The organism is Ramlibacter sp. Leaf400 (genome assembly GCF_001424545.1).
Lineage (GTDB): Bacteria > Pseudomonadota > Gammaproteobacteria > Burkholderiales > Burkholderiaceae_C > Ramlibacter.
This window is the reverse complement of sequence record NZ_LMQL01000013.1, coordinates 277,454-319,906: the sequence shown is the minus strand read 5'-3', so window position 1 is coordinate 319,906 and position 42,453 is coordinate 277,454. Positions and strand designations below refer to the sequence as shown.

Below are 42,453 nucleotides of genomic sequence, written 5' to 3'. Positions count from 1 at the left end.
AACGCGATGGTCAAGAGTTCGACGCCCTTCAGAAATCCAGCATCGGCCGCTTGACAACCAAGACAGTTGCTGGATTCCCGCCTCCGCGGGAATGACGGAATCAGGGCGCGACAGCCGGGCTTCGCCGCTGCGCCTGCTCTTCTCCCTGGCGGAGCGCCGCCGCGCACAGCGCGGCCATGCCCCACGCCCAGCGCCCGACCAGCACGGCGGTTTCGTCGACGGCTTGCCCGCGCAGCTGGGCGGCCTGCCGCTCCACGCGCTCGCGCTGGTCGAAGAAGGCCAGGTCCGGCAAAGGCTCTCCGGCAGGAACGACGTGGAAGCCGCCGCGGGCATCGACCTGGACGAACAGGGGGCGGGGCGCTGGGGTCTGGACGGGGGTGCTCATGGCGTTCTCCTTGGGACATGGCACCCATTGAAGGCGCCGCAGCGCGCGCCGTCGCGGGACGCCGGTCCCACGGCCGGCGTCGCGGGACGCCGGTCCCACGGCCGGGCACGAAGACGGTCCCTGGCCCGGGACCCCGGTCCCGGCGCTCAGCCTTTTCCGAACCCCGCTTCGCGCGCCCGCACGATGGCCTGCGCGCGGCTCTCCACCTCGAGCTTCACGAACACGGCCGAGACGTTGTTGCGCACGGTCTTTTCCGCCAGGCCCAGCCGCGCCGCGATCTGGGCGTTGTCCAGGCCCTGGGCCAGCAGCTCGACGATCTCCTGCTCGCGCGAGCTCAGGCCCTTGAAAGGACCAGCGACCGTGCTGCCGGCAGAGGCCGGAAGGAACTGCGCGATGAGTTCCATCATCCGGCCGTAAGCCGGCTCGCCCTGCAGGGGGACATGGTTGGCCGAGTCCAGGATCTCGAAGCGCGCGCCCGCGATGTGGGCAGCCAGGAGCCGGCCCTCCTCGAAGGGCACGCGGGCGTCGCCGCGGCAATGCATCACCAGCGTCGGGCAGCGCACGGCGCCCAGGTGCGGCGAGGCGTCGATCTCCGCCAGGCCACGAACGATGCCGGCCGCCTGCGCGGGGGTGCAGGAGAGCCGCTGCATGTCGTTGAAAGCACGGGCCTGTCCGGGCGTGGCGCCCGGGAAGAACTGTGTCGTGAACAGCTGGCGGAAGGCGGCGTTGTCCTGGCCCCACCCCTCCTCGACCAGGCGCGCCAGCGCATCGATGAGCGCCCTCTGGCCCGGTTGCCGCACCAGCGCGCCGCGCGCGAATGCGTCGCAGAGCACCAGGTGGCTGACGCGCTCCGGATGGCGAGCCGCGTAGGTGATGGCCGCCGCCCCGCCCTGGGACGGGGCCAGCAGGGCGACGCGCTCCTGTCCCGACGCATCGACCACGGCCGCCAGGTCGTCCACCAGGCGGTCCAGCGTCACCGGCGCAGGTTCCGCGGCCGAGAGGCCGCAGCCGCGGTTGTCGTAGCGGAACAGGTGGAAGCGCTCGCTGAGTGCGTGGATCCAGGGCCCCCAGACCGGCATCTGCCAGTCCCACTCCAGGTGGGTCATCCAGTGGCCGGCCCGCACCAGGGGATAGCCGCGGCCGCTGATCGCGTACGCGATGGACGCACCGCTGACGGCGGGCGTGAAATGGATTTCCTGGACGAAGCGGCTCACCTGACCTCCGCAGCACGCCATGGCGGCGGGCCACCTGGGCGGCGGCCCAACTCCGCACGATAGTCCCAAGCCGGGCGCTGATGGCCACTGCGGCGGGCCGGGACCTGGCTCGGGCGGCACCGGTGGCCGCGTTGCAAGCCGGGACTCGTGGGTCAGCTTGAGCGCCGCCGGATGGGATCAGTGGCAAAGGCGGCATCATGTGAAGGTCGAGTGGCAGCTAGCCAGCCCAGCGCCTGTTGGCGTTGTCAGCGGAAGTCCAAGTTACTGCTGGCGCTTGAACACCAGGATGCGGTGGTTGCGGCCGTCTTCAACCAGCAGATCGCCCCCATGGAACAGCACGTTTCCGGGATTCGAGAGGCTCTTGTCGGATGGGACGCTCTCGCTGACGCCGTCCTGGTTGCTGTCGTTCGCTGCTTTCGCGACGAAGCTGGCTTGACCGATCACCACGTTGGCCGGCTGGAAGTTCTGCTGGGGAAACTGCTCCCAGATCAGGACGCGGTTGTTCTGCCCGTCGGCGATGGCCAGCCGATTTCCGTCGACACTGATGCCATAGGGCCCGTCAAAGGTGCGAGCACTCGGGAGCGCATCCGAAGAGCCATCCTGGTTGTCGTCGTTGGGCATGGCTCCTGCAAACGTGCTCTGTCCGAGCACCACGTCGGCGGGCTGGAAGTTCCCCGTGGGGAATCGGTTCCAGATCAGCACACGGTTGTTGTCGTAGTCCGAGACCAGCAGCCGCGTGCCGTCGCTCCAGACCTTGGCAGGGTGATGAAGCGTTCTCGCCGTGGCGTTTCCGGAGGTGCCATCCTGATTGTCGTCATTGGCGGCGCAGCGATCGAATGCATCCTGTCCCAGCACCACGGAAGGAGCCGAGGAGGTCAGGCTGCTCCAGATGAGGACCCGGTTGTTGCCTGTGTCGGCAACGATCAGCTTCCCGTCCGCCGTGATGAATGCGTCCCCCGGGGTGGTGAGCGAATCGATCCGGCAGAGGGGGCCTTCGTTGATGCTGCGGGCCTCGCCGATCAGTCGGTCGGGCTGGGCGCCGGGGCCAGTCGGCGGAGAGTTGAAGATCACTACCCGGCTGACCTGGTGATGCGTGACAGCGAGCTTGCCCGCTGCGAAACGCACGGACGTGGCGGCGGGATGGCTGGTTGGCGCGAGATCGAATTCGCTGCCTTGAAAGGACTCCTGTCCCAGCACGAAGGATGCCGAAGCGCCATTGGTCGTGGGGATCCCGCCAGCGAAGCCCAGAACCCTGTTGTTGTTCCATTCAGGCACATACAGGATTCCTCCATCAGTTACGGCCATGCCGCCCGGGTTGCTGAAGCTGCTGGCGGATGGCACGCCTCGTCCTGCGTCTTCCTGACCGCTGACGAAGTCGGCTTGCCCCAGCACGACGGCAGCCGGCTGGAAGTTCGTGAAGGCCGGCGGGGAGTCGCTCCCTCCCCCACACGCCGCCAGGGCAAGAGTGACGCAAGCAGCCAGGGCGGATGGCTTGTTGGATTTCATGAGTGCTGACTCAGTCGTTGATGAGGTCGGCCAGCTTGCATTCCCCCGTAGTCGCACGCGAATACCGAAGTCCTTGTGGGCCTGCCCGCGGGGCATCGGCCGCCTTAGGCCGACCGCTCTAAATCAGCCCACCGCAGTCCCCGCCTCCGAAAATCCTGCAAAATAGAACGACCGTTCGTTCTTTTGAGCAGAACCATGTCCGTCACCAACCTGCCCCTGAAATCGCGACTGGCCCGTGAGGGCCGTGCCATGCAGAAGGGCCAGCAGACCAAGGCCGCCATCGTGGACGCCGCGCTCGGCCTGGCCACGCAGATCGGGCTGGAAGGCCTGTCGATCGGCGCACTGGCCGAGGTCACGCAGATGAGCAAGTCGGGCGTGTTCGCCCACTTCGGCTCGCGCGAGGAGCTGCAGATCTCGGTGGTGCGCGAGTACCACGCCCGCTTCGAGGAAGAGGTCTTCTACCCGGCGCTGCAGGCGCCGCGCGGCCTGCCGCGGCTGCGCGCGATGTTCGCCAACTGGATGAAGCGCACCTCGGTGGAGATCGACTCGGGATGCATCTACATCAGCGGCGCCGTCGAGTTCGACGACCGCCCCGGCCCGGTGCGCGATGCGCTGGCCAGCTCGGTGCTGGCCTGGCATTCGGCCATGAAGCGCGCCATCACCGGGGCCGTGGAAGAGGGCCACCTGCGCGCCGACGTGGACGAGGACCAGATGCTGTTCGAGGTCCACGGCCTGATCCTGGCGCTGCACTACGAGGCGCGCTTCCTCAAGACCCCCGGCTCCATCGAACGGGCCAACGCCGGTTTCGACAACATCCTGCGCCGCTACGGCGCCGACATGGGCGCGGCGAAAGCCGCGGCCCGCCCCCCCCGCACATCCAAAACCGCCTCCAAGGAGTGACACGGAAATGCCCAGCTACACCCCGCCCATCCGCGACATGCAGTTCGTCATGCACGAAGTGCTCAAGGTCGCCGACGAGTACAAGGCGATGCCGCCGCACGCCGAGGTCGACGTGGACACGATCAACGCCATCCTCGAGGAGGGCGGCAAGTTCGCCAGCGAGGTGACCTTCCCGCTCAACCAGGTCGGCGACCGCGAGGGCTGCACGCTCGATGCGAAGACGCACGAGGTGAAGACGCCCACCGGCTTCAAGGAGGCCTACGCCAAGTACGTGGAAGGCGGCTGGCCCGCGCTGTCGGCCGACCCCGAGTTCGGCGGCCAGGGCCTGCCCATCGTGGTGAACCAGGCCTTCTACGAGATGCTCAACTCGGCCAACCAGGCCTGGACCATGTACCCGGGCCTGACGCACGGCGCCTACGAGGCGCTGCACGCGCACGGCACGCCCGAGCAGAAGAAGACCTACCTGCCCCGGCTCACCAGCGGCGAGTGGACCGGCACCATGTGCCTGACCGAGCCGCACTGCGGCACCGACCTGGGCCTGCTGCGCACCAAGGCCGAACCGCAGGCCGACGGCACCTACAAGCTCACGGGCAACAAGATCTTCATCTCGGCCGGCGAGCACGATTTCGTCTCCAACATCGTGCACCTGGTGCTGGCCCGCCTGCCCGACGCGCCCTCCGGCAGCAAGGGCATCAGCCTGTTCGTCGTGCCCAAGTTCCAGGTCAACGCCGACGGCTCCCTGGGCCAGCGCAACGGCATCTGGTGCGGCGGCCTGGAGCACAAGATGGGCATCCACGGCAACGCCACCGCGCAGATCGTCCTGGATGGCGCCGTCGGCACGCTGGTGGGCGAGCCGCACAAGGGCCTGCAGGCCATGTTCGTGATGATGAACGCCGCACGCATCGGCGTGGGCATGCAGTCGCTGGGACTGACCGAGGTGGCCTACCAGAACGCGCTGGCCTATGCGAAGGACCGCATCCAGATGCGCTCGCTGTCCGGGCCCAAGGCCAAGGACAAGCCGGCCGACCCGATCATCGTGCACCCCGACGTGCGCAAGATGCTGCTGACCGCCAAGGCCTATGCCGAAGGCGGCCGGGCGCTCTCGATGTTCTGCTCCCTGCTGATCGACCGCGAGCTGAGCCACCCCGACGAGAAGGTGCGCAAGGACAGCGCCGAGATGGTGGCGCTGCTCACGCCCATCGTGAAGGCCTTCCTCACCGACAACGGCCACATCGCCACCAATGCCTGCATGCAGGTGTTTGGCGGCCACGGCTTCATCGGCGAGTGGGGCATGGAGCAGTTCGTGCGGGACAACCGCATCAACATGATCTACGAGGGCACGAACACCGTGCAGTCGCTGGACCTCCTGGGCCGCAAGGTGCTGGGCAACCAGGGCGCCACGCTCAAGAAGTTCGGCAAGCTGGTCGCGCAGCTGGTCGAGGAGGAGGGCGTGAACGAGAAGATGGCCGAGTTCATCAACCCGATCGCGATGCTGGGCGACCAGATGACGAAGTTCACGACCGAGCTGGGCTTCAAGGCCTTCCAGAACCCCGACGAGGTGGGCGCGGCCGCCGTGGACTACCTGCGGGTGCTGGGCCACCTGGTGTTCGGCTACTTCTGGGCGCGCATGGCGCAGGTGGCGCTGCGCGAGATCGAGGCCGGCAATGCCGACCCGTTCTACAAGGCCAAGCTGCAGACCGCCCGTTTCTACTTCGCCCGCCTGTTCCCCGAGACGGCGACGCTGATGCGCACGGCCCGCGCCGGCGCGCGCAGCCTGCTCGACACGCAAGAGGCGCTCGCGTGAGGGCAGCGGTCCTGCTGATCGGGCTTCTCGCGGGGGGCGCAGCGCTGGCGCAGGTGTCGCCCGTCGGCACCTGGCGCAACATCGACGACAAGACCGGCGAGGCCAAGGCCGAGATTCGCATCACCGAATCGGCGGGCGAGGTCAACGGCGCGATCGTGCGTCGGCTGGCCAGGGACGCCAGGCCGGATGCCGTGTGCGAGGAATGCCGGGACGAGCGCAAGGGCAAGCCCATGGATGGACTCGAGATCATCCGCGGCGCCCGCAAGGCCGCCGACAAGGACGTCTGGGAGGGCGGCCGCATCCTCGATCCGGAGAACGGCCGCGAGTACACGCTGCGACTGACGCCGATCGAGGGTGGCAAGCGCCTGGAGGTGCGCGGTTCCTTCGGGCCGTTCGGCCGCACGCAGACGTGGGTGCGGGTGCAGTAGATGGTTTTTTCCCCTCCCTCTGGGGGAGGGCAGGGTGGGGGCGCCCCGGGGCCTGTCGAACCGCGGTGCTGCCAGCGGCACCGGCGTGCCCCCACCCCAACCCTCCCCCGGAAGGGGAGGGAGCAAGACAAGGAGAGATCGATGTACAGAGACCAGGACGACCGCTCCGCCGCGGCGGAGCAGCAGAAGTCGGCAAGCCGCTTCCGCGTGAAGAAAGTCGCCGTCCTCGGCGCCGGCGTGATGGGTGCGCAGATCGCCGCCCACCTCGTCAACGTGAAGGTGCCGGTGGTGCTGTTCGACCTTCCGGCCAAGGAAGGCCCGAAGAACGGCATCGTCACCAAGGCCGTCGAGGGCCTGAAGAAGCTCAAGCCCTCGCCGCTGGGCGTGGCGGAGGACGCCGCGCTCATCCAGGCGGCCAACTACGAGGAGCACCTGTCGCTATTGGCGGAATGCGACCTGGTGATCGAGGCCATCGCCGAGCGCATGGACTGGAAGCTGGACCTCTACAAGAAGATCGCGCCGCACATTGCGCCGCATGCGATCGTGGCGTCCAACACCTCGGGCCTGTCGATCACGAAGATGTCCGAGGCGCTGACCGAGGCGATCAAGCCGCGCTTCTGCGGCATCCACTTCTTCAACCCGCCGCGCTACATGTACCTGGTGGAGCTGATCGCCACGCCGGCGACGCGGCCCGAGATCCTGGACGACCTGGAAGCCTTCGTCACCACCGGGCTGGGCAAGGGCGTGGTGCGCGCCAAGGACACGCCCAACTTCATCGCCAACCGCGTGGGCATCGCCGGCATGCTGGCCACGATGCGCGAGGTGGAGAAGTCCGGCCTCACCTGGGACGTGGTGGACGACCTCACCGGCAAGAAGATGGGCCGCGCCTCCAGCGGCACCTTCCGCACCGCCGACGTGGTGGGCCTGGACACCATGGCTCACGTCATCAAGACGCTGCAGGACAACCTGAGCGCCGACACCGATCCCTTCTACGCCAGCTTCGCCACGCCCGAGGTGCTCAAGACGCTGCTGGAGATGGGCCACCTGGGGCAGAAGACCAAGGCCGGCTTCTACAAGAAGGTCGGCCGCGACGTGCTGCGCTTCGATCCCGCGCAGAAGGAGTACGTGCCCGGCGGCGAGAAGGCCGACGAGGTGTACGGCCGCATGTTGAAGAAGCCTGCTGCCGAGCGCCTGAAGCTGCTGCGCCACAGCGAGGGGCCGCAGGGCCGCTTCCTCTGGTCCATCCTGCGCAACGGCTTCCACTACGCCGCGGTGCACCTCGCCTCGATCGCCGACACGGCGCGCGACGTGGACCTCGCGATGCGCTGGGGCTTTGGCATGAAGCAGGGCCCGTTCGAGCTCTGGCAGGAGGCCGGCTGGGCGCAGGTGGCGCGCTGGATCCAGGAGGACATCGATGCCGGCGAGGCGCTGTCGAAGGCGCCGCTGCCCGAGTGGGTGTTCCAGGGACCGGTGGCCGAGGCCGGCGGCGTGCACACGCCCGAAGGGTCGTGGAACCCGACCACCCGGAAGTTCGAGCCGCGCCGGCTGCTGCCGGTGCACGGGCGCCAGCTGTTCCCCGAGGCGGTGCTGGGCAGCGGCGCGCAGGCGTGGGAGACCGCCGGGCGCACGCTGCACGAGGACGCGACCATCCGCCTCTGGACGCTGGACGACGAGGTGCTCATCGCCAGCCTCAAGACCAAGATGCACGCCATCAGCCCCGAGGTGTGCGAGGGCCTGCAGCAGGCGATCGAGACGGCCGAGAAGGAGTTCCAGGGCTTGGTGGTCTGGTCGGGCGACGAGCCGTTCTCGGTGGGCGCCGACCTGCAGGCCATGCTGCCCGCCTTCATGGCCGTGGGCGTGGCCGCCATCGAGGACGCCGAAGGCTTCATGCAGCAGACCATGCTGCGGCTGCGCTACGCGGCGGTGCCGGTGGTGTCGGCCATCCGCGGCATGGCGCTGGGCGGCGGCTGCGAGCTGGCGGTGCATTCCGCGCTGCGCGTGGCGGCGATGGAGAGCTACATCGGCCTGGTGGAAGTCGGCGTGGGCCTGGTGCCCGGCGCCGGCGGCCTCACGTACATCGCGCGGCGCGCCGCCGAGGCGATGGCGCAGAGCACGCACAAGGACCTGCTGCCCTTCCTGACCGAGGGCTTCACCGCGGCCGCCATGGCCAAGGTGGGCACGAGCGCGATCGAGTCGCGCAAGCTCGGCTACCTGCTGGACAGCGACGTGGTCGTGCCCAACAAGGACGAGGTGCTGTACGTCGCCATCGCCCAGGCCAAGGCGCTGGCCGACGCCGGGTGGCGCGCGCCCTCGAAGCGGCTGTTCCCGGTGGCCGGGCGGAGCGGGAAGGCGACCATCCAGGGACAGCTGGTGAACATGCGCGATGGCGGGTTCATCAGCCGGCACGACTTCCACATCGCGTCGCTGATCGCGAACGTGGTGACGGGGGGTGATGTGGATGCGGGGACGCTGGTGAGCGAGGAGTATTTGATGACGCTCGAGCGCCAGGCGTTCTGCGAGCTGGTGCAGCATCCGAAGACGCAGGAGAGGATCCTGGGGATGTTGTCGACGGGGAAGCCGTTGAGGAACTGACTGCCTTCCTCCCTCCCCCTCTGGGGGAGGGCTGGGGTGGGGGCACGCCGCCATGCAACACCAATCCACTTCTTCAGCCCAGCGCAACGCCCGCATCCTGCGGCGCGAGATGACGGACTCCGAGCGCCTGCTCTGGACCCGCCTGCGGGCTGAACAGCTGGGTGTGAAGTTCCGCCGGCAGCATCCGCTCGGGCACTACGTCGCCGACTTTGCTTGCCTCGACCCGAAGCTGGTCGTCGAACTCGACGGATCGCAACATGCCGAGCAAGTGGAGTACGACGCGCGCCGGGATGCGTTCTTCGAACAGCAGGGATTCACGGTGCTGCGCTTTCCCACGAACGCACCGATGGTGAACCTGGAAGGGGTGCTGACGGTGATCGCGGATCAGATCAATGGGCTGGGGCGTGCCCCCACCCCGACCCTCCCCCAGAGGGGGAGGGAGGAAGCCAAAGACAGGAGCCATCCATGAAACAAATCCAAGACGCCTACATCGTCGCCGCCACCCGCACCCCCATCGGGCGGTCCCACCGCGGCTATTTCCGCAACACCCGCCCGGACGACCTCCTGGCCACCGCGCTGCGGTCCGCCCTCGCGCAAGTCCCCGGCCTCGACCCGGCCAGCATCGAGGACGTGGTCTGCGGCTGCGCCATCCCCGAAGCGCAGCAGGGCCTGAATGTCGCCCGCATCGGCGCGGTGCTGGCCGGCCTGCCCAAGAGCGTCGGTGGCATCACCGTCAACCGTTTCTGCGCCTCGGGCCTGTCGGCCGTGCAGATGGCGGCCGACCGCATCCGGGTGGGCGAGGCCGACGTGATGATCGCGGCGGGCACGGAGAGCATGAGCATGGTGCCGATGATGGGCAACTCGCCCTCGCTGTCGCCCACCATCTTCGCCAACCCCGACGACATCGAGAGCTACGGCATCGCCTACGGCATGGGCCTGACCGCCGAGAAGGTCGCGCAGCAGTGGAAGGTCGGCCGCGAAGCGCAGGACCAGTTCGCCTACCAGTCGCACATGAAGGCGATCGCGGCGATGAAGGCCGGCGAGTTCGCCGACGAGATCACGCCGGTGGAAGTGGCCGAGCGTTCGGTGGACCTCGACTCCGCCGAGGTCGCGGTGCAGACCCGCACCGTCAGCCTCGACGAAGGCGCCCGCCCCGACACCACGACCGAGGGCCTCGCCAAGCTCAGGACGGTGTTCGCGGCGCGCGGCAGCGTGACGGCCGGCAACAGCTCGCAGACCTCGGACGGCGCGGGCGCGCTCATCCTGGTGAGCGAGGCCGCGCTCAAGCGCCACAACCTGCAGCCGCTGGCCCGCTTCGTCAGCTACGCCAGCCGCGGCGTGCCGCCGCACATCATGGGCATCGGCCCGGTCGAGGCCATCCCGGCCGCGCTCAAGTCCGCCGGGCTCAAACAGGACCAGCTGGACTGGATCGAACTCAACGAGGCTTTCGCCGCGCAGTCGCTGGCGGTGATGAACACGCTCGGGCTCGACCCCGCCAAGGTCAACCCGATCGGCGGCGCCATCGCGCTGGGCCATCCGCTGGGCGCGACGGGGGCTATCCGCTCCGCGACAGTGGTGCACGCGCTGCGCCGCAAGAATCTGAAGTACGGCATGGTGACCATGTGCGTCGGCATGGGCCAGGGGGCCGCCGGCATCTTCGAGCGCGTCTGACCGCGCGCAGGACCCAAGGCCACCGCAGCGTGGCCTTTTTTCTTCCCGCACGACCCGAGAGGAGGGAGCAGGCATGAAGCAGGAGACCCCGCAAACCGAAAGTGGCATCGGCCTGCATGTGCTGGACCAGGCCATCGCCCTCGAGCCGAAGGGTGAAGACCTCTGGCGCGGCCGCACGCACCCGGAGTACGCCAACTTCATCGGCCCCTACGGCGGCGTGACGGCGGCGCAACTGCTCCAGGCGGTGCTGCTGCACCCGCAGCGGCTCGGCGAGCCGGTGGCCTTCACCATCAACTTCGCGGCGGCCGTCGCGGACGGCGGGTTCGACGTGCGGGCGCGGCCCGCCCGCACCAACCGGTCGACCCAGCACTGGGTCCTGGAAATGCTGCAGGACGGCCAGGCCGTCGCCACGGGCACGGCGATGACCGCCTTGCGGCGCGAGACCTGGGGCGCGACCGAGGCCGAGGTGCCGCGAATTCCCGCGCCGCAGGACCTGCCGCGCGAGGCGGTGCGCGGCGTGGCCTGGGTGCGGCACTACGAGCGCCGCTACGCCGAAGGCAACGTGCCCGCCGAATGGAACGGGCAGGGCGGCCCCTCCAGCCGTACGCGCCTGTGGCTGCGCGACACGCCCGATCGCCCGCTGGACTTCGCGTCGCTGACGGCGATGGCGGACAACTTCTTCCCCCGCCTGTGGCTGCGCCGTGCCACCCAGGTGCCGATCGGCACCGTCAGCATGACGGTCTACTTCCATGCCGATGCCGAGCTGCTGCGGGCGACCGGCACCGACTACGTGCTCGCGCAGGCGCAGGGCCAGGGGTTCCGCAACGGCTACCTCGACCAGACCGGCCAGCTGTGGAACCGGCAGGGCGACCTGCTGGCCACCACCCACCAGCTGATGTACTTCAAGGAGTAGGCCATGCGAAAGGTCGCGCTCGTCGTCGGCGCCGGCGACGCCACCGGCGGCGCCATCGCCCGCCGCTTCGCCCGCGAGGGCTTCGCCACCTGCGCCGTGCGCCGCAGCGCCGACAAGCTGCAGCCGCTGCTGGACGAGATCCGTGCGGCCGGCGGCGTGGCGCACGGCTTCGGCACAGACGCGCGCAAGGAGGAGGAGGTCACCGCGCTGGTCGAGCGGATCGAGGCCGAGATCGGGCCCATCGAGGTGCTGGTGTTCAACATCGGCGCCAACGTGCCCAGCAGCATCCTGGAGGAGACGGCGCGCCGCTACTTCAAGGTCTGGGAGATGGCCTGCTTCGCCGGCTTCCTGAGTGCCCGCGAAGTGGCCGGGCGCATGGTGCCGCGTGGCCGCGGGACGATCCTGTTCACCGGTGCGACGGCCTCGCTGCGCGGCGGCGCCAACTTCGCGGCGTTTGCCGGCGCCAAGCACGCGCTGCGCGCGCTGGCGCAGAGCATGGCGCGCGAACTCGGGCCGCGCGGGCTGCACGTTGCCCACGTGGTGATCGACGGCGCCATCGACACGGCCTTCATCCGCGACAATTTCCCCCAGCGCTACGCGCTCAAGTCCGAGGACGGCATCCTCGATCCCGAGCACATCGCCGACCAGTACTGGATGCTGCACTGCCAGCCGCGCGACGCCTGGACCCATGAGCTCGACCTGCGACCCTGGATGGAGAAATTCTGAGATGGCCAAGGACCTGGACTTCTATTTCGACGTCGGCAGCCCCGCCGCCTACCTGGCCTGGACCCAGGTGCCGCGGCTGGCGCAGGAGACCGGCGCCAGCGTGCACTACAAGCCCATGCTGCTGGGCGGCGTGTTCCAGGCGACGGGCAACCGCTCGCCGATGGAAGTGCCGCCCAAGAGCCGCTGGATGAACGAGGACCTGGCGCGCTTCGCCCGCCGCTACGGCGTGGCGTTCCGCCACAACCCGCACTTCCCGATCAACACGCTCACGCTCATGCGCGGAGCCCTCGGCCTGCAGATGCGCGATCCAGCGCGCCTGCAACCCTACGGCGACGCGATGTTCCGCGCCATCTGGGTCGAAGGGCGCAACATGAACGATCCCGCCGCAGTCGGCGCGGCGCTGCAGCAGGCGGGGTTCGATCCGCGCGAGCTGCTGGCGCTCACCCAGGACGCGCAGGTCAAGGACCACCTCAAGGCCGTCACGCAGGCCGCGGTGGCGCGCGGCGTGTTCGGCGCCCCCACCTTCTTCGTCGGCGACCAGATGTTCTGGGGACAGGACCGGCTCGATTTCGTGAAAGAGGCATTGCAATGACACAGGACATCCTCACCCACGCCGAAGGCGGCGTGCTCACCGTCACGCTCAACCGGCTGGACCGCAAGAACTCCATCACGTCGGCCATGTACGGCGCGATGGCCGACGCGCTGCAGGCCGCCGAGGCCGACACGGCGCTGCGCGCGGTGGTGCTGCAGGGGCACGAGACCATCTTCTCGGCCGGCAACGACATCGGTGACTTCCTCAACCAGCCGCCGGCCGGCCAGGACTCGCCGGTGTTCCGCTTCCTGCGCGGCATCGCGCAGTTCCCCAAGCCGCTGATCGCGGCGGTCTGCGGTCCCGCCGTGGGCGTGGGCACGACGATGCTGTTCCACTGCGACCTGGTGTTCGCGGGCGACAACGCGGCCTTCTCGATGCCCTTCGTCAACCTGGGCCTGTGCCCGGAGGCGGCCTCCAGCCTGCTGGTGCCGCAGATGTTCGGCTACCACCGCGCCGCCGAGGCGCTGCTGCTGGGCGAGCCCTTCATGGCCGAAGCCGCGCTGGAGGCGGGCCTGGTCAACCGTGTGCTGCCGCCCACCGAAGCCAGCAACTACGCCCAGGCGCAGGCCCGCAAGCTCGCCGCCAAGCCGATCACCAGCCTGGTGGAGACCAAGCGCCTGATGAAGAAGCACCTGCAGGGCGCCGTGCTGCAGCAGATGCAGGAAGAGGGCGCCAGCTTCAGCCGCATGCTGCGCGAGCCCGCCGCGCGCGAGGCGTTCACCGCGTTCATGGAAAAGCGCCGGCCGGACTTCAGCAAGGTCTGAACGGGCGGCGGACGGGCGCATGGCCAACACGAAGGCAATGCGGTGGAGGTCTGCTCTCCTGCTCACGGGCGCGCTGGCGCCGGCCCTGGCCCGCGCGCACACGCCCGATGGTCTGTCGCCCGCGGCGTCGCTCTGGCACTGGGACGTCGAGTGGTGGGTGCTGTTCATGCTCGCGGTCTCGGCGCTGCTCTACATGCGCGGCATCTGGCGGCTCTGGGCCAGTGCCGGCTGGGGCCGCGGCATCGGCAAGCCCCCGGTCATCGCCTTCGCCGCCGGCTGGCTCACGCTGGTGCTGGCGCTCGCCACCCCGCTGGACACGCTGGGCGGCCGGCTCTTCTCGGCGCACATGGTGCAGCACGAGCTCCTGGTGGTGGTGGCCGCGCCGCTGCTGGTGCTGGGCCGCCCGCTGGCCGCGTGGACCTGGGCCTTCAACCCGGCGCACCGACGCCGCATCGGCCGCGCGGTGCAGACGCGCTGGCTGGCCAGGACCTGGGCCGCGCTCACCGATCCCATCGTGGCCTGGTGCCTGCACGCCACCCTTCTCTGGGCCTGGCACCTGCCGGTGCTGTTCTCCGCCGCGCTGGTGCACGAGGGCGTGCACGTGCTCCAGCACACCAGTTTCCTGGGCAGTGCGCTGTTCTTCTGGTGGACCGTGCTCGGCCATGACCCGCGCGTGGGCCGCGGCACCGGCATGGCGGTCGCGGCGCTGTTCACCACCATGCTGCACACGGGTGCGCTGGGCGCCCTGCTCAGCCTGGCGCAGACGCCCTGGTACCCACCCTACCTGTCGACCACGGCCGCACTCGGCCTGGACCCGGTGCAGGACCAGCAGCTCGGCGGCCTGGTGATGTGGGTGCCCTCGGGCCTGGCCTACCTGGTGGCCGCGCTGGGCCTGCTCGGCCGGATGCTGACCCGCCAGCGCGCCGGGTGAAGGACAGGGTTCGCGGCCTGCGCTACGATTTCCCGCCATGGCCTACATGCTCCTCATCGTCGAAGAACCGGGTCAGCGCGCCACCCGCACCGAAGCGCAGGGGCGGGAGGTGTTCGACCGCATGGTCCGCTGGGGCAACGGGCTCAAGCAGCGCGGCCTGCTCAAGGGCATGGAATCGCTGAGCTCGCCCGACGCGCAGGCCGCGCGCATCCAGGTGCGCTCCGGCCAGGCCCGCCTGGTGGACGGGCCCTTCGCCGAGGCCAAGGAGATGGTCGGCGGGTTCTTCCTGCTCGACTGCGACTCGCGCGAGCAGGCCGTCGCCCTGGCCCGCGAATGCCCGGCAGCCGAATGGGCCACGGTCGAGGTGCGCAAGCTCGGCCCTTGCTACACCTGAGCGGCAGGCCCTTCGGGTTTGCCCCGAGGCCGGCCGTTGTCGATTTCCCGGCCGCTCTTTCGTCGTGCTTGTGACGGGCGCGTGGGCGCCCCCGCGAGAAAGGACAGCGCCATGAAGAAGACCCTGCACTTCACGACCTCGATCGATGCACCGCGCGAGCGCGTGTGGTCCGTCATGCTCGGGCCGGGCACCTACGACCAGTGGACCGCGCCCTTCTGCGAAGGCTCGCGCTTCGAAGGCGGCTGGAACCCGGGCGACCGCATCCGATTCCTCACGCCCACCGGCGAGGGCATGGTGGCGGAGATCGCCGAGAGCCGACCGGGCGAGTTCGTCTCGATCCGCCACCTGGGCGAGATCAAGGACGGCGTCGAGGACACCACCAGCGAGAACGTTCGCGCCTGGGCGCCGGCCTACGAGAACTACACCTTCACCGCGGCCGGCGGCGAAACGCGGGTGCAGGTGGACGTGGACACCCTGCCCCACTACGAGCAGTTCATGCAGGACACCTTCCCCAAGGCGCTGGCGCGCCTGAAGGAGCTGTGCGAGGCCCGCGGGGCCTGAACATCCGAAGCCACCGACAGGAGCAATCACCATGGACCCCGTCATCCACTTCGAACTTCCCTGCGACGACCGCGAGCGGCTGGCCCGCTTCTTCGAGCGCACCTTCGGCTGGAAGCCGCAGCTGCTCGGCCCCGAGATGGGCAACTACGTGGTGGTCACCACCGCCGAGAAGGATGCGCGCCCCGATGCGATGCGAGGCGCCATCAACGGCGGCTTCTTCACGCGCACCGCGGCGATGCCGGCGCAGTTCCCCGGCATCGTCATCGGCGTGGCCGACATCCGCGCGACCATGCGCAAGGTCAGCGACAACGGCGGCCAGGTGCTGGGCGAGCCCATGGACATCCCCGGCGTGGGCGCCTACGTGGCGTTCCTGGACACCGAGGGCAACCGCTCCAGCATGCTGCAGCCGCTGGCCACGGGCCGCTGAGGAGCCAAGGCCATGCGATTCATGATCATGGTCCGCGCCAACGCGGACACCGAGGCCGGCTCGTTCCCGCCCGACGTCGACCAGCTGATGGCCGACATGGCGACCTTCTACGAGGAACTGGCCCAGGCCGGCGCGCTGCTGGACGCCAACGGCCTGCAGCCTTCCAGCCAGGGCTTTCGCATCCAGTGGGACGGCGGCCGCCAGAAGGTGATCGACGGGCCCTATGCCGAGAGCAAGGAGCTGATCGCCGGCTACACCCTGATCCAGGTGCGCAGCCGCGAGGAGGCGCTGGAGTGGGCGCGGCGCTTCCCCAACCCCATGGGCGAAGGCCGGCGCGGCGAGATCGAGGTGCGCCCGCTGTACGAGATGGAGCACTTCGAGCAGAAAGGCATCCACGGCGCCGAGCGTTTCCGCAAGCTCGGCACGCTGGAATAGAGCGAACAGGAGAAAAGAAAAATGGCCCGCAAGATCTTCGTCAACCTGCCCATCCGCGACATGGAGCGCTCCAAGGCGTTCTTCGGCGCGCTCGGCTTTTCGTTCAACCCGCAGTTCACCAACGAGCAGGGCGCCTGCATGGTGATCAGCGAGGGCATCTTCGCCATGCTGCTGGTGGAGCCGTTCTTCCAGACGTTCACCAAGAAGCCGATCGCCGACGCGCGCAAGAGCACCGAGGTGCTGGTGTGCCTGTCGTGCGAGAGCCGGGCCGAGGTGGACGAGCTGGTGAAGAAGGCCCTGGCCGCCGGCGGCGCCGCGCCCAATGCGCCACAGGACCACGGCTTCATGTACGGCCACGGCTTCGAGGACCCGGACGGCCACGTGTGGGAGCTGGTGTGGATGGACCCCTCGGCCACTCCGGCGCAGCAGGGCTGAGCGCGCGGCACCGCACGCCATGCATTCCCAGGTCCACCAGGCGATCGCCGCCGTCTGGCGAATCGACTCGGCCAAGGTGGTGGCCGTGGTCGCTCGCATGGTGCGCGACGTCGCCGTGGCCGAGGAGCTGGCGCAGGAGGCGCTGGTCTCCGCGCTGGAGCGCTGGCCGTGCGACGGCCTGCCCGACAAGCCCGGCGCCTGGCTCATGGCCGCGGCCAGGAACCGCGCACTGGACCACCTGCGCCACCAGCAGATGCAGCAGCGCAAGCACGAGGAGCTGGGCCGCGACCTCGAGGCGCAGGAGGCGCTGATCGTGCCGGACTTCACCGACGCGCTGGACGAGGCGCGCCAGGACGAGATCGGCGACGACCTGCTGCGCCTGATGTTCACCGCCTGCCACCCGGTGCTGCCCACCGAGGCGCGGGTGGCGCTCACGCTCAAGCTGCTGGGCGGGCTGACCACGCACGAGATCGCGCGCGCCTTCCTGGTGCCCGAGCCCACCGTGGCCCAGCGCATCGTGCGTGCCAAGCAGAAGCTGCGCGACGCGCAGGTGCCCTTCGAGGCGCCGCGCGGCACCGAGCTGCAGCAGCGGCTGGCCTCGGTGCTGGAGGTGGTCTACCTGGTGTTCAACGAGGGCTACACCGCCACCGCCGGCGACGACTGGATGCGTCCGGCGCTGGCCGACGAGGCGCTGCGCCTGGGCCGGATGCTGGCCGGGCTGGCGCCGGCCGAGCCCGAGGCGCAGGGCCTGGCCGCGCTGATGGAGCTGCAGGCCTCGCGCATGAAGTCGCGCACGGACGCGCAGGGCCGGCCCATCCTGCTGGCCGACCAGGACCGCGGCCGCTGGGACCGCCTGCTGATCCGCCGCGGGCTGGCCGCGCTGGCGCGGGCGGAAGCGCTGTCGCCCCAACGGGGGCCGTACACGCTGCAGGCGGCCATCGCGGCCTGCCACGCACGGGCGCCGACGGCGGCGGCCACGGATTGGCAGCGCATCGCGTCGCTCTACGGCGAGCTGGCGCAGGTGGCGCCTTCGCCGGTGGTGGAACTCAACCGCGCGGTGGCGGTGGGCATGGCCGAAGGCCCGGCCAAGGGACTGGCCATCGTCGAGCTGCTGCTGCAGGACAAGTCGCTGCGCCAGTACCACTGGCTGCCGAGCGTGCAGGGCGATTTGCTGGAGAAGCTGGGGCGCACGGGCGAGGCGCGGGAGGCGTTCCTTCGCGCGGCGGAGCTGGCGGGGAATGCGCGGGAGAAGGCCTTGCTGATGGCGCGGGCGGCGGGGGCTCGACAGCCGTGATCCGCGCGCCCGCCGTCGTCCCCGCCCCCACCGTCATCCCCGCGGAGGCGGGGATCCAGTGCTTCCCCGTCCGCAGACGAGGGCGGGAGCCCTGGATTCCCGCCTTCGCGGGAATGACGGCCCGTTAACTCCAGCTCAGCGCTTCACGGGTCCTGCCAACGGCCTCTCCGTATAGCGCGACTTGCGCTTCTTCTTCTTGGCGGGCGCCGGCGCCGGAGGTGCCGGGCTCGCGGCCTTGTCGACCTTCTTGCTGAACCCCAGGTCCTCCTCGGTCAACCCGTAGAACGCAATGGCGTCCTTGATCCTCGCGATGACGACCTCGATCTCCTTGCGGCGCACCTCCTCGGCCTGTTTCTTGAGCATCTCGATCTCGTCCAGCATCTGGCTGTAGGTCTTCTTCACGGGTCGTCCTTTCCACCGGCGCCGCCGGGCCGCTGCGGCAGTATGGCCCGGCCGCGCCGCCGGCCGCGTCGGACGGCTTCCACGGTCGAGTCCATGCGGGACAATCGGGCGATGACACGCAACCCCACGCCCGAGCCGGTGGCGTTCGAGCCCGAGTTCGTGGACGGACTCAAGGCCATCTTCGAGGACCGGATCACCTTCAACCGCGTGCTGGGCCTGACGATCACGCAGCTCCACCCCGAGCGGGTGGAAGGGCGCATCACGATGAAGAAGGACCTGGTCGGCCACTTCCTGCACGAGCGCATGCACGGCGGCGCCATGGCGGCCGGCCTGGATGCGATGGGCGGCCTGGCCTGCATGGCGGCCATCGGCGCGCGCCACATGGACGAGCCGCCGCTGGCGCGCCTGCACCGCTTCTCCAAGCTGGGCACGATCGACCTGCGCATCGACTACCTGCGCCCTGCGGTGGGCGAGCATTTCGAGCTGCGCGCCGAGGTGCTCCGGCTGGGCTCGCGGGTGGCGTCGACCCGGATGGAATTTCTCGGCGCCGATGGCAAGCTGCTGTGCACCGGCGCCGCCGCCTACATCGTCTCCTGATCCCCATGAAGCCGATCACCGTCAAGGGCCAGCCGCTGGCCGAAGGCCGCCTGCCGGCCCTGTGCATCCCGCTGGTGGCGCGCACCGCCGACGCGCTTCGGGCCGAGGCCGCAGCGGCCGCGAGCCTGTCGCCCGACCTCATCGAGTGGCGCGTGGACTTCTTCGAGGGCCTGGCCCGCACGCAGGACGTGGTCGCCCTGGCCGCCGAAATCCGTCGAACCACGGGCGTGCCGCTGCTCTTCACGCGCCGGTCGTCGCGGGAGGGCGGGCAGCCGATCGCACTGACCGAGCCGCAGGTGGTGGACCTCTACAAGGCGGTGTGCGAAGCGCAGGCCGCCGACATCGTCGACTGGGAGATGGCCGCGCAACGCGACCACGTCGAGGCGTTGCGCGACGCGGCCCGGGCGGCCGGCGTGACGCTGCTGCTCTCGTTCCACGACTTCGGCGGCACGCCCGCGTTGCCGCAGCTCCTGGAGCGGTTCCGCCAGGCCCAGGCGCTGGGCGGCGACGTCGGCAAGCTGGCCGTCATGCCGAAGACGCGCGCCGACGTGCTCGCGCTGCTGCAGGCCACGCTGCAGGCGTCCGAGGAGCTGGCGATCCCGGTGGCGGGGATGTCCATGGGGGCGCTCGGCGCCGTCACGCGCCTGTGCGGCGGCGAGTTCGGCTCGGCGCTGACCTTCGCGGTGGGCCAGGCGGCCTCGGCGCCGGGACAGATGCCGGTCGACGACCTGCGGCAGGCGCTGGCGGTGCTGCGGCGCGGGTCAGCCGCCGGATGAGTCCGGTTCTTCGTTGCGCACCTCGGTCAGCAGGTTCCAGCTGACCAGGAACATGGCCGCGATCACCGGCCCGATGACAAAGCCGTTCAGGCCGAACAGGCTGATGCCGCCCACCGTGGCCACCAGGATCAGGTAGTCGGGCATGCGCGTGTCGCGGCCCACCAGGATGGGCCGCAGCACGTTGTCGACCAGCCCGATCACCAGCACGCCCCAGACCGTCAGGCCCACCCCGGACAGCACCTCGCCGGTGAACAGCAGGTACAGGGCCACCGGCCCCCAGACCAGCGCCGCGCCCACGGCCGGCAGCAGCGACAGAAGCGCCATCAGCGCGCCCCACAGCATCGGGCCGGGGATGGCCAGGTACCAGAAGGCGACCGCGCCCAGCGCGCCCTGGATCAGCGCCACCACCACGTTGCCCTTGACCGTGGCCCGCACCACGGCGACGAACTGCGACAGCATCTTGCGCGTCTGCTCCGGGCGCAGCGGCACGGCGCGCTCGATGCGGGCGGTGAGCGTGGTGCCGTCGCGCAGCAGGAAGAACAGCACGTACAGCATGATGAAGAAGGACACGACGAAATCGAGCGTGACCTGGCCCAGCCCCACCAGTCCGCTGGTGATGGCCTGGCCGCTGCGCTGGATGATCTCGCCCGCGCGCTGCAGCAGCGCCGGGATGTCCGACAGGCCGAAGCGCTGCAGGATGCCCTGGGCCCAGACCGGCAGCGCGTCCATCACCCGCTGCAGCGACTGGCCCGGCTGCATCTCGCCGCTCTTGATCTTCTGGTAGACCACCGAGGCCTGCTCCACCACCGAAGCGCTCACCAGCGACAGCGGCAGGATGACGATCACCACAATGGTCAACAGGGTGAGGAAGGCCGCGACCGACGGCCGCCGGCTCGCGCGGCGCCGCACGCGCTGGTGCATGGGCCAGAACACGATGGCCAGGAACAGCGCCCACAGCACCGCGCCGGTGAGCGGCCACAGCACCATCAGGAAGGCGGCGGAGAACCCGACCACCAGCCACAGCAGCGTCTTGTGCTCCAGCGCCGGGGAGCGGAGCGGGTCGGGCGGCTGCTGCGGGTCGATCATGCGGCTGAGATTAGCACCCGATGTGCCGCGGCGTTGTCGGCGGGCCGCCCGACCCCGTGTCTGCGGCCGTCAACCCTGCCGGGGGATGGGCCGCGGCTTGCCGGTGTCGTCGATGGCCACGTAGGTGAGCGAGGCCTCGGTGACCTTGACGAACTGGCCCTGGGCGCCGAAGCGCTCGGCGTAGACCTCGACCTGCACCGAGATCGAGGTGCGGCCGATGCGCGTCACGTTCGCATAGAAGGACAGGATGTCGCCCACGCGCACGGGCTGCTTGAAGATGAACTCGTTGACCGCCACCGTGGCCATGCGGCCCTGCACGTGGCGGGCCGGGATGACGGCGCCGGCCAGGTCGACCTGGGCCATGACCCAGCCGCCGAAGATGTCGCCGTTGCCGTTGGTGTCGGCCGGCATCGGGATGACCTTGAGGACCAGCTCCTTGTCGCTGGGGGGCGTGGCGCGGCCAAGGGAAGGCACCTGGGCGGCGCCGGGATTCGGGGACATGGGCACAATCTCTCCTCGCAAACCGTCTGGATTGTCCCCGATGCGCCGCTCCGGCGAAGCCGCCTCCTCTTCCTACGTCCCCTCCGCCGCGCCGTCGGCCGCCCCGCAGAAGGGCGCCGACTGGGCCACCCTCAAGCGCCTGCTGCCCTACCTGTGGGACTACAAGTGGCGCGTGGTCGCCGCGCTGGCCTTCATGGTGGGGGCCAAGATGGCCAACGTGGGCGTGCCGGTGCTGCTCAAGCACCTGGTGGACGCCATGAGCTTCAGGCCGGGCGATCCGTCCGCGGTGCTGGTCGTGCCCATCGGGCTGCTGGGCGCCTATGGCCTGCTGCGGCTGTCGACCTCGCTCTTCACCGAGCTGCGCGAACTGGTCTTTGCCAAGGCCACGCAGGGCGCGGCGCGCAGCATCGCCCTGCAGACCTTCGAGCACCTGCATTCGCTGTCGTTGCGCTTCCACCTGGAACGCCAGACCGGCGGCATGACGCGCGACATCGAGCGCGGCGTGCGCGGCATCGAGTCGCTGATCTCCTATTCGCTCTACAGCATCGTGCCCACCCTCATCGAGGTGGCGCTGGTGCTGGGCATCCTGGCCGTGCGCTTCGACGCGTGGTTCGCCTGGATCACGCTGGCCGCGCTGGCGGTCTACATCGTCTTCACCGTCAGCGTGACCGAGTGGCGCACCAAGTTCCGGCGCGAGGCCAACGAGTTCGATTCGGCCGCGCACACCAAGGCGATCGACTCGCTGCTCAACTACGAGACGGTCAAGTACTTCAACAACGAGGGCTTCGAGGCCCGCCGCTACGACGACAGCCTGGAGCGCCTGCGCCGGGCGCGCCTGAAGTCGCAGACCACGCTGTCCATGCTCAACACGGGGCAGCAGCTGGTCATCGCCATCGGCCTGGTGGCCATGCTGTGGCGCGCCACGCAGGGCGTGGTGGAAGGCCGCATGACGCTGGGCGACCTGGTGATGATCAACGCCTTCATGATCCAGCTGTACATCCCGCTGAACTTCCTGGGCGTGCTGTACCGCGAGATCAAGCAGAGCCTGACGGACCTGGACAAGATGTTCACGCTGATGGAGCGCGAGCGCGAGGTGGCCGACAAGCCCGGCGCGCTGGCGCTGTCGATGGGCCCGGGCGAGGCGACGGTGCGCTTCGAGAACGTCACCTTCGGCTACGAGCCGGCGCGCGTGATCCTGCACGACGTGAGCTTCGAGATCCCGGCCGGCAAGACGGTGGCGGTGGTGGGGCCTTCGGGCTCGGGCAAGTCCACGCTGGCGCGGCTGCTGTACCGCTTCTACGACGTGCAGCAGGGCCGCATCCGCATCGCGGGCCAGGACATCCGCGAGGTCACCCAGGCCAGCGTGCGCCGCGCCATCGGCATCGTGCCGCAGGACACGGTGCTGTTCAACGACACGGTGGAATACAACATCGCCTACGGCCGGCCGGGCGCCAGCCGGGCCGACGTGGAGGAGGCCGCCCGGGCCGCGCGCATCCACGGCTTCATCGAGAGCACGCCGCGCGGCTACCAGACCATGGTGGGCGAGCGCGGGCTCAAGCTGTCCGGCGGCGAGAAGCAGCGCGTGGCGATCGCGCGCACGTTGCTGAAGGATCCGCCGGTGCTGATCTTCGACGAGGCCACCTCGGCGCTCGACTCCGCCAACGAGCGTGCCATCCAGGCCGAGCTCAAGAGCGCGGCGCAGAACAAGACCACGCTGCTGATCGCGCACCGGCTGTCCACCGTGATCGACGCGCACGAGATCCTGGTGATGGACGCCGGCCACATCATCGAGCGCGGCACGCACCAGCAGCTGCTGGCGCGCGCCGGCCGCTATGCGCAGATGTGGCAGCTGCAGCAGCAGAGCGGGGAAGAGGGCGCGTAGGCGCCCTTCCCTTTCTAGCTGCCGGCGGTGTCCTTGCGCGCGGCCGCGGCGAGGGCGGCGCGCGCCGCCTGTTCGGCCCGCACGGCTGCTTCGAGCGGCGAGCGGCACAGGCCGGCATGCTCGTAGTTCAGGTTCTCGTACAGCTGGGCCAGCTCGGGCGTGTCGGACAGCAGCACCTCGAGCGCCGCGTCGCGCGGGTGCTCCCGCAGGGCCGCGGTGACGTGAGCGATCAGGGACCGGTACTGGTCCGCGTCGAGCGGCACGCTGCTGCGCTCCATCTTGCGGAGCACCTGCACCAGCGTGACCAGGTTGCGGTGGGTGGTCAGCGGGGTGTTCATGCAGGGTAGCTGGGGTCCGGCCGCCGGCTTGCAAGGGCCCGGCTGCGACAATCCCGACCCTATGCAGATTCAGGACAAGCCCCCGCACGAGACGCCTTTCGAGTGGATCGGCGGCGAGGAAAAAGTTCGCGCCCTGGTGGACCGGTTCTACGACCTGATGGACCTGGAGCCCGGGTATGCCGCCCTGCGCGCGGCCCACGGCAACACGCTGGAGAACGCCCGCCAGCGGCTGTTCTGGTTCCTGTGCGGCTGGCTCGGCGGCCCGCAGCACTACACCGACCGCTTCGGCCATCCGCGCCTGCGCATGCGGCACATGCCCTTTTCCATCGGTATCCGCGAGCGCGACCAGTGGCTGGCCTGCATGGACCAGGCCATGGGCGACGTCGGCATCGACGAGAAGCTGCGCGTGCGGCTGCGCGACTCGTTCTTCCAGACCGCGGACTGGATGCGCAACGTCGGCGCCTGAGGCGCGCCCGCCACGGGGCGCGTGCGGAGGGCTTGCGGGGCAGCTCAGCCGCCCGCCGTCAGCTGCCCGGGCCCAGCGGCTTGAGCAGCACCACCAGCGCGCCGGCCCCGCCCTCGTCGCCGCGCGCCTGCACGAAGGCCAGCACTTCCTGCTTCTGCACCAGCCAGCCCTGCACCTTGGCCTTGAGGACCGGTGTGCGCCCGGGCGAGCCCAGGCCCTTGCCGTGGACCACGCGCACGCAGCGCACGCCCTGCCGGTGGGCTTCGCGCAGGAAGGCGGCCAGCGCCTCGCGGGCGTCCTCCCGGCGCAGGCCGTGCAGGTCGATCTCGCGCTGGATGCTCCAGTGGCCCTTGCGCAGCTTGCGCGTCACGTCCAGGCCGACGCCGGGGCGGCGGAAGCTGAGCGCATCGTCCACGTCCAGCAGGGTGGTGGCGTCGAACTCGTCGCTGATCGATTCGAGCAGCACGCGCTGTTCGTCCAGCTGCTGCTGCACCGCGATCGGCGGCGGCGGATCGCCCGCCAGCCGCACGCGCGGCGCGTGCCGCAGCGGCTGCACCTGGCCGGCCGCGCGCGCGAACAGGTTGCGATCCGCGTCTGCCTTCAGCTGCGCCAGCCGGCGCTGCTCCTGCTGCTGCGCGGCGAGCTTCTGCTGCTCGGCCAGCTTGCGCTGGATCTGCTGGAGGTCCTGGAGGGATTTGGCTTTCACGACGCGGGTGCGGGGGGCGAACGGCCCCGGGGGCAGGGCACTCGGAGAGGTCGATTAAACACCAGCAGGAATCACTACGGCCGGCGCTGCCATCGACAGAAGGTCAGGGGCCCAAAGAAAAGTTTTCTGCGAAGCTCCTGCGCTCTCAAGCACGCCGGTCTGAAGAACGGAGGTTCCGATGCAGTATCTCGTCGTCATTGAGCAGGGCCCATCGAGCTTCGGCGCCTACGTGCCGGACCTCCCGGGCTGCGTGGCAACGGCCGAGACCCGCGAGGAAGTGACGAGGCTGATCCACGAAGCCCTCGAATTTCATCTCGAGGACATGAAGGAAGGTGGCCTGCCGATCCCGGAGCCTCATTCCTTCGGTGAGTTCATCGAAGTGCGCGTCTAGCCGGCGACCGGCCACTGGCCGCCGCTCACAGCAGCCCCCGCTGCGCCATCGACAGCGCCTCTCCCGGCGCCACGATGACGTGGTCCAGGACCCGCACGTCCACCAGCCCCAGCGCCGATTTCAGGGTCTGCGTCAGCGCCTCGTCGGCGCGCGAGGGCTGCACCGTTCCGCTGGGGTGGTTGTGCGCCAGGACCACCGAGGCGGCCTCCAGCTTGAGCGCGCGCACCACCACCTCGCGCGGGTAGACCGACGTCTGCGTGAGGGTGCCGCGGAACATCACCTCCATCTGGATCAGCCGGTTCTGCGCGTCCAGGAACATGACGGCGAACAGCTCGTGCGCCTGCCGCGCCAGGTGCAGCTGCACGTAGTGCATGACCGCATCGGGCGAGCTGAACACCTCGCGCGAGCGCAACTGCTGGGCCATGGCACGGCGGGCCAGTTCCAGCACGGCCAGCAGCTCGGCGCGCTTGGCCGGGCCGCCCAGGCCCTTGATGCGCTTGAGCTCTTCGGCACCCGCGTGCAGCAGGCCGGCGAGGCCGCCGAAGCCGTCGACCAGCTCCTGGGCCAGCGCGAACACGCCCTTGCCGGCCATGCCGGTGCGCAGCAGCAGGGCCAGCAGCTCGGTGTCGGACAGGGCGGCGGGGCCGCGGGTGAGCAGCTTTTCACGCGGCCGGGCATCCAGGGGCAGCCCCAGCAGGGTGCCGGCTGAGCCGGCCCTCGGCCCTTGCGGCGGCCGGGGCGGGGCCGCCGCCCTAAAATCCTGCCCCTTGGCTACCGAACTCATGTCTTCCTCTCCGCCCCGCGTTCAGCCGGGCTCCTTCCTGACCTTGCACTACCGCCTGGCCGGGCCCGGCGGCGACATCATCAACACCTTCCAGGACAAGCCCGCGACTTTGACACTGGGCACCGGCGAACTCTCGCCGGCCGTCGAGCAGCGTCTCCTCGGGTTGGAGGAGGGCGCCCGCGCGACCTTCCAGATCCCGGCCGGCGAAGCTTTCGGCGACCGCAACCCGGAGATGGTCCAGTGGGTCGCGCGCAAGTTGCTGCGCGAGCTGGGCGACCCGGACGAGCGGTACCACGTCGGCGACGTGGTGCAGTTCCCCACGCCCGACGGCATGGGCAGCTACGCCGGCGCGGTGCAGCAGGTGGGCCACGACGGCGATGGCGACGGCGTGGCCGACGCAGTGCTGTTCGACTTCAACCACCCCCTGGCGGGCCAGCCCGTGACCTTCGAGGTCCAGTTGATCGGAGTGCTGTGAGCGAATCGACCAAGCAGATCGTCCTGGCCGAGCCGCGCGGCTTTTGCGCCGGCGTGGACCGCGCCATCGAGATCGTCGAGCGGGCGCTGGCCAAGTTCGGCGCGCCCATCTACGTGCGCCACGAGATCGTGCACAACACGTACGTGGTAAACGACCTCAAGGCCAAGGGCGCCATCTTCATCGAGGACCTGGCCGAGGTGCCGCCGGGGTCCACCCTGGTGTTCTCCGCCCACGGCGTGAGCAAGGCGGTGCAGGAGGAGGCGCGGCAGCGCGGCTTCGACGTGTTCGACGCCACCTGCCCGCTGGTGACCAAGGTGCACGTGGAAGTGGCCAAGCTCGCGCGCGAGGGCTTCGAGTTCATCATGATCGGCCACAAGGGCCACCCCGAGGTGGAAGGCACGATGGGCCAGCTGGACCACGGCATCCACCTGGTCGAGGACGTGGCCGACGTGGCGATGGTGCAGCCCGGGCAGACCGACAAGCTGGCCGTCGTGACGCAGACCACGCTGTCGGTGGACGATGCCGCCGAGATCAAGGAAGCGGTGCGCCGGCGCTTCCCCAAGATCCAGGAACCCAAGCAGCAGGACATCTGCTACGCCACCCAGAACCGCCAGGACGCGGTGAAGGTGCTGTCGCGCCAGGTGGACGTGGTGATCGTGGTGGGCAGCCCCACCAGCAGCAACAGCAACCGGCTGGCGGAGCTGGCGCGCAAGCTGGGCGTGCCTGCTTACATGGTCGACAACGCCGACGAACTCCAGCCGCAGTGGCTGGAAGGCGCCACGCGCGTGGGCCTCACGGCCGGCGCTTCGGCCCCCGAGCTGCTGGTCGAGCAGGTCGTCGACCGCGTCAAGTCCCTGGGCGCCGTCGCGGTGCAGAAGATGGACGGCGTGCAGGAGACCATGAAGTTCCCGCTGCCCAAGGGACTGAAGCTTTGAACCGGGGCGACATCGCCCGCGCCGCGGAGGTGTTCCGCGAGCGCTTTCCCCATTTCATCCGCCGCACGCCCCTGTGGAAGCTGCCCGGCAGCGCGCTGGGCGTCGACTGCCGCGAGGTCTGGCTCAAGCTCGAGCACCTGCAGACGGGCGGCAGCTTCAAGGCGCGCGGCATGCTGTACCGGCTGCTGTCCAACCCGATTCCCGAGAGCGGCGTGATCGTGGCCTCGGGCGGCAATGCCGGGATCGCCACCGCGGCCGCGGCGCGCGAACTCGGCGTCCACTGCGAGGTTTTCGTCCCCACCGTCAGCAGCCCGGCCAAGCAGGCCAGGCTGCGCGAACTGGGCGCGCAGGTGGTGGTGACCGGCTCGGTGTACGCCGAAGCCCTGGAGGCCTGCCTGGCGCGCCAGCAGCAGACCGGCGCGCTGCTCACCCATGCCTACGACCAGCCCGAGGTGGTCACCGGCGCCGGCACCCTGGCCTGCGAGATCGAGGAGCAGGGCGGCGCCGTGCCCGACGCGGTGCTGGTGAGCGTCGGCGGTGGCGGGCTGATCGGCGGGGTCGCCGCCTGGTTCGAGCAGCGCAGCCGCGTGGTGGCGCTGGAGCCGGAACTTGCGCCCACCCTTTACCGCGCCCGCGAAGCGGGGGCGCCGGTGGACGTCGCGGTCAGCGGCATCGCTGCGGATTCGCTGGGCGCCAAACGCATCGGTGCGCTGTCCTGGGCGATCACGCAACGCTTCGTGCCGCAGGCCCTGCTGCTGCCCGACGACGCGATCCGCCAGGCCCAGCTGGGGCTGTGGAAGGAAATGAAGCTGGCGGTGGAGCCGGCGGCCGCGCTGCCGCTCGCGGCGCTGCAGTCCGGGCTGTACCGGCCGGCGAAGGACGAGACGGTGGCGCTCATCGTCTGCGGCGCCAACCTCGACCCGGCGACCCTGGGATAGCCGGGTCGGCTGCGCGGCAGCCCTTGTCCGGCCTGACTTCCGCCAGTACACTGGATGCGTGAACAGTAGTAGCGCTCACGCCCCCTGGCCTTTCGTTGCGGGCCCGCCGCTTCCCCTGCCGCTGGTGCCCGGCACCGTGCGCGCCGGCTTTCCATCGCCGGCCGACGACTTCGCCGCCAAGCGGCACGACCTCAACGACCTGCTGATCACCCATCCCACCGCCACCTTCTTCTGGCGGGTGCGCGGCACGTCCATGCTGGGGGCGGGCATCGCCGACGGCGACATCCTGGTGGTCAACCGCGCGCTGGCGCCCCGGCACGGCGACATCGTGGTCGCCGAGGTCGACAACGACTTCACCGTGAAGTACCTGTTCCGGCGCAACGGCCGCGTGAAGCTGCAGGCGGCCGATCCGACCTTCCCGGACATCACCTTCGAAGGCGAGGGCTCGCGCCTGACCGTGGTGGGCGTGGTCACCAGCACCATCAAGCGCTTCCGCTGACCGCCTGGGAACCGCGGATGTACGCGCTGGTCGACGGCCACAACTTCTACGTGAGCTGCGAGCGGGTGTTCCGCCCCAGCCTGCGCGGGCGGCCGGTGATCGTCCTGTCCAACAACGACGGCTGCGCGATCGCGCGCAGCAACGAGGCCAAGGCGCTGGGCATCGCGATGGCCGAGCCCTGGCACCTGATCCGCGCGCGCTTGCCCGACGCGGGCGTGGTGGCCCTGTCGGCCAACTTCACGCTGTACGGCGACATGAGCGACCGCCTGATGGCGATCGCCGCGCGGCTCGGCCCGGGGCAGGAGGTCTATTCCATCGACGAATGCTTCGTGGACCTGGCCGGCGTCGGGGGCGACCGGGTGGCCCGCGCCCACGCGATGCGGCACCGCTGCGAGCAGTGGATCGGCATCCCCTGCGGCATCGGCATCGCGCGCACCAAGACGCTGGCCAAGCTGGCCAACCACATCGCCAAGGAAGCGATGCGCCGGCCGGGCGAGCCCTACCCGCCGGAGCTGGCCGAGGTCTGCGATCTCGCCTTGCTGCCGGCGTCCGACCTCGATGCGCTCCTGGCCGCGACCGCCGTGCGAGAGGTATGGGGCATCGGGCCGCGGCTGTCGGCGCAGCTGCAGGCGGACGGCGTGGACACCGTGCTGGACCTGGTGCGGCTGGACCCGGCCGCGGTGCGCCGCCGCTGGAGCGTGGTGGTCGAGCGCACGGTGCGCGAGTTGCAGGGCCAGCCCTGCATCGGTTTCGAGGACGCCCCGGCGCCCCGCAAGGAGGTGTCCTGCACGCGCGCCTTCGGCGATGCGGTGGGCACGCTGGCGCCACTGGTGGAGGCGGTGAGCGAGTACGCCAGCCGCGCCGCGTACAAGCTGCGCGAGGACGGCAGCCACGCCTCGCAGGTGCTGACCTTCATCCACACCAATCCCTTCCGCAAGGGGGAGCGGCAGTACTCGCGCTCGGCCACCCTGCCGCTGCGGCGCCCGACCGCGGACACCGCGCCCATCGTGCAGGCGGCCCTGCGCGGGCTGAACGAAGTCTTCCGGCCCGGCTACCGCATCCACAAGGCCGGCGTGATCCTGATGGACCTGCAGGACGCGCGCGTGCAGCAGGGCGAACTCTCGCTGGAGGCCGAAGCCGATCCGCGCACCGGCCGGCTGGCCGCGGCGATGGACCGCATCAACGACCGCTACGGCCGCGGCACCCTGCACCCGGCCAGCGCCGGCCTGGGCGGCGACCGCAGGAGCTGGACCATGAAGCAGCAGTGGCGCACGCCCCAGTACACGACCGACTGGGCGCACCTGCCGGTGGCCGCCTGAGGCTTGCGCGCCGCTGCACTGCCGCACAATCGCGGGCGATGAAGCGCGTGGGCCTGATCTCCGATACGCACGGCCTGGTTCGCCAGTCGGTGCTGGACTACCTGCGCGGCAGCGACCTGATCCTGCACGCCGGCGACATCCTCGAAGGCGAGATCCTGCAGCAGCTGGCGCAGATCGCGCCGGTGACCGCGGTGCGCGGCAACAACGACTGGGGCCCGTGGGCCGATCGGCTCGACGAAACCGAGCTGCTCGCCGTGGAAGGCGTCGCCATCTTCCTGGTGCACGACCTCTCGCACCTGCCGCGGCATGCCAGGGCGCGCGCGGCGCGCGTGGTGGTGACGGGCCACTCGCACAAGCCGCTGGTGCAGGAGCGCGACGGCGTGCTGTTCGTCAATCCGGGCAGCGCGGGGCCGCGCCGCTTCAAGCTGCCGATCTCCGCCGGGGAACTTCGCATCGACGGCGGGCAGGTCAGCGCCAGCATCACCGAGTTTGCGGCCTGACGGGCCGCTGCTCTGGACTGCCGCGACAATCGCCCTTCTATGGAAACCAAGTGGCTGGAAGATTTCGTGAGCCTGGCCGAGACGCGCAGCTTCAGCCGCTCCGCGCAGCTGCGCCACGTCACCCAGCCGGCCTTCTCGCGCCGCATCCAGGCGCTGGAGGCCTGGGCCGGCACCGACCTGGTGGACCGCAGCTCCTACCCGACCCGGCTCACGCCGGCCGGCGAGACGCTCTACACCCAGTCGCTGGAGATGCTGCAGGCGCTGCAAAGCACGCGCGCCATGCTGCGCGGCCACTCGGCGGCGGGCCAGGACGTGATCGAGTTCGCCGTGCCGCACACGCTGGCCTTCACCTTCTTCCCGGCCTGGGTGTCCAGCCTGCGCGAGGGCTTCGGGCCCATCAAGAGCCGGCTGATCGCACTGAACGTGCATGACGCGGTGATGCGCCTGGTGGAAGGCGGCTGCGACCTCTTGATCGCCTACCACCACGCCTCGCAGCCGCTGCAGCTGGACCCGGTGCGCTACGAGATGGTGACGCTGGGCCAGGAAGTGCTGGCGCCGTACTGCAAGCCGGATGCGGACGGCGAGCCGATGTTCCGGCTGCCGGGCCGCCCGGTGCAGCCCCTGCCTTACCTCGGCTACGCGCCCGGCGCCTACCTGGGGCGGGTGACCGACCTCATCCTCAAGCAATCGCCCACCGCCATCCATCTCGACCGCGTCTACGAGACCGACATGGCCGAGGGCCTGAAGGTGATGGCGCTGGAAGGGCACGGCGTCGCCTTCCTGCCGCACAGCGCGGTGAAGAAGGAGCTCAAGTCGCGCCGGCTGGTGCCCGCCGCGCCCCCCGGCATGGCCGGGCTGGAGCTGGCGATGGACATCCGCGCCTACCGCGAGAAGCCCTCCGGCCGCGAAGCGCCCAAGCGCAACGCCCAGGCGCTCTGGGCCTTCCTGGCCGGTCACGCCGCGCCCGCCTGATGGGCTCGCGCGCGGCTTCCCGCGCGGGTCATTAACGTTTTGCATAACGCCGCGCCCAAACGGCATTGGCGGCCGCGGTGACGGCTGACTAAAGTTCGCGCCACCTCAAAAACGGACTTGCCTCATGGCCAACGACCACCGGACCGAACGCGACTTCCTGGGCGAAAAGCAGATTCCCGCCGACGCCTACTGGGGCGTGCACACGGCGCGCGCGGTGGAGAACTTCCCCATCTCCGGCACCCAGCTGTCGGCCATGCCGGAGCTGATCCGCGCCTTCGGCTTCGTCAAGAAGGCCACCGCCCGGACCAACCTGCACCTGGGCGTGCTGGACGACACCCGCGCCTTCGCCATCATGGGCGCCTGCGAGAAGCTGATCGACGGCAGGCACCACGACCAGTTCGTGGTGGACGTCATCCAGGGCGGCGCCGGCACCTCCACCAACATGAACGCCAACGAGGTGATCGCCAACCTGGCGCTGGAGCGCATGGGGTTCGAGAAGGGGCGCTATGACGTGCTGCACCCCAATGACCACGTGAACGCCTCGCAGAGCACCAACGACGTCTACCCGACGGCCGTGCGCCTGGCGCTCTGGTTCGGCATCGACCGCCTGCTGGACGCGATGGCCTTCCTTCGCACCGGCTTCGAGCTCAAGGCCGAGGAGTTCAAGGACGTGCTCAAGATCGGCCGCACCCAGCTGCAGGACGCGGTGCCGATGACGCTTGGCCAGGAGTTCTCCACCTACGCGGTGATGATGGGCGAGGACGAGCAGCGGCTGCGGGAGGCCCGCGCGCTGATCCAGGAGATCAACCTGGGCGCCACGGCCATCGGCACCGGCATCAACTCCCCCGCGGGCTACGCCGAGCTGGCCTGCCGCACCCTGGCGGAGGTGAGCGGCGTGCCCGTGATCAAGGCGCCCAACCTGGTCGAGGCCACCCAGGACACGGGTGCCTTCGTCCAGCTGTCGGGGGTGCTCAAGCGGGTGGCCACCAAGCTGTCCAAGACCTGCAACGACCTGCGGCTGCTGTCCAGCGGACCGCAGGCGGGCTTCGGCGACATCAAGCTGCCGCCGCGGCAGGCGGGTTCTTCCATCATGCCGGGCAAGGTCAACCCGGTGATCCCGGAGGTGATGAACCAGGTGGCCTTCGAGGTGATCGGCAACGACATGACGGTGACCATGGCGTCCGAGGCCGGCCAGCTGCAGCTCAATGCCTTCGAGCCGATCATGGGCTGGAGCCTGCACAAGAGCATCCAGCACCTGGCCAACGCCTGCCTCACCCTGCGCACCCACTGCGTGGACGGCATCGAGGCCAACCACGAGCTGCTGGCGCGCCGGGTGCGCGAATCGGTGACGCTGGTGACGGCGCTGAACCCCATCATCGGCTACGAGAAGGCGGCCCTGATCGCCAAGACCGCCATCGCCAGCGGCGCTTCGATCGTCGACGTGGCCGAAACGCTGGGCATCATGACCCGCGAACAGATGGAGGCACTGCTGGTGCCCGAGATGCTGACGCAGCCCTTGCGGCTCGAAGTCGACGGTGGCGGAGCGGCATGAAGCCTGCTTTCCCCACCGATCAGGACCGGCGCTAATGGATATTCAGGGTATTCCCCGAACGCCGAGTCTCTAGAATTTCGTTTTCAGCTCACCCTAACGTTTTCAGGAGATCCCGCATGAAGAAGATTCTGTTGGCCGCCGCCATCGCCGGTGCCGCATCCGGCACCGCCTTCGCCCAGGCGAACGACACCATCGCCAAGGCCAAGTCGTCCGGCGCGGTCACCATGGGCGTGCGCGAGTCCTCCGGTGCGCTGTCCTATACCCTGGGTGACGGCAAGTTCGCCGGCTTCCACGTCGAGGTCTGCCAGCGCATCCTGGCCGAGCTGGAGAAGCAGGCCGGCCGCAAGCTGGAAGTGAAGTACCAGCCGGTGACCTCGCAGAACCGCATCCCGCTGGTGCAGAACGGCACCGTGGACATCGAGTGCGGCTCCACCACCAACAACGCCGCCCGCCAGAAGGACGTTTCCTTCCTGAACACCACCTACGTGGAAGAAGTGCGGATCGCGACCAAGGCCAACTCCGGCATCGACACCATCGCCAAGCTCAATGGCAAGACGATCGCCACCACCACCGGCACCACCTCGGTGCAGCACCTGCGCAAGCACGAGCGCGCCGCCGGCGTCGACTTCAAGGAAGTCTTCGGCAAGGACCACGCCGACAGCTTCCTGCTGCTGGAGTCGGGCCGCGCCGACGCCTTCGTGATGGACGGCTCCATCCTGGCCGGCAACATCGCCAACGCCAAGAACCCGGCCGACTTCCGCATCGTCGGCGAAGTGCTCAACGTCGAGCCCATCGCCATCATGGTCCGCAAGGAAGACGCCGGCCTCAAGAAGCTGGGCAACGACGTCATCGCCTCCCTGGTCAAGAGCGGCGAGATGAACAAGCTGTGGGACAAGTGGTTCCTGCAGCCGATCCCGCCTAAGAACATCAAGGTGGGCCTGGCGCTGTCGGAGAGCACCAAGCAGGCCTGGGCCACGCCCAACGACAAGCCGATGGAAGACTACGCCAAGAAGTAAGCAGCGGCTGATCCTCCGCGGGACCCCTGTCCGGATCTGGGCAGGGGTCTTGCTTTTGGAGGGGGCGCCCGGGAAGATTCGAAGAAGACCAAGACCAAGAGGAGAAGTGCATGGCCTGGAACTGGCAGGTGTTCTGCAGGGAAACCACCACCGGCGAGACCGTGGTGGGCTGCTTCGGCAGGGGCGGTGACGAGTCCTACCTGAACTGGATCGTCACGGCCTGGGGCTGGACCCTGTTCGTCGCGCTGTGCGCGCTGGTGGTGGCGCTCGTCGCCGGGCTGGTCATCGGCACCATACGGACGCTGCCCAACAGTCCCTGGCTGGTGCGGCTGGGCAATGCGTGGGTGGAGCTGTTCCGCAACATCCCGCTGCTGGTGCAGATCTTCCTCTGGTACTTCGTCATCCCGGGCATCTTCCCGGCCATGAAGGACGTGCCTTCGGTGGTGCTGGTGATCCTGGCGCTGGGGCTGTTCACCTCGGCCCGGGTGGCCGAGCAGGTGCGCGCCGGCATCCAGGCGCTGCCGCGCGGCCAGCGCTATGCCGGCCTGGCGCTGGGGCTGAACACCGGGCAGACCTACCGCTACGTGCTGCTGCCGATGGCGCTGCGCATCGTGATCCCGCCGCTCACCAGCGAGTCGATGAACATCGTCAAGAACTCCTCGGTGGCCTTCGCGGTGTCGATCGCCGAACTGACCTTCTTCGCGCGCCAGTCGGGCGAGGAGACGTCGGCGCCGGTGGAGATGTACCTCGCGGCCACCGTGCTGTATGCGATCTCCGCCTTCGCCATCAACCGGGTGATGGGCTTCATCGAGAAGCGCACCCGCGTGCCGGGCTTCGTGGCCGCCGGCGGCATGGGAGGGCACTGACATGCTCGGCACCCTCGACCTCTCGTTCTTCAGCTGGGAACTGCTGGCGCCCTTCGTCATCAAGGGCTTCATCTTCAGCATCTGGCTGACGGTGGTGGCCACCATCGGCGGCATCATCCTGGGCACCCTGCTGGCGCTGATGCGCCTGTCGGGCAAGACGGCGCTGGAGATCCCCGCGGCGGCCTACGTCAACACGATGCGGTCCATCCCGCTGGTGATGGTGCTGCTGTGGTTCTTCCTGCTGATCCCGTTCGCCATCGGCCGGCCGATCGGCGCCGAGATGTCGGCGGTGATCACCTTCATCGCCTTCGAGGCGGCCTACTTCTCGGAGATCGTGCGCGCGGGCATCCAGTCGATCCCGCGCGGCCAGGTGAACGCCGGCTATGCGCTGGGGATGACGTACCAGCAGAACATGAAGCTGATCATCCTGCCCCAGGCCTTCCGCAACATGCTGCCGGTGTTCCTCACGCAGACCATCATCCTGTTCCAGGACACCTCGCTGGTCTACGCCATCGGCGCCTACGACATGCTCAAGGGCTTCGAGACCGCCGGCAAGAACCTGGGCCGCCCGATCGAGGCGTACCTGCTGGCCGCAGTGCTCTATTTCCTGATGTGCCTGGCGCTGTCCAAGCTCGTGCGCGCCATCCAGAACAAAGTGCAGATCATCCGCTGAAGGGTCCAGAACGTGAGCGACAAACCCATGATCGAAATCAACAACATCTCCAAGTGGTACGGCCCCGTGCAGGTGCTGCAGGACTGCTCCGTGCGCATCGACAAGGGCGACGTGGTGGTGGTCTGCGGCCCCTCGGGCTCGGGCAAGTCCACGCTGATCAAGGCCGTCAATGCGCTGGAGCCGGTGCAAAAGGGCAGCATCACGGTGGACGGCGTGCCGGTCACCGATCCCAAGACCGATCTGTCCAAGCTGCGCAGCCGCGTGGGCATGGTGTTCCAGCACTTCGAGCTGTTCCCGCACCTGTCGGTGACCGAGAACCTCACGCTGGCGCAGATCAAGGTGCTCGGCCGCAACACCGACGAGGCGCAGAAACGCGGCCTGAAGATGCTCGACCGCGTCGGCCTGATGGCCCACAAGGACAAGTTCCCCGGGCAGCTGTCCGGCGGCCAGCAGCAGCGCGTGGCCATCGCGCGCGCGCTGTCGATGGACCCCATCGTGATGCTGTTCGACGAACCGACCTCCGCGCTCGACCCCGAGATGGTGGGCGAGGTGCTGGACGTGATGGTCACCCTGGCCAAGGAAGGCATGACCATGATGGTGGTCACGCACGAGATGGGCTTCGCCCGCAAGGTGGCCAACCGCGTGATCTTCATCGACGTCGGCGGCCGCATCCTGGAGGACTGCAGCAAGGAAGACTTCTTCGGCGATCCCGAGGCGCGCCAGCCGCGGACCAAGGATTTCCTGAACAAGATACTGTCGCACTGAGCCACTCACCACCCGTCGTCTCCACGGAGGCGGGGCCAACAAAAAAAGGGCAGCCCTGGCTGCCCTTTTGCATTGGCGCCTGGCGCTAGAGGTGCTTCACCAGAAGCAAGGCGTCGCCGGTGTGGTGGATCAAGGGATGCGGCACGACCGGGTGCCGCCGGGTTTCGCGATAGCCGTGCTGCTCATAGAGGCGAACGGCGGGGACGTTCTGCTCGAACACGACCAGGCTCAGCTTGGACAGGCCGAGGCGTCGGCAGTCGCGCTCGGCCTCTTGCAGCAGCATCGTCGCGATGCCCTTGCGCCGATGCGTTTCCTCCACGGCGATGCCGCAGATGTAGTAGCTCCGGTCTTCCTCCAGGACGCTGTAAGGGACCAGGACGGGGTCCGTCTCCACGGACTCGCCATCAACCTCCATCGGAAAGGCGACCAGCATCCCGACGGCGTCCCCGTCGTGTTCCACCAGCTTGCAGTTCTCGTAGCTGAACGGCGTGCCCTCGCGCTCGTACCGCCGGCGGCCCACGTCCAGGATGTCCTCGCCCGGTCGCGCCATCCGGGTCCAGATGTAGTCGGCGACACCGTCCGACGAGATCCGGTAGAACTGCGCGATCCGGCGGCATTCGGACTTGCGCGCGGGCCGGAGAAAGAGGCTGTTCGATGCAGCGGCCATGTCGGCTCCAGCTTTCAGGCGTGTCCAGCCAGGAGCCGGGCCCCGATATCCCGCTCCGCCAACCTCGAGGGGCTGCGGCCCGCCCGCTCGCTGACGAGTTCCGACGCCAGGCCGCCTTGTCCTGAACGGATCGCGGCTTCGATCAGCGTCTGGTCGGCCAGGTCCAGGTGCACCTGGCTCCAGCCGAAGGGCGGTGCGCAGTCGCGCAACGGGCGCAGCAGGTCCACCGTCTCGGCGTAACGCCCGGCGCCGAAGGCGAGGATCGCCTGGGCGGCCGCCATGCCGGAGGTCTTGGCGACGTAGGCCGCGCGGCCCCACCCGAGGCTGGTCACCTTGAGCGTGATGAGCGTCTGCCGCTGCGAGAGCTCCCGTCGGGCGCCGACGAAGGCCATCATGGCGAGCCAGGCGTCGGCGGCGAAATCGTCCATCGGGCTCGCCGTTTCCCAGCGGTCCGCGACGAAGTCCCACTTGACGCCGACGTCCACCCCCATCAGGTCGAGCCGCCACAGGAAAGCCGAAGCGTCGGCGGCCTCTTCGATGGCACGGAACTGCTGGGACTCGGGCTCGGTCATCCGGCGGCTCTTGGCCCTGCGCAGGTGCTCCCGCGCGGCAGAGGCACCGGCAGCCCGCGCTTCGGGCTTCTGCGCCCATGACATCAGGTCATCTGCCGCGCCACAGGACAGCGCGTCGATCGCAACGGCGGCGACTTGGCCGAAATCAACTCCAGCTTCCATGGTCAACTCCTTGACAAGCGAGTGGCGCCAGTCTGCGGGGGGACCCTCCGTGCGACTAAAGCCATACGGGCAAGAAGCAGGACAAACCTGCCAGCCGGATGACTGTCGAGCTGTTCCTGTCGAGTTGGATGGATCGCGTGCCTAGAACGGGTAGTGCCTCGGCTGCGTCTGCAGGGTGATCCAGCGCAGCTCGGTGAACTCCGCCACGCCGGCACGCCCGCCGAAGCGCCCCATGCCGCTGCCCTTCACGCCGCCGAAAGGCATCTGCGCCTCGTCGTGCACGGTCGGCGCGTTCACGTGGCAGATGCCGGAGTCGATCCGGCGCGCCACGTTGAACGCCCGCGCCAGGTCCCGGCCGAACACCGCGGCGGACAGGCCGTATTCGTTGTCGTTGGCGCAGGCGATCGCTTCCTCCACGCCCCGCACCCGCACGATCGGCTTGACCGGCCCGAAGCTTTCCTCGTGGTAGATGCGCATCTGGGGCGTCACGTGGTCCAGCACCGTGGCCGGCATCAGCGTGCTGTCGGCCTTGCCGCCGCACAGGAGCCGGGCGCCCTTGGCCAGTGCGTCTTCCAGCAGCGCGTTGCAGTGCTCCACGGTGGACATGCCGATCACGCTGCCCAGCACCACGGGCTCGGGCTTGCGTGGATCGCCGACCGGCAGGGCCTTGGCCTTGGCCGCGAACTTGCGCGCGAACTCGTCGGCCACCTTCTCGTCGACGATGATGCGTTCGGTGCTCATGCAGATCTGGCCGCTGTTGGCGAAGCAGCCGAAGGCGGCGGCGTTGACCGCGTCGTCGATGTCGGCGTCGTCCAGGAGCACCAGCGGGGCCTTGCCGCCCAGCTCCAGCACGGCCGGCTTGAGGTACTTGGCGCAGGTCTGCGCGATCAGCCGGCCCACGCGGGTGGAGCCGGTGAAGTTGACGCGCCGAACGGCGGGGTGCGACACCATCGCCTCCACCACCAGGCCGGCCTCGTGCGGTGCGTTGGTGATGTAGTTGACGACGCCCGCCGGGAAGCCCGCGTCCTGGAAAGCTTCGATGATCAGCTGGTGCGTCCGCGGGCAGTTCTCGCTGCCCTTGAGGATGACGGTGTTGCCGCAGGCCAGCGGCGTGGCGATGGCACGCACGCCCAGGATGATGGGCGCGTTCCACGGCGCGATGCCCAGCACCACGCCGGCGGGCTGCCGCACGCCCATCGCCAGCGAGCCGGGCACGTCGGAAGGGATCACCTCGCCCGCGATCTGCGTGGTCAGCGACGCCGCCTCGCGGATCATGCCGGCCGCCAGCATCACGTTGAAGCCGGCCCACATGCCGGTGGCGCCCGTCTCCGCCGCCACAGCTTCGACGAACTGGGGCAGCTTGGCTTCCAGCTTCTCGGCGGCCTTGAGCAGCAGGGTCCGGCGCTCGCTCGGGCCGGTCTCGCTCCAGGTGCGGAAGGCCTCGGCGGCGGCGTCGGCGGCCATCTTCGCGTCGGCGGCCGACGCCGCGGGGGCGCGCGTGGCCACGGTGCCGTCGAGCGGGTTGCGGCGCTCGAAGGTGGCGTTCTTCTCGGCCGTCACCTTGAGGCCGTTGATCAGCATGGAGAGGTCGGACATGGCGGGGACTCCTGGGTCTGGGATTCAGGCGCGCGCCGGCTCGGGGCGCGCGGATCGCGTGTGTTCGGCCGCGCGGGCGGCAGTGGTGGTCTCGCTGCTCTGAGCACCGAGGTAGGTTTCGCGGATGACGGTGGAGCGGGCCAGCAGCCGGGCGGGGCCGCTGGCGACCAGCGTACCGCGCTCGAGCACGTAGCCGCGGTCGGCGACGGCAAGCGCCTTCTTCACGTTCTGCTCGACCATGAGCACGGTGGTGCCGGCGTCCGCGATGCGGCGGGCGATGGCCAGCAGCTCGTCCACCATCCGCGGCGCCAACCCCAGCGAGGGCTCGTCCAGCATCAGCAGGCGCGGGGCGCTCACCATCGCCCGGGCGACGGCCACCATCTGCTGCTCGCCGCCGCTCATGGTGCCGGCCAGCTGGCCCGAGCGTTCGCGCAGTTTGGGGAAGTCGACCAGCACCCGCTCGACCCGTGCGGCGCGCTCGGCCTTGGGCACCAGCCAGCCGCCCAGCTCCAGGTTCTCCAGCACGGTGAGCTGGGGAAAGAGCTGCCGGCCTTCCGGCACCAGGGCCACGCCGCCACGCACGATCTCGTGCGTCTTCTCCGGCAGGTCGTCGCCATCCAGCAGCACCTCGCCGGCGCGGGGGATCAGCCCGTTGAGCGCGCGCAACAGCGTGGTCTTGCCCGCGCCGTTGGGGCCCAGGATCACGGTGAGGCCCGGCCGGGCCTCGAAGGCCAGGTCGCGCAGCACCAGGAAGGGCCCGTAGCCCGCCGAGAGCCCGCGCACCTTGAGATGGGCCCGCCGTGCGCCGGCGCCGTGCTCGAAGGCCGTCTCGCGCCACCACATCATGCGGGCTGCTCCTCGGTCATCTCGTCGCCCAGGTAGGCCTCGACCACATCGGGGTCGCGCACCACTTCCCGCGGCGTGCCGTCGGCGATCTTGCGGCCCTGGTGCAGCACGATCACGCGCTCCACGTGGCGCAGCAGCACCCGCACCGCGTGCTCGATCCAGACCACGGTGAGGTCGAGCTCGTCGCGCAGGCGCCGGATCAGCCGGGCCATGTCCTCGATCTCCACCTCGGTGAGGCCGGCGGCCACTTCGTCCAGCAGCAGCAGCTTGGGCCGGGTCGCCAGCGCCATGCCGATCTCCAGCAGGCGCTGCTGCGAAGGCGTGATCGAGCCGGCCGGCAGGTCGGCCTGCTGCGACAGGCCGATCAGCTGCAGGATGCGGGGCGCGTCGCGCAGCGTCCACGGCACCTGCGCCTCTTCGCCCCACAGCCAGTACCTGCGGGGGCGGCGGCCGGCGAACTTGAGGCCGAAGGCGATGTTGGCGGCCACCGTCATGTCGGCGAACACGCGGGGAGTCTGGAAGGTGCGCGCCAGGCCATGCGCGGCAAAGCGGTGCGGGCCCTTGCCGGTGAGGTCGTCGCCCAGCACCACCATGCGCCCGGCGGTGGGGGCCTGTACGCCCGAGATCGCGTTGAAGAACGTGGTCTTGCCCGCGCCGTTGGGGCCGATGATCCCGACCAGTTCACCGGCGCGGAAGGTGGCGCTCACCGAATCGACCGCCACCAGGCCGCCGAAGCGCACGGTGACGTCACGGGCGTCGAGAACGACTCTGGGTTCAGACAAGGCGGCGCTCCCGGGCGCGCTGTTTCTCGCGCGCCTTGTCGCCGCTCCACTCGTGGCGACGCTCCTTGCCCCACGCCCGGGCATCGCGCCACCAGCCGCGCAGCGTGTTCCAGCGCAGCGAGGCCAGGCCGCCGGGCAGGTAGAGCACCGACAGGATCAGCAGCAGGCCCAGCGTCATCATGTAGACCTGCGGCGCCTGCAGCCGCAGCGTCTCGGCCAGGAGGCTGAACACGATGGCCGCGATCAGCGGGCCCCAGAGCGTGAGCGCGCCGCCGATCAGCGCGATCAGCACGGTCTGGAAGCCGATGAACGGGTTGAACACGGTCACCGGGTCGATGTAGGTCCAGCGCACCGACATGGCCGCACCCACCGCGCCGGCGAAGGCCGCCGTCATGGCGAAGCCGGCCAGTTTGACCCAGCGGGTGTTGACGCCCAGCGTCTGCGCGCGCTGCTCGTCCGCGCCGATGCCGGCCAGGGCGAGGCCGAATCGCGTCCGGCGGACCCCGATGGAGACCGCCACCACCGCCATGGCGAGCGCCAGCACCGTGAGGTAGACGGTGTCGCGCTCGGGCACCACGGTGAGCACCCGGCCCACGGTGCCGGTGACGCTCTTCTCGAAGTAGGTGACGCCATGGCGGATCAGCTCCGTCATGCCGAACGTGAGCACCGCGAAGTAGGTGCCGCGCAGGTGCAGCACCGCGGCGCCCATCGCCACCGCGACCAGCGCCGCCAGTCCGGCGCCCAGCGCGATGGCCTGCCACCAGGGCATCGTCTCCAGCGACAGCGCGCAGGCGTAGGCCCCGATGCCGAAGAAGGCCGAGGTCGCCAGGGACAGGTAGCGGGTGAAGCCGCAGAACAGCGCCCAGCTGGAGGACAGGGCGATGTACATCAGGCAGGTCAGCGCCAGCGAGACGATGAAGTCCGAGCCCCAGTAGGGCAGGGCGAGCGCCCAGCCGGTCAGGCCGAGCAGCACCAGCAGGTCGCGAACGAGCAGTTGGCGTGAGGTCATGCCTTGCGGCTCTTTCGCGTGAACAGGCCTTCGGGCCGCAGCAGCAGCACGGCGATGAACACCGTGTACGACAGCAGCGCCTTGAGCGAGGGATTGGTGAAGTGCATGCCCAGGGCTTCCACCACGCCCAGCAGGAGGCCGCCCGCCAGCGCGCCCGACATGCTGCCGAAGCCGCCCAGCGTGATGACGATCAGCGCGGTCACGGTGTAGGGCTCGCCCATGGAAGGCGAGATCGTGTAGGCCATCGACAGCAGGCAGCCGGCCACGCCCGACAGTCCGAGGCCGATGCCGAACATCAGCGGATGCAGCATCCGCGTGTTGATGCCCACCAGCTGCGCGCCGACCGGCGACTGCATCAGCGCCCGCACGCCCTTGCCCAGCAGCGTCATGCGCAGCAGCACGATCATG

General features: G+C 69.5%; 50 protein-coding genes (1 of these 50 running past the window's edge). 34 read left to right on the top strand and 16 right to left on the bottom strand.

Annotated elements, in window-relative coordinates; translation table 11 throughout:
• Positions 1-100 precede the first annotated feature (100 nt).
• The 3 genes from ASG30_RS23135 to ASG30_RS20070 form a co-directional block, all read right to left on the bottom strand.
• Complete coding sequence (locus ASG30_RS23135) at positions 101-385, bottom strand: hypothetical protein (RefSeq protein ID WP_055901144.1); 285 nt, start codon at positions 383-385, stop codon at positions 101-103.
• A 146-nt stretch (positions 386-531) separates the two neighbouring features.
• The gene (locus tag ASG30_RS20075; RefSeq protein ID WP_055901141.1) at positions 532-1,599 is read right to left on the bottom strand and encodes an alpha/beta fold hydrolase; all 1,068 of its coding nucleotides are present in this window, start codon (positions 1,597-1,599) and stop codon (positions 532-534) included.
• 261 nt (positions 1,600-1,860) lie between these two features.
• Positions 1,861-3,105, bottom strand: a complete 1,245-nt coding sequence (locus ASG30_RS20070; RefSeq protein ID WP_156385629.1) for a hypothetical protein — start codon at positions 3,103-3,105, stop codon at positions 1,861-1,863.
• Positions 3,106-3,300: 195 nt separating this feature from the next.
• Here ASG30_RS20070 and ASG30_RS20065 point away from each other — a divergent pair, with 195 nt between their 5' ends.
• The 17 genes from ASG30_RS20065 to ASG30_RS19985 all read left to right on the top strand — a co-directional run bounded on the left by ASG30_RS20065 (position 3,301) and on the right by ASG30_RS19985 (position 17,972).
• Positions 3,301-4,005, top strand: coding sequence for a TetR/AcrR family transcriptional regulator (locus ASG30_RS20065; RefSeq protein WP_055901135.1), 705 nt, complete (start codon positions 3,301-3,303; stop codon positions 4,003-4,005).
• Positions 4,006-4,012: 7 nt separating this feature from the next.
• A complete protein-coding gene (locus ASG30_RS20060) occupies positions 4,013-5,809 on the top strand; it encodes an acyl-CoA dehydrogenase C-terminal domain-containing protein (RefSeq protein ID WP_055901132.1) in 1,797 nt (598 codons plus the stop codon).
• Positions 5,806-6,237 (top strand): DUF2147 domain-containing protein, encoded by a 432-nt coding sequence (locus ASG30_RS20055; RefSeq protein ID WP_055901129.1) that lies wholly within the window; start codon positions 5,806-5,808, stop codon positions 6,235-6,237. The genes ASG30_RS20060 and ASG30_RS20055 overlap by 4 nt, the downstream gene beginning before the upstream one ends.
• 141 nt (positions 6,238-6,378) lie before the next feature.
• Positions 6,379-8,829, top strand: a complete 2,451-nt coding sequence (locus tag ASG30_RS20050) for a 3-hydroxyacyl-CoA dehydrogenase/enoyl-CoA hydratase family protein (RefSeq protein ID WP_055901126.1) — start codon at positions 6,379-6,381, stop codon at positions 8,827-8,829.
• 52 nt (positions 8,830-8,881) lie between these two features.
• Complete coding sequence (locus ASG30_RS20045) at positions 8,882-9,298, top strand: endonuclease domain-containing protein (protein WP_055901123.1); 417 nt, start codon at positions 8,882-8,884, stop codon at positions 9,296-9,298.
• On the top strand, positions 9,295-10,500 hold the full coding sequence (locus ASG30_RS20040; RefSeq protein WP_055901120.1) for an acetyl-CoA C-acyltransferase: 1,206 nt from the start codon (positions 9,295-9,297) through the stop codon (positions 10,498-10,500). The genes ASG30_RS20045 and ASG30_RS20040 overlap by 4 nt, the downstream gene beginning before the upstream one ends.
• A 73-nt stretch (positions 10,501-10,573) precedes the next feature.
• A complete protein-coding gene (locus ASG30_RS20035; RefSeq protein ID WP_055901118.1) occupies positions 10,574-11,413 on the top strand; it encodes an acyl-CoA thioesterase in 840 nt (279 codons plus the stop codon).
• Between the two features lie 3 nt (positions 11,414-11,416).
• Entirely contained in the window at positions 11,417-12,139 is a 723-nt protein-coding gene (locus tag ASG30_RS20030; protein WP_055901115.1) for an SDR family oxidoreductase, read from the top strand.
• A gap of 1 nt (position 12,140) precedes the next feature.
• Positions 12,141-12,731: a 2-hydroxychromene-2-carboxylate isomerase gene (locus ASG30_RS20025; RefSeq protein WP_055901111.1), complete on the top strand. Its 591-nt coding sequence runs from the start codon at positions 12,141-12,143 to the stop codon at positions 12,729-12,731.
• The gene (locus ASG30_RS20020) at positions 12,728-13,495 is read left to right on the top strand and encodes an enoyl-CoA hydratase (protein ID WP_055901109.1); all 768 of its coding nucleotides are present in this window, start codon (positions 12,728-12,730) and stop codon (positions 13,493-13,495) included. Before ASG30_RS20025 ends, ASG30_RS20020 begins: the two co-directional genes overlap by 4 nt.
• A gap of 19 nt (positions 13,496-13,514) precedes the next feature.
• Positions 13,515-14,426 carry a cytochrome c oxidase assembly protein gene (locus ASG30_RS20015; RefSeq protein WP_055901106.1) on the top strand — a complete coding sequence of 304 codons (912 nt, stop codon included), beginning with the start codon at positions 13,515-13,517 and terminating at the stop codon, positions 14,424-14,426.
• A 37-nt stretch (positions 14,427-14,463) separates the two neighbouring features.
• Entirely contained in the window at positions 14,464-14,820 is a 357-nt protein-coding gene (locus ASG30_RS20010) for a YciI family protein (RefSeq protein WP_055901103.1), read from the top strand.
• Between the two features lie 111 nt (positions 14,821-14,931).
• A complete protein-coding gene (locus tag ASG30_RS20005; RefSeq protein ID WP_055901100.1) occupies positions 14,932-15,381 on the top strand; it encodes an SRPBCC family protein in 450 nt (149 codons plus the stop codon).
• A gap of 31 nt (positions 15,382-15,412) precedes the next feature.
• Positions 15,413-15,808: a VOC family protein gene (locus tag ASG30_RS20000; protein WP_055901097.1), complete on the top strand. Its 396-nt coding sequence runs from the start codon at positions 15,413-15,415 to the stop codon at positions 15,806-15,808.
• A 12-nt stretch (positions 15,809-15,820) separates the two neighbouring features.
• Positions 15,821-16,243, top strand: a complete 423-nt coding sequence (locus tag ASG30_RS19995) for a YciI family protein (RefSeq protein WP_055901094.1) — start codon at positions 15,821-15,823, stop codon at positions 16,241-16,243.
• 21 nt (positions 16,244-16,264) lie between these two features.
• Positions 16,265-16,678, top strand: coding sequence for a VOC family protein (locus ASG30_RS19990; protein WP_055901091.1), 414 nt, complete (start codon positions 16,265-16,267; stop codon positions 16,676-16,678).
• Between the two features lie 19 nt (positions 16,679-16,697).
• Positions 16,698-17,972, top strand: a complete 1,275-nt coding sequence (locus tag ASG30_RS19985; protein ID WP_055901088.1) for an RNA polymerase sigma factor — start codon at positions 16,698-16,700, stop codon at positions 17,970-17,972.
• Between the two features lie 135 nt (positions 17,973-18,107).
• On the opposite strand, the gene ASG30_RS19980 is transcribed toward ASG30_RS19985, so the two are convergent.
• Positions 18,108-18,374 (bottom strand): H-NS family nucleoid-associated regulatory protein, encoded by a 267-nt coding sequence (locus ASG30_RS19980; protein WP_055901085.1) that lies wholly within the window; start codon positions 18,372-18,374, stop codon positions 18,108-18,110.
• 111 nt (positions 18,375-18,485) lie between these two features.
• Here ASG30_RS19980 and ASG30_RS19975 point away from each other — a divergent pair, with 111 nt between their 5' ends.
• Both ASG30_RS19975 and aroD read left to right on the top strand, forming a co-directional pair.
• Positions 18,486-18,971 carry a thioesterase family protein gene (locus tag ASG30_RS19975; RefSeq protein WP_055901082.1) on the top strand — a complete coding sequence of 162 codons (486 nt, stop codon included), beginning with the start codon at positions 18,486-18,488 and terminating at the stop codon, positions 18,969-18,971.
• A gap of 5 nt (positions 18,972-18,976) precedes the next feature.
• Entirely contained in the window at positions 18,977-19,747 is a 771-nt protein-coding gene (gene aroD / locus ASG30_RS19970) for a type I 3-dehydroquinate dehydratase (protein WP_055901079.1), read from the top strand.
• On the opposite strand, the gene ASG30_RS19965 is transcribed toward aroD, so the two are convergent.
• Positions 19,733-20,833 carry an AI-2E family transporter gene (locus ASG30_RS19965; protein ID WP_055901076.1) on the bottom strand — a complete coding sequence of 367 codons (1,101 nt, stop codon included), beginning with the start codon at positions 20,831-20,833 and terminating at the stop codon, positions 19,733-19,735. The two genes, aroD and ASG30_RS19965, sit on opposite strands and share 15 nt — an antisense overlap.
• 69 nt (positions 20,834-20,902) lie before the next feature.
• Positions 20,903-21,334, bottom strand: a complete 432-nt coding sequence (locus ASG30_RS19960) for an acyl-CoA thioesterase (RefSeq protein ID WP_055901073.1) — start codon at positions 21,332-21,334, stop codon at positions 20,903-20,905.
• A gap of 40 nt (positions 21,335-21,374) precedes the next feature.
• Between ASG30_RS19960 and ASG30_RS19955 the strand changes: the two genes are divergently transcribed.
• Complete coding sequence (locus tag ASG30_RS19955; RefSeq protein WP_055901070.1) at positions 21,375-23,216, top strand: ABCB family ABC transporter ATP-binding protein/permease; 1,842 nt, start codon at positions 21,375-21,377, stop codon at positions 23,214-23,216.
• A gap of 14 nt (positions 23,217-23,230) precedes the next feature.
• Here the strand turns inward: ASG30_RS19955 and ASG30_RS19950 are convergent, their stop codons facing one another.
• Positions 23,231-23,554 carry a hypothetical protein gene (locus tag ASG30_RS19950; RefSeq protein ID WP_235579847.1) on the bottom strand — a complete coding sequence of 108 codons (324 nt, stop codon included), beginning with the start codon at positions 23,552-23,554 and terminating at the stop codon, positions 23,231-23,233.
• 61 nt (positions 23,555-23,615) lie between these two features.
• Here ASG30_RS19950 and ASG30_RS19945 point away from each other — a divergent pair, with 61 nt between their 5' ends.
• Complete coding sequence (locus ASG30_RS19945) at positions 23,616-24,020, top strand: group II truncated hemoglobin (protein WP_055901067.1); 405 nt, start codon at positions 23,616-23,618, stop codon at positions 24,018-24,020.
• A 58-nt stretch (positions 24,021-24,078) separates the two neighbouring features.
• On the opposite strand, the gene ASG30_RS19940 is transcribed toward ASG30_RS19945, so the two are convergent.
• Complete coding sequence (locus ASG30_RS19940) at positions 24,079-24,726, bottom strand: Smr/MutS family protein (RefSeq protein ID WP_082522214.1); 648 nt, start codon at positions 24,724-24,726, stop codon at positions 24,079-24,081.
• Positions 24,727-24,904: 178 nt separating this feature from the next.
• Between ASG30_RS19940 and ASG30_RS19935 the strand changes: the two genes are divergently transcribed.
• On the top strand, positions 24,905-25,117 hold the full coding sequence (locus tag ASG30_RS19935) for a type II toxin-antitoxin system HicB family antitoxin (protein WP_055901060.1): 213 nt from the start codon (positions 24,905-24,907) through the stop codon (positions 25,115-25,117).
• Positions 25,118-25,142: 25 nt separating this feature from the next.
• Here ASG30_RS19935 and radC read toward each other — a convergent pair whose 3' ends face one another.
• On the bottom strand, positions 25,143-25,901 hold the full coding sequence (gene radC / locus ASG30_RS19930) for a RadC family protein (RefSeq protein WP_082522213.1): 759 nt from the start codon (positions 25,899-25,901) through the stop codon (positions 25,143-25,145).
• Here radC and ASG30_RS19925 point away from each other — a divergent pair.
• The 12 genes from ASG30_RS19925 (at position 25,900) to ASG30_RS19870 (ending at position 36,411) form a co-directional block, all read left to right on the top strand.
• Positions 25,900-26,376, top strand: a complete 477-nt coding sequence (locus tag ASG30_RS19925) for an FKBP-type peptidyl-prolyl cis-trans isomerase (RefSeq protein WP_055901057.1) — start codon at positions 25,900-25,902, stop codon at positions 26,374-26,376. The two genes, radC and ASG30_RS19925, sit on opposite strands and share 2 nt — an antisense overlap.
• The gene (gene ispH, locus ASG30_RS19920) at positions 26,373-27,311 is read left to right on the top strand and encodes a 4-hydroxy-3-methylbut-2-enyl diphosphate reductase (RefSeq protein ID WP_055901053.1); all 939 of its coding nucleotides are present in this window, start codon (positions 26,373-26,375) and stop codon (positions 27,309-27,311) included. Before ASG30_RS19925 ends, ispH begins: the two co-directional genes overlap by 4 nt.
• Complete coding sequence (locus ASG30_RS19915; RefSeq protein WP_055901050.1) at positions 27,308-28,249, top strand: threonine/serine dehydratase; 942 nt, start codon at positions 27,308-27,310, stop codon at positions 28,247-28,249. The genes ispH and ASG30_RS19915 overlap by 4 nt, the downstream gene beginning before the upstream one ends.
• Positions 28,250-28,307: 58 nt before the next feature.
• Complete coding sequence (locus tag ASG30_RS19910; RefSeq protein WP_055901049.1) at positions 28,308-28,748, top strand: LexA family protein; 441 nt, start codon at positions 28,308-28,310, stop codon at positions 28,746-28,748.
• A 17-nt stretch (positions 28,749-28,765) separates the two neighbouring features.
• Entirely contained in the window at positions 28,766-30,067 is a 1,302-nt protein-coding gene (locus tag ASG30_RS19905; RefSeq protein ID WP_055901046.1) for a Y-family DNA polymerase, read from the top strand.
• 38 nt (positions 30,068-30,105) lie between these two features.
• Positions 30,106-30,567: a metallophosphoesterase family protein gene (locus ASG30_RS19900; RefSeq protein ID WP_055901043.1), complete on the top strand. Its 462-nt coding sequence runs from the start codon at positions 30,106-30,108 to the stop codon at positions 30,565-30,567.
• A 39-nt stretch (positions 30,568-30,606) separates the two neighbouring features.
• Positions 30,607-31,539 carry a LysR family transcriptional regulator gene (locus ASG30_RS19895; RefSeq protein ID WP_055901040.1) on the top strand — a complete coding sequence of 311 codons (933 nt, stop codon included), beginning with the start codon at positions 30,607-30,609 and terminating at the stop codon, positions 31,537-31,539.
• A 124-nt stretch (positions 31,540-31,663) separates the two neighbouring features.
• Positions 31,664-33,091: an aspartate ammonia-lyase gene (locus ASG30_RS19890; protein WP_055901037.1), complete on the top strand. Its 1,428-nt coding sequence runs from the start codon at positions 31,664-31,666 to the stop codon at positions 33,089-33,091.
• 116 nt (positions 33,092-33,207) lie between these two features.
• The gene (locus ASG30_RS19885) at positions 33,208-34,107 is read left to right on the top strand and encodes an amino acid ABC transporter substrate-binding protein (protein WP_055901034.1); all 900 of its coding nucleotides are present in this window, start codon (positions 33,208-33,210) and stop codon (positions 34,105-34,107) included.
• A gap of 110 nt (positions 34,108-34,217) precedes the next feature.
• Entirely contained in the window at positions 34,218-34,973 is a 756-nt protein-coding gene (locus ASG30_RS19880) for an amino acid ABC transporter permease (protein WP_055901031.1), read from the top strand.
• 1 nt (position 34,974) lies between these two features.
• Positions 34,975-35,646, top strand: a complete 672-nt coding sequence (locus ASG30_RS19875; RefSeq protein WP_055901028.1) for an amino acid ABC transporter permease — start codon at positions 34,975-34,977, stop codon at positions 35,644-35,646.
• Positions 35,647-35,673: 27 nt separating this feature from the next.
• Positions 35,674-36,411 carry an amino acid ABC transporter ATP-binding protein gene (locus ASG30_RS19870; RefSeq protein ID WP_055901025.1) on the top strand — a complete coding sequence of 246 codons (738 nt, stop codon included), beginning with the start codon at positions 35,674-35,676 and terminating at the stop codon, positions 36,409-36,411.
• Between the two features lie 85 nt (positions 36,412-36,496).
• On the opposite strand, the gene ASG30_RS22820 is transcribed toward ASG30_RS19870, so the two are convergent.
• From ASG30_RS22820 to ASG30_RS19835, 7 genes are all read right to left on the bottom strand, one after another.
• Complete coding sequence (locus tag ASG30_RS22820) at positions 36,497-37,078, bottom strand: GNAT family N-acetyltransferase (RefSeq protein ID WP_055901022.1); 582 nt, start codon at positions 37,076-37,078, stop codon at positions 36,497-36,499.
• A gap of 14 nt (positions 37,079-37,092) precedes the next feature.
• Entirely contained in the window at positions 37,093-37,812 is a 720-nt protein-coding gene (locus ASG30_RS22815) for a hypothetical protein (RefSeq protein ID WP_055901019.1), read from the bottom strand.
• Positions 37,813-37,953: 141 nt separating this feature from the next.
• Positions 37,954-39,408: an aldehyde dehydrogenase gene (locus ASG30_RS19855; RefSeq protein ID WP_055901016.1), complete on the bottom strand. Its 1,455-nt coding sequence runs from the start codon at positions 39,406-39,408 to the stop codon at positions 37,954-37,956.
• Positions 39,409-39,432: 24 nt separating this feature from the next.
• Positions 39,433-40,254: an ABC transporter ATP-binding protein gene (locus ASG30_RS19850; RefSeq protein ID WP_055901013.1), complete on the bottom strand. Its 822-nt coding sequence runs from the start codon at positions 40,252-40,254 to the stop codon at positions 39,433-39,435.
• A complete protein-coding gene (locus ASG30_RS19845; RefSeq protein ID WP_055901009.1) occupies positions 40,251-41,036 on the bottom strand; it encodes an ABC transporter ATP-binding protein in 786 nt (261 codons plus the stop codon). Before ASG30_RS19845 ends, ASG30_RS19850 begins: the two co-directional genes overlap by 4 nt.
• Positions 41,029-42,045 (bottom strand): branched-chain amino acid ABC transporter permease, encoded by a 1,017-nt coding sequence (locus ASG30_RS19840; protein WP_055901007.1) that lies wholly within the window; start codon positions 42,043-42,045, stop codon positions 41,029-41,031. Before ASG30_RS19840 ends, ASG30_RS19845 begins: the two co-directional genes overlap by 8 nt.
• Positions 42,042-42,453: the 3' portion of a branched-chain amino acid ABC transporter permease gene (locus ASG30_RS19835; protein ID WP_055901003.1), read on the bottom strand. It continues 479 nt past the right edge of the window; 412 of the gene's 891 nt are visible here — the last part of the coding sequence; its start codon lies off the right edge, out of view; its stop codon occupies positions 42,042-42,044. Before ASG30_RS19835 ends, ASG30_RS19840 begins: the two co-directional genes overlap by 4 nt.

What these genes read in the sequence shown, in the direction of transcription:
- ASG30_RS23135 (WP_055901144.1), bottom strand. Translation starts at nt 385, where the DNA reads ATGAGCACCCCCGTCCAGACCCCAGCGCCCCGCCCCCTGTTCGTCCAG.
- ASG30_RS20070 (WP_156385629.1), bottom strand. Translation starts at nt 3,105, where the DNA reads ATGAAATCCAACAAGCCATCCGCCCTGGCTGCTTGCGTCACTCTTGCC.
- ASG30_RS20065 (WP_055901135.1), top strand. Translation starts at nt 3,301, where the DNA reads ATGTCCGTCACCAACCTGCCCCTGAAATCGCGACTGGCCCGTGAGGGC.
- ASG30_RS20060 (WP_055901132.1), top strand. Translation starts at nt 4,013, where the DNA reads ATGCCCAGCTACACCCCGCCCATCCGCGACATGCAGTTCGTCATGCAC.
- ASG30_RS20050 (WP_055901126.1), top strand. Translation starts at nt 6,379, where the DNA reads ATGTACAGAGACCAGGACGACCGCTCCGCCGCGGCGGAGCAGCAGAAG.
- ASG30_RS20045 (WP_055901123.1), top strand. Translation starts at nt 8,882, where the DNA reads ATGCAACACCAATCCACTTCTTCAGCCCAGCGCAACGCCCGCATCCTG.
- ASG30_RS20040 (WP_055901120.1), top strand. Translation starts at nt 9,295, where the DNA reads ATGAAACAAATCCAAGACGCCTACATCGTCGCCGCCACCCGCACCCCC.
- ASG30_RS20035 (WP_055901118.1), top strand. Translation starts at nt 10,574, where the DNA reads ATGAAGCAGGAGACCCCGCAAACCGAAAGTGGCATCGGCCTGCATGTG.
- ASG30_RS20030 (WP_055901115.1), top strand. Translation starts at nt 11,417, where the DNA reads ATGCGAAAGGTCGCGCTCGTCGTCGGCGCCGGCGACGCCACCGGCGGC.
- ASG30_RS20025 (WP_055901111.1), top strand. Translation starts at nt 12,141, where the DNA reads ATGGCCAAGGACCTGGACTTCTATTTCGACGTCGGCAGCCCCGCCGCC.
- ASG30_RS20020 (WP_055901109.1), top strand. Translation starts at nt 12,728, where the DNA reads ATGACACAGGACATCCTCACCCACGCCGAAGGCGGCGTGCTCACCGTC.
- ASG30_RS20015 (WP_055901106.1), top strand. Translation starts at nt 13,515, where the DNA reads ATGGCCAACACGAAGGCAATGCGGTGGAGGTCTGCTCTCCTGCTCACG.
- ASG30_RS20010 (WP_055901103.1), top strand. Translation starts at nt 14,464, where the DNA reads ATGGCCTACATGCTCCTCATCGTCGAAGAACCGGGTCAGCGCGCCACC.
- ASG30_RS20005 (WP_055901100.1), top strand. Translation starts at nt 14,932, where the DNA reads ATGAAGAAGACCCTGCACTTCACGACCTCGATCGATGCACCGCGCGAG.
- ASG30_RS20000 (WP_055901097.1), top strand. Translation starts at nt 15,413, where the DNA reads ATGGACCCCGTCATCCACTTCGAACTTCCCTGCGACGACCGCGAGCGG.
- ASG30_RS19995 (WP_055901094.1), top strand. Translation starts at nt 15,821, where the DNA reads ATGCGATTCATGATCATGGTCCGCGCCAACGCGGACACCGAGGCCGGC.
- ASG30_RS19990 (WP_055901091.1), top strand. Translation starts at nt 16,265, where the DNA reads ATGGCCCGCAAGATCTTCGTCAACCTGCCCATCCGCGACATGGAGCGC.
- ASG30_RS19985 (WP_055901088.1), top strand. Translation starts at nt 16,698, where the DNA reads ATGCATTCCCAGGTCCACCAGGCGATCGCCGCCGTCTGGCGAATCGAC.
- ASG30_RS19975 (WP_055901082.1), top strand. Translation starts at nt 18,486, where the DNA reads ATGACACGCAACCCCACGCCCGAGCCGGTGGCGTTCGAGCCCGAGTTC.
- aroD (WP_055901079.1), top strand. Translation starts at nt 18,977, where the DNA reads ATGAAGCCGATCACCGTCAAGGGCCAGCCGCTGGCCGAAGGCCGCCTG.
- ASG30_RS19965 (WP_055901076.1), bottom strand. Translation starts at nt 20,833, where the DNA reads ATGATCGACCCGCAGCAGCCGCCCGACCCGCTCCGCTCCCCGGCGCTG.
- ASG30_RS19960 (WP_055901073.1), bottom strand. Translation starts at nt 21,334, where the DNA reads ATGTCCCCGAATCCCGGCGCCGCCCAGGTGCCTTCCCTTGGCCGCGCC.
- ASG30_RS19955 (WP_055901070.1), top strand. Translation starts at nt 21,375, where the DNA reads ATGCGCCGCTCCGGCGAAGCCGCCTCCTCTTCCTACGTCCCCTCCGCC.
- ASG30_RS19950 (WP_235579847.1), bottom strand. Translation starts at nt 23,554, where the DNA reads ATGAACACCCCGCTGACCACCCACCGCAACCTGGTCACGCTGGTGCAG.
- ASG30_RS19945 (WP_055901067.1), top strand. Translation starts at nt 23,616, where the DNA reads ATGCAGATTCAGGACAAGCCCCCGCACGAGACGCCTTTCGAGTGGATC.
- ASG30_RS19935 (WP_055901060.1), top strand. Translation starts at nt 24,905, where the DNA reads ATGCAGTATCTCGTCGTCATTGAGCAGGGCCCATCGAGCTTCGGCGCC.
- ASG30_RS19925 (WP_055901057.1), top strand. Translation starts at nt 25,900, where the DNA reads ATGTCTTCCTCTCCGCCCCGCGTTCAGCCGGGCTCCTTCCTGACCTTG.
- radC (WP_082522213.1), bottom strand. Translation starts at nt 25,901, where the DNA reads ATGAGTTCGGTAGCCAAGGGGCAGGATTTTAGGGCGGCGGCCCCGCCC.
- ASG30_RS19905 (WP_055901046.1), top strand. Translation starts at nt 28,766, where the DNA reads ATGTACGCGCTGGTCGACGGCCACAACTTCTACGTGAGCTGCGAGCGG.
- ASG30_RS19900 (WP_055901043.1), top strand. Translation starts at nt 30,106, where the DNA reads ATGAAGCGCGTGGGCCTGATCTCCGATACGCACGGCCTGGTTCGCCAG.
- ASG30_RS19895 (WP_055901040.1), top strand. Translation starts at nt 30,607, where the DNA reads ATGGAAACCAAGTGGCTGGAAGATTTCGTGAGCCTGGCCGAGACGCGC.
- ASG30_RS19890 (WP_055901037.1), top strand. Translation starts at nt 31,664, where the DNA reads ATGGCCAACGACCACCGGACCGAACGCGACTTCCTGGGCGAAAAGCAG.
- ASG30_RS19885 (WP_055901034.1), top strand. Translation starts at nt 33,208, where the DNA reads ATGAAGAAGATTCTGTTGGCCGCCGCCATCGCCGGTGCCGCATCCGGC.
- ASG30_RS19880 (WP_055901031.1), top strand. Translation starts at nt 34,218, where the DNA reads ATGGCCTGGAACTGGCAGGTGTTCTGCAGGGAAACCACCACCGGCGAG.
- ASG30_RS19875 (WP_055901028.1), top strand. Translation starts at nt 34,975, where the DNA reads ATGCTCGGCACCCTCGACCTCTCGTTCTTCAGCTGGGAACTGCTGGCG.
- ASG30_RS19870 (WP_055901025.1), top strand. Translation starts at nt 35,674, where the DNA reads ATGATCGAAATCAACAACATCTCCAAGTGGTACGGCCCCGTGCAGGTG.
- ASG30_RS22820 (WP_055901022.1), bottom strand. Translation starts at nt 37,078, where the DNA reads ATGGCCGCTGCATCGAACAGCCTCTTTCTCCGGCCCGCGCGCAAGTCC.
- ASG30_RS22815 (WP_055901019.1), bottom strand. Translation starts at nt 37,812, where the DNA reads ATGGAAGCTGGAGTTGATTTCGGCCAAGTCGCCGCCGTTGCGATCGAC.
- ASG30_RS19855 (WP_055901016.1), bottom strand. Translation starts at nt 39,408, where the DNA reads ATGTCCGACCTCTCCATGCTGATCAACGGCCTCAAGGTGACGGCCGAG.
- ASG30_RS19850 (WP_055901013.1), bottom strand. Translation starts at nt 40,254, where the DNA reads ATGATGTGGTGGCGCGAGACGGCCTTCGAGCACGGCGCCGGCGCACGG.
- ASG30_RS19840 (WP_055901007.1), bottom strand. Translation starts at nt 42,045, where the DNA reads ATGACCTCACGCCAACTGCTCGTTCGCGACCTGCTGGTGCTGCTCGGC.